The 57,671-nt window shown below is 48.7% G+C and carries 30 protein-coding genes and 2 pseudogenes (2 of these 32 running past the window's edge); 28 read left to right on the plus strand and 4 right to left on the minus strand.

Annotated features, from left to right (window positions below; translation table 11 throughout):
• The 13 genes from V5J77_RS12950 to V5J77_RS13010 all read left to right on the plus strand — a co-directional run.
• Positions 1-1,380, plus strand: the final stretch of a protein-coding gene (locus tag V5J77_RS12950) for a beta-ketoacyl synthase N-terminal-like domain-containing protein (RefSeq protein WP_338556398.1). 2,625 nt of this gene lie to the left of the window's left edge; only the last 1,380 of its 4,005 coding nucleotides appear in the window; the start codon falls outside the window, past its left edge; the stop codon is at positions 1,378-1,380.
• A 15-nt stretch (positions 1,381-1,395) separates the two neighbouring features.
• Positions 1,396-9,213 (plus strand): SDR family NAD(P)-dependent oxidoreductase, encoded by a 7,818-nt coding sequence (locus V5J77_RS12955; protein ID WP_338556400.1) that lies wholly within the window; start codon positions 1,396-1,398, stop codon positions 9,211-9,213.
• Positions 9,214-9,252: 39 nt separating this feature from the next.
• Entirely contained in the window at positions 9,253-14,481 is a 5,229-nt protein-coding gene (locus V5J77_RS12960; protein WP_338556402.1) for an SDR family NAD(P)-dependent oxidoreductase, read from the plus strand.
• Between the two features lie 45 nt (positions 14,482-14,526).
• Complete coding sequence (locus V5J77_RS12965; protein WP_338556404.1) at positions 14,527-18,144, plus strand: non-ribosomal peptide synthetase; 3,618 nt, start codon at positions 14,527-14,529, stop codon at positions 18,142-18,144.
• Positions 18,145-18,201: 57 nt separating this feature from the next.
• Positions 18,202-19,068: a 3-hydroxyacyl-CoA dehydrogenase NAD-binding domain-containing protein gene (locus V5J77_RS12970; RefSeq protein ID WP_338556406.1), complete on the plus strand. Its 867-nt coding sequence runs from the start codon at positions 18,202-18,204 to the stop codon at positions 19,066-19,068.
• Positions 19,069-19,131: 63 nt separating this feature from the next.
• Positions 19,132-19,401 carry an acyl carrier protein gene (locus V5J77_RS12975; RefSeq protein WP_338556408.1) on the plus strand — a complete coding sequence of 90 codons (270 nt, stop codon included), beginning with the start codon at positions 19,132-19,134 and terminating at the stop codon, positions 19,399-19,401.
• A 2-nt stretch (positions 19,402-19,403) separates the two neighbouring features.
• Positions 19,404-20,576, plus strand: a complete 1,173-nt coding sequence (locus V5J77_RS12980) for an acyl-CoA dehydrogenase family protein (RefSeq protein WP_338556410.1) — start codon at positions 19,404-19,406, stop codon at positions 20,574-20,576.
• A gap of 14 nt (positions 20,577-20,590) precedes the next feature.
• Positions 20,591-21,652 carry an HAD-IIIC family phosphatase gene (locus V5J77_RS12985; RefSeq protein WP_338556411.1) on the plus strand — a complete coding sequence of 354 codons (1,062 nt, stop codon included), beginning with the start codon at positions 20,591-20,593 and terminating at the stop codon, positions 21,650-21,652.
• A gap of 139 nt (positions 21,653-21,791) precedes the next feature.
• Complete coding sequence (fabD, locus tag V5J77_RS12990; protein WP_338556413.1) at positions 21,792-23,075, plus strand: ACP S-malonyltransferase; 1,284 nt, start codon at positions 21,792-21,794, stop codon at positions 23,073-23,075.
• A 10-nt stretch (positions 23,076-23,085) separates the two neighbouring features.
• Positions 23,086-23,799 carry a 4'-phosphopantetheinyl transferase superfamily protein gene (locus V5J77_RS12995; RefSeq protein WP_338556415.1) on the plus strand — a complete coding sequence of 238 codons (714 nt, stop codon included), beginning with the start codon at positions 23,086-23,088 and terminating at the stop codon, positions 23,797-23,799.
• Between the two features lie 35 nt (positions 23,800-23,834).
• A complete protein-coding gene (locus tag V5J77_RS13000) occupies positions 23,835-24,593 on the plus strand; it encodes an SDR family oxidoreductase (RefSeq protein WP_338556416.1) in 759 nt (252 codons plus the stop codon).
• Positions 24,594-24,638: 45 nt separating this feature from the next.
• Positions 24,639-25,622: a hypothetical protein gene (locus V5J77_RS13005; RefSeq protein WP_338556418.1), complete on the plus strand. Its 984-nt coding sequence runs from the start codon at positions 24,639-24,641 to the stop codon at positions 25,620-25,622.
• Between the two features lie 54 nt (positions 25,623-25,676).
• On the plus strand, positions 25,677-26,264 hold the full coding sequence (locus V5J77_RS13010; protein ID WP_338556419.1) for a DUF1349 domain-containing protein: 588 nt from the start codon (positions 25,677-25,679) through the stop codon (positions 26,262-26,264).
• Between the two features lie 143 nt (positions 26,265-26,407).
• On the opposite strand, the gene V5J77_RS13015 is transcribed toward V5J77_RS13010, so the two are convergent.
• Entirely contained in the window at positions 26,408-27,307 is a 900-nt protein-coding gene (locus V5J77_RS13015) for an AraC family transcriptional regulator (protein WP_338556421.1), read from the minus strand.
• Between the two features lie 124 nt (positions 27,308-27,431).
• Here V5J77_RS13015 and V5J77_RS13020 point away from each other — a divergent pair, with 124 nt between their 5' ends.
• Positions 27,432-28,322, plus strand: coding sequence for a sugar phosphate isomerase/epimerase (locus V5J77_RS13020; RefSeq protein ID WP_338556422.1), 891 nt, complete (start codon positions 27,432-27,434; stop codon positions 28,320-28,322).
• Between the two features lie 34 nt (positions 28,323-28,356).
• Positions 28,357-29,394 carry a Gfo/Idh/MocA family oxidoreductase gene (locus V5J77_RS13025; RefSeq protein ID WP_338556423.1) on the plus strand — a complete coding sequence of 346 codons (1,038 nt, stop codon included), beginning with the start codon at positions 28,357-28,359 and terminating at the stop codon, positions 29,392-29,394.
• Between the two features lie 143 nt (positions 29,395-29,537).
• Here the strand turns inward: V5J77_RS13025 and V5J77_RS13030 are convergent, their stop codons facing one another.
• Positions 29,538-30,896 (minus strand): amidohydrolase family protein, encoded by a 1,359-nt coding sequence (locus tag V5J77_RS13030; protein WP_338556425.1) that lies wholly within the window; start codon positions 30,894-30,896, stop codon positions 29,538-29,540.
• 220 nt (positions 30,897-31,116) lie between these two features.
• Between V5J77_RS13030 and V5J77_RS13035 the strand changes: the two genes are divergently transcribed.
• From V5J77_RS13035 to V5J77_RS13045, 3 genes and pseudogenes are all read left to right on the plus strand, one after another.
• Entirely contained in the window at positions 31,117-34,227 is a 3,111-nt protein-coding gene (locus V5J77_RS13035) for a GNAT family N-acetyltransferase (protein ID WP_338556427.1), read from the plus strand.
• 14 nt (positions 34,228-34,241) lie between these two features.
• Positions 34,242-35,108: an amidohydrolase family protein gene (locus V5J77_RS13040; RefSeq protein ID WP_338556428.1), complete on the plus strand. Its 867-nt coding sequence runs from the start codon at positions 34,242-34,244 to the stop codon at positions 35,106-35,108.
• A gap of 186 nt (positions 35,109-35,294) precedes the next feature.
• A pseudogene (locus V5J77_RS13045) lies at positions 35,295-36,459 on the plus strand (MFS transporter).
• A gap of 18 nt (positions 36,460-36,477) precedes the next feature.
• Here the strand turns inward: V5J77_RS13045 and V5J77_RS13050 are convergent.
• Positions 36,478-37,380, minus strand: coding sequence for a deoxyribonuclease IV (locus V5J77_RS13050; RefSeq protein ID WP_338556430.1), 903 nt, complete (start codon positions 37,378-37,380; stop codon positions 36,478-36,480).
• A gap of 286 nt (positions 37,381-37,666) precedes the next feature.
• Between V5J77_RS13050 and V5J77_RS13055 the strand changes: the two genes are divergently transcribed.
• The 3 genes and pseudogenes from V5J77_RS13055 to V5J77_RS13065 form a co-directional block, all read left to right on the plus strand.
• Entirely contained in the window at positions 37,667-37,996 is a 330-nt protein-coding gene (locus tag V5J77_RS13055; RefSeq protein WP_338556431.1) for a metalloregulator ArsR/SmtB family transcription factor, read from the plus strand.
• The gene (locus tag V5J77_RS13060) at positions 37,993-38,391 is read left to right on the plus strand and encodes an SRPBCC domain-containing protein (protein ID WP_338556433.1); all 399 of its coding nucleotides are present in this window, start codon (positions 37,993-37,995) and stop codon (positions 38,389-38,391) included. Before V5J77_RS13055 ends, V5J77_RS13060 begins: the two co-directional genes overlap by 4 nt.
• 27 nt (positions 38,392-38,418) lie before the next feature.
• Positions 38,419-39,057: pseudogene (locus V5J77_RS13065) on the plus strand (excinuclease ABC subunit UvrA); the annotation flags it as partial.
• Between the two features lie 288 nt (positions 39,058-39,345).
• Here the strand turns inward: V5J77_RS13065 and V5J77_RS13070 are convergent.
• Complete coding sequence (locus V5J77_RS13070) at positions 39,346-41,874, minus strand: tetratricopeptide repeat protein (RefSeq protein ID WP_338556434.1); 2,529 nt, start codon at positions 41,872-41,874, stop codon at positions 39,346-39,348.
• A gap of 136 nt (positions 41,875-42,010) precedes the next feature.
• Between V5J77_RS13070 and V5J77_RS13075 the strand changes: the two genes are divergently transcribed.
• The 7 genes from V5J77_RS13075 to V5J77_RS13105 form a co-directional block, all read left to right on the plus strand.
• Entirely contained in the window at positions 42,011-42,394 is a 384-nt protein-coding gene (locus tag V5J77_RS13075) for a tautomerase family protein (RefSeq protein ID WP_338556436.1), read from the plus strand.
• 367 nt (positions 42,395-42,761) lie between these two features.
• The gene (locus tag V5J77_RS13080; protein ID WP_338556437.1) at positions 42,762-44,084 is read left to right on the plus strand and encodes an extracellular solute-binding protein; all 1,323 of its coding nucleotides are present in this window, start codon (positions 42,762-42,764) and stop codon (positions 44,082-44,084) included.
• Between the two features lie 279 nt (positions 44,085-44,363).
• On the plus strand, positions 44,364-45,326 hold the full coding sequence (locus tag V5J77_RS13085) for a sugar ABC transporter permease (RefSeq protein WP_338556439.1): 963 nt from the start codon (positions 44,364-44,366) through the stop codon (positions 45,324-45,326).
• The gene (locus V5J77_RS13090) at positions 45,323-46,171 is read left to right on the plus strand and encodes a carbohydrate ABC transporter permease (protein WP_338556440.1); all 849 of its coding nucleotides are present in this window, start codon (positions 45,323-45,325) and stop codon (positions 46,169-46,171) included. Before V5J77_RS13085 ends, V5J77_RS13090 begins: the two co-directional genes overlap by 4 nt.
• A 100-nt stretch (positions 46,172-46,271) precedes the next feature.
• On the plus strand, positions 46,272-48,008 hold the full coding sequence (locus V5J77_RS13095; protein ID WP_338556442.1) for a sensor histidine kinase: 1,737 nt from the start codon (positions 46,272-46,274) through the stop codon (positions 48,006-48,008).
• A 152-nt stretch (positions 48,009-48,160) separates the two neighbouring features.
• Positions 48,161-49,780, plus strand: coding sequence for a response regulator (locus V5J77_RS13100; protein ID WP_338556444.1), 1,620 nt, complete (start codon positions 48,161-48,163; stop codon positions 49,778-49,780).
• Between the two features lie 367 nt (positions 49,781-50,147).
• Positions 50,148-57,671 carry the 5' portion of an endo-1,4-beta-xylanase gene (locus tag V5J77_RS13105; RefSeq protein WP_338556445.1) on the plus strand. It continues 480 nt past the right edge of the window, so only the first 7,524 of its 8,004 coding nucleotides appear in the window; its start codon is at positions 50,148-50,150; its stop codon lies off the right edge, out of view.

Genomic DNA, 57,671 nt, shown 5'->3' on the forward strand with positions numbered 1-57,671 from the left:
ACGGAGGAGTACGGTCCGATAGATCCGCTCAAGCTGGAGGAAGTTAGGACGGAAATTCGCGATACCGGGGTTTACCTCATAACGGGCGGCACTGGAGGCATTGGGCTTGAAAACGCCAAATATTTGGCCTCCAAGGCAAACGTAAATGTAGCCCTTGTGAACCGTTCCCAGCTACCTCCAAAGGAGGAGTGGGCAGCCGTTATTGCAGGCGGCGAGGACGAGGATACGATTCGTAAAATCCAGAAGCTTCAGGAAATTGAAGCGCTGGGCAGCCGTATTACGCTCCATAGCGTAGATATAGCGGACTATGCAGCGATGGCGGCCCTTATTGACGGGCTAAGGGATGAGTTTGGACAAATTAACGGCATTATTCACGGTGCCGGCATAGCTGGTGCGGGCTATTTGTTCAAGAAGGATTTGCACATCTTCAAAAACGTGTTGCAGCCGAAAGTGGCGGGAACCTGGATATTGGATAAGCTTACCCGGGAAGATCAGCTCGACTTCTTCATTATGCACTCATCGGGCGTTTCGATGGTTGGAGAAGCTGGGCAGGGGGACTACGTTTCAGGAAACGCATATTTGGACGCTTTTGCTGCCTACAGGAGAAAAGAGGGGCGCCATGCGCTGGCGTTAAACTGGGTTTCCTGGAAGGAGGCGGGCATGTCCGTCCGCTTCGGCATCAACGTCGATTCCTTCTACAAGGCGCTCCCTACCGTGCAAGCCATTGAAAGCATGGATACGGCGCTGCAACGGAATATGACGAGGGTGCTCATCGGCGAAATGAACGAGAGTCCAGAATACGTTTCGTTACTTAAAGCATTTCCCTTTGATTTAACCGAGGAGCTAAACGATCGAGTCAGCCGATTGTTGAACGGAAGTACCGAGCAAGCAGGGCATAAAGTTATCTCCAATGGAAATTATGATGCCGCTATGCTTGACCAAGGCAGGCTGATTATTTTACCGAAAGGCAACAGCCCCGTGAGCAACAGCTCCAGACCTTCGAAAGCCGCGCTTCGGGGCAAGCAGGGAGAGGGCTATAATGCGGTCGAGCAGGAGGTAGCCAATATTTTCAGCACCATTCTTGGCTATCCCGAAATCGACATCCACGATACGTTGTTCGAGCTAGGCGGAGACTCGCTGCTGCTGATGAGAATCCATAAATTGATTGAGTCGGCGTATCCGGGCAAGGTGACGATTACCGACATGTTCGAGTTCCCTTCCGTTCAGCGGCTGGCGCAGCATATTAACAAAGAGGAGCAAGAGCAGCCAGTGGCCGCGGCAGCCAGTGACGTACGTCAGGAAGCAAGGGATATATTCGAGAAGCTTGCGGAAGGCAATATGAGTCTGGAAGAAGCCATTCACGTTATTGAAGATCTGTAGGAAAAGAGGAGAATCGTGCAGAACAATATTTTTACATTTATCGTGAATCAGACGACAAGCGGCAACATCGACAAGGAAACGGCTGTTGAGATGATTGCCATGCTGAAGCAGGGCGGAGCAAAGGTGCAGGATGACATCGCCATAATCGGGATGTCTGCCAGGCTGCCGGGGGCCCAGAATATCCATGAATACTGGAGCAATATTGAAAATGGGATAGATACGGTCAAGCAAATTCCGCAAAACCGTAGAAATGACACCGACGACTATATCAAGTTCAAGCAGCTTGATCAGGATAAAATTATTTATCCAGAATATGGTTATTTAGAGGATATTGACGGCTTTGATTATGAGTTTTTCCGCATGTCGCCAAGGGAAGCAAGCTTAACGGATCCGCATCAGCGTATTTTTCTGGAGCAGGCGTGGAAAGCGATTGAGGATGCCGGCTACGGTGGCGATAGACTGACAGGCAGTAAAACGGGCGTTTATCTCGGCTATACGCAAAGCCCGAAGGATCTGTATTGCAAAATGATTATGGATATTGATCCGACCTTGATACCGATTGCAACAGTGGGAAATATGCAGGCGATGGCCGCGACCCGCATCTCCTATTTGTTGAATTTGAAAGGGCCTGCACTTGTGGTAGATACAGCTTGCTCGTCGGCATTAGTAGCCATTGAGCTTGCCTGCCAAGCCATCAAGACTGGGCAATGCGATCAAGCTATCGCCGGCGGCATTAAGCTGAATATTATTCCAGTCGATGATGAAAACATTCGCATCGGCATTGAATCGGGCGATTGGAGAACCCGGGCATTTGATGATACGGCCGATGGCTCGGGCGTTGGCGAAGGTGCAGGCGCATTGCTGCTTAAGCCTCTCAAGAAGGCGCTTAAGGACGGAGATCATATTTATGCCGTCATTAAAGGCAACGCTGCCAATCATGATGGTCAGACAGCAGGCATAACCGTGCCGAATCCGGCATCACAAACCTCGGTCATCCAGCAGGCGTGGGAAGAATCGGGCATCGACCCGGAGACGCTTGATTATATTGAAACACATGGAACAGGCACGATACTTGGTGATCCGATTGAAATTAGAGGCATTGAAGGCGCCTTTAAAAAATATACGAATAAGAAGCAGTTTTGCGCAATCAGCTCCGTCAAGACAAATATTGGACATTTAAGCGAGGCTGCTGGCATCGCGAGTATTGTTAAAATGGCGTTGTCGCTGAAATATAAGAAGCTGCCGCCAACGATCTATTTTCAAAAGCCGCATTCCTCTATCGCCTTCACGGATTCCCCTTTGTATGTCAATACGAAGCTTCGTGATTGGGAAACGGACGGGCATCCAAGACGAGGCGGGGTTAGCGGATTTGGCATGAGCGGCACAAACTGCCATCTCGTGCTGGAGGAGGCGCCGGAGCAAGCGAATGCAGAGCCTTCGACTGCGGGGCCAGAGGTGTTTACGCTCTCGGCAAGAAGCAGCAAGGCGCTACGGGAACTGCTCCAGCTATACGATGAATACTTGCAGCAAAGTGAAGGCAATACACCGCTTTCCAATATATGCTACACAGCCAATACGGGTCGCAGTTCCTTCGCATACCGCCTTGCGCTGATGGCTGCTGATTTGGAAGATTTGCATGAAAAAATCCGTGCTTGCTTGGAAGCGGATCTGGAATCTTTTTCGGCTCCATGGGCCTTCTATGGCTTCCACCCTGTAACCCGTGCCAACGCAGCGCCGAAGCCGGGTGAAATTGATGAGCAGGAGAAGCGCCGTCTTGGCGGGGAGGCAGCGCAGCATTTAGAGAGCTGGCTTGCATCTGGAAAATTGGATGAGCAGTCGCTTCACGCGCTTTGCTCCACTTATGCAAGCGGCGGCGATGTCAACTGGACCGAGCTGTATGAGGGAGAACGGAGACTGCGCGTGAGCCTGCCAACCTATGCGCTGCAAAATGCGCGCTGCTGGCTGGAGTTTCCCGAGCTGGAAGCGTCAGAGGAAACGAAGGAAGAGGGTCTTTACTTCGAGCCTGTATGGACCGCAGAGAAGCGTTCTGCCAAAGCCGGAGAAGCTTTGAACGGTGCTGTCCTGCTCCTTGGTGGATTAGATGACAGCAAGCAACTGGCTGAAGCCCTGGAGGCAGCGTATGCAGGACATCAGAGGGATACGATTAAGGTTTCACTAGGCGAGGAATACATCCAGCATCATTCTGGTGCTTATACCATTCGCAATACGCAAGGCGATTATATTAGGCTTTTTGAAGACATTGGAGCGGGGACACTCCAGCAAATTGTCCACATGCTCCATTTGGATAGCAGCGGGCCAATCGAAAGCGTAGAGCAGCTGGGTGAGAGTCAAAAACGCGGACTATACAGCCTTTTCTATCTATATAAGGCTTGGTTGCAGACGAGCGGAAAGCAGCAGCTTGATGTTGTTCTCCTAACAGACAGCGCCCAAGAAGTGAGCGGTGCGGAGATGCTCATTCGTCCGGAGCAAGCGACCGCTATTGGCTTCGGCAAGGTTGTGAGCAAGGAGCATCCGCAGTTCAACGTTCGCAGCATTGATCGGGATCAGGAAACAGATGCGGGGCAGCTGAAGGAAGAGATTATGCTTGGCGCAGGTTCGTCGCCCTATGCTGTCGCTTTCCGCGCAGGCGGCCGCTACATCGAGCAATTTGCACAAATGGAGCTTGATCGCATCGCCGATGAGCCTGTAGCGATTAAGGAGCAGGGCGTTTATCTCATTACGGGGGGAACCGGAGGAATCGGGCTTGAGGTTGCCAAGTCGCTAGCCGCACGTGCAGCCTCTGTCAATCTGGTTCTCGTAAACCGGTCGGCGATGCCTGACCGGGAGCAATGGGATGCGATTGCTCAAACAGGGACGGATCTGCCGTCGATTCACAAAATTAACGCCATTCGCGAGTTGGAAGCAGCTGGAGCACAGATAAAGCTGTGTCAGGCAGACATTTCCGATGAGTCGGAGCTTAGAGCGGTGCTTTCGGAAGTCCGCAGCGAGTATGGAAAAATTGATGGTATCGTTCACGGCGCTGGCGTCGCCATAGACCAGCTGCTGAAGGATAAGCAGGAAAACGTCATACGAGAGGTGCTTCTGCCTAAAGTGAATGGAACGTGGCTGCTTCATAAATGGACGGAGGAGGATCAGCTTGATTTCTTCGTCATGTTCTCATCCGTGGCAACCATTTATTACGGCTCGACCCAAAGCGATTATGTAGCGGCTAACGCTTATATGGATTCATTTGCTCATTATCGCAGCAAGCAGGGCAAGAAATCGCTGACGATTAACTGGACAACCTGGAAGGAAACCGGAATGGCGAAAAATAGCGGCGTTGCGGTAAGCACCATATTCCAGACGCTGCCAACATCGAGCGGTATTGAAGGGTTTACTGCCCTGCTGAATAAGCAAAGCCGCAGAGCGCTAATCGGCAGCTTCAACTACGACCGGCTTGGCATTTTATTGCTTGAGAAAGCGACGGTAAGACTATCCGAGCCGCTGCAGCGCAGACTGGATTATTATAAGCAGCAGCTTGCAAGCTCAGACTCCAGCGCGAGCAAGGCTGTGAAGCCGAGGGCGGCGGCAAAGAGCGGCGAGGTACAGCTGACTGGCCGTGACGGTGCAGCCTATAACGAAACGGAGAAGACGATTGCCGCAGTTTGCCAAAATGCGCTCGGTTATGCCGAAATCGACATTAACGACAACTTTTTCGAGCTTGGTGCCGACTCGATATTGCTGATGCGTATCCATGCTGAGCTGGATAAGCGTTATACAGGCATTTTAACGGTTGCAGATATGTTTGAGCATTCGACAATTTCCAAGCTTGCAGAATATATCGTCGAACAGGATGCGGAGAGCAGCGTGCCACAGCAGACGATTGCCGCGCGTGAAGCCTTGTCAACGGATAGCGATATTGCCGTAATCGGCATGTCGTTCCAGTTCCCTAAGGCGAGCACGAACGAGGAGTTCTGGGGGGCGCTGCAAGCTGGCGTCGATAACGGCAGCGGCTATCCGGATGTACGAAGAAAGGATATGGAAAAATACGTTGCCTTCAAGGGCTGGCCGCTCAATGCGGTCGACTACGAGCAAGGCAGTTATTTGGACGAAATAGACAAATTCGACTATCGCTTTTTCCGAATGTCACCGAAGGAAGCGAGCACGACTGATCCGAACCATCGTCTGTTTTTGCAGACGGCTTGGCATGCCATTGAAGATGCGGGCTACGGAGGCAAAAAGATTTATGGCACAAAAACCGGGGTTTATCTCGGCTTTGCTTCCAATATGGTCTATTTCCATCGCTTCATTAGCGAGGTTGAGCCGCAGTCGGAAGGTGCCTCGTTAGTCGGCAATACCGCTTCTGTAGCAACAGGCCGCGTATCCTATCTGTTTGATCTGAAGGGCCCGAGCGTCGTTATTGATACAGCCTGTTCGTCCTCCCTGACCTCCGTGCATTTAGCCTGCAAATCAATACGCATGGGCGACTGCGAAATGGCGATTGCCGGCGGGGTACGGCTGAATATGATGCCTATTTTCCGCAAAGGCTCGCCAAGAGGCATCGGCATGGAATCGGGAGACGGCAAAACAAGGGCGTTTGACGAGCTCTCTGAAGGCACGGGAACAGGCGAAGGGGTAGGAGCGATTTTGCTCAAGCCGCTGCAGAAGGCGATTGAGGACAGAGATAATATTTATGCTGTCATCAAGGGAAGCGCATCGAATCAGGATGGAAGCTCCGCTGGCTTGACCGCACCTAACCCGGCTGCTCAGGAGGAAGTCATTATTCAGGCATGGGAAGACGCCGCTATTGATCCTGAGACGATTACGTACATTGAAACGCACGGAACGGGCACCCAATTGGGAGATCCGATTGAAATTCAAGGTATTGGGCGCGCATTTAAACGCTATACCCAGAAGAAGCAATTTTGTGCGGTCGGTTCATCCAAAACGAATTTAACGCATTTATCGGAGGCAGCGGGCATTGCGGGCGTCATTAAAGCGGTGTTGACGCTCAAAAACAAGGAGCTGCCGCCAAACCTTTATTTTAACCGCCCGAACCGCAAAATCGACTTTATGAACTCACCCGTATACGTCAATGCAACCCGTAAATTATGGGAGACGGAAGGCCATCCGCGCAGATGCGGTGTGAGCGGCTTCGGCATGAGCGGAACGAACTGCCATGTCGTTATGGAAGAGTATTTGGGTGCTGAAAACTTGCATCTGCAAGGCGAAGAGGGGCTCAGCCTCCGTCCGCAGCTGTTTACACTTTCCGCTATGACGGAAGCAGCGCTTCGGCGGATGGTCAGCCAGTATAAATCGCAGCGTTTTGGAGACGGCTCTGCTGCTGCCTTCCGCAATGCTTGTTATACGGCTAACACTGGGCGCGGCCACTATGCGTACAGACTTGTTCTTATTGTGAACGATGCGGACGATTTCAACCAGAAGCTTAATGAGGTGGACGAATACGGATTCGACAACCTAAAACAGCCTTGGTTGTACTATGGCTACCACAAAATCGTCTCGGAAACGAAAGCGAAAAAATCCGAGGGCGAAATTTCGGAAAGCCAGCGGATCAGCATGACGAAGCAGTTCGGTCAATTAGTCGACGATTATGTAGATGGGGAGCGCCTGGATACTAGCATTTTGTCGCACATTTGCGAGCTTTATGTTCAAGGTGTAGAAACCGATTGGGAATCCTTCTATTTCGGTGAAGAGCTGCACCGTGTCAGCCTCCCAACCTATCCGTTCGAGCGTGAACGCTGCTGGGTCGAAATTCCCGAATACGAGCAAGCTGTGACGGAAGTAACGGCTGGCGGCTTGTATTATGGAGGCCAGTGGGTAAGGCAGGAGCAGCTAATGGCCGAGCAGACTTCTCAGGCTGGACCTGTTCTCATCTTTATGGACGAGAAGGGCATAGGACAAGCGCTAGCTGAAGAGTGGAACCGTATGGGAACCGAGACCGTTCAAGTTTATTTGCGAAAGCAGTATGCCAAGCTGGAGGATGGCAGCTATCACGTAAGGGGTACGGTGGAAGATTATGTGAAGCTGCTAAGGGATTATAAGGGCAGAACCTGGAGCAAAATGATCCACCTGTTCAGCATCGTGCCGGAAGGCATGGCGTTAGACTGGAACGGCTTTAATGAGACGCAGTATAGAGGCGTCTACAGCCTGTTTTACCTATCCAAAGCGGTAGCTCAGGTGGGATTAAGCGCTGTAACCGATACGGTTATTATATCGGATCATGTAGATGTTGTAAGCGGCCGCGAATCCCGTGTCAATCCATGGAATGCACCGCTTCTGGCACTTGGAAAATCCGCAAGGCAAGAGCTGCCAAGCATGCTGTGCCGCGCTATTGATATTGATGAAGCGACGAGCTTAGAGACGCTCATGCGCGAAATATTGGCAGCACCGTCGTATTATATGATCGCTTTCCGCGACAATGAGCGGTATGCCGAAATTTTCAAAGAATACCGAATACAAGAAGCAAGCGAGCAGCCGATCGAAGTTAAGGAGGAAGGGATATATCTCATTACGGGCGGCACAGGCGGCATGGGAATCGAGACGGCCAAATATTTGGCAGATAGAAAGAAAGTCAACATTGCGCTCATTAACCGTACGCCTTTGCCAGATAAAGGGACATGGGATGATATTATCGACCGCAACAGCAGAACCGATCGGAAGGCTATCCAGCGAATGAAAGCCGTTCGCGAGATTGAGGCAATGGGTGCTCATGTCGAATGCTACAGTCTCGATATCGCCAATTCGCAACAAATGGAAGAGCTGATTAGCGGGCTGCGAGAGCGTTATGGACGCATAAACGGTATTGTGCATGGCGCTGGTGTAGGCGGCGATGGCTTCCTCTATTTGAAGGAAGAGCAGGTGTTCAACGAGGTTGTTCATCCGAAGGTGTTTGGGACATGGCTTCTCGACAAGCTGACCGAGCAGGATCGACCAGATTTCTTCCTGATGTTCTCCTCCATGAGCTCTCGCTTTGCAGTGCCAGGGCAGGGAGATTATTGTGCAGCTAATACGTTCTTGGATGCGTTTGCCAAATACAAAACGTTGAACCAGCAAAAAGCGCTGTCCATCAACTGGGTTGCCTGGAAGGAAACCGGCATGGCGGTAGAGTTTGGCGTAAATGCAGACGGAGCCTTCAAGGCGCTGCCTACAGCAGTGGCCATGCGAGGACTGGACGAAGCTTTGAACCGGAGCGTATCAAACGTTCTTATCGGGGAGCTCAACTATGGCTCGGATCTGCTGTGGGAGCTTGGTCTCGTTCCGCAGCTGCTGGATGCGCCGATAGACGCTGCTATAACGGGGTCCCAGAAGCGCTGGGAGGCAAGGCAGCTGGCTTCGCAAAGACGTTTCGAGGGAGAAATCAAGCTTACGGGAAAAGACGGGGAATACACCGATCTGGAAACGAAGCTGGCTGAAATTTACTGCGAGGTACTTGGGTTTAATGAAATTGATATGGACGATAATTTCTTCGAGCTTGGCGGCGACTCGATTTTACTTGGCAGAGTTCACGCTTCTTTGGAAAAGCATTATCCAGGCAAGGTTAGATTGCTGGATTTGTTTGAATACACCTCCGTCAGCAAGCTGCAGCAGTACATGCGGGAGGAGGAAGAGGAGCAGGATGCAGAAGCTCTGGAGCAGCTCGCGTACGACCGCGAGATGTCGCAAGTATTGCAGCAGGTAAGTGCAGGCGCCAGCCTGGAGGAGGATACAAAGCGGCTGTTGGAGGAGTTGGGTCAGGGCACGCTTTCCATTGAACAGGCGATTGACCAGTTGACGAAAACCGGTCAAGACAGTAATGAAGCAAGGAAAAAGTAATTGGCGCAGCAACTTTGGACGCCCGGAGGGTAAAAGGCTATGGAAAAGCTGTACCACTATATTCTCAAGAGAGCTACCGAAGGAAAAATCGAAAAAGAAGATGCGATTCGCATGGTCACACTGCTCAGACAGGCACAAGCAGAGCAAGAGGATAACCGCAAGGAGGACATCGCCATTATCGGGATGGCCTCCCATATAGCGGGAACCGACTCCTCAGATGAGTTCTGGCGGCAAATCGCCTCTGGCGTTGATTTAGTCGGTGCTTTTCCGCAAGAGAGAAGCGCAGACATTGACGGCTATTTGACTAACATGCTGGATGAAATGGGCTGGGAATTAAAATATTCCCCTGGTGCCTATATGCACGATATCGCTTCCTTCGATTATGGCTTTTTCCGCATTACGCCGAATGAGGCTGCACTGATGGATCCTTCCCAGCGTGTATTTTTGCAAACGGCCTGGGAAGCCATTGAGGATGCGGGTTATGGCGGGAATAAGCTTGTTGGAAGCCATACAGGCGTATACGTGGGCTATTCCAGCAGCTCAAGCTATCATTCCATGATACTGGAAACCGAGCCGGAATCAGCGGCAACCGCATTGACAGGCAATATTGCCGCCATGCTTCCGACGAGAATTTCCTACATGCTTGATTTGAAGGGGCCGACGCTTATTTTGGATACGGCCTGCTCCTCCTCATCGGTTGCCATTCATCTAGCGAGCAAGGCCATTCATAATGGCGACTGCAAAATGGCGATTGCGGGCGGCATCAGGCTCAATCTTCTGCCTATCGACAACTCCGGCCTGAAGCTGGGGGTTGAGGCGGCGGATGGACGGACGCGGACGTTTGACGCAGAAGCCGAGGGTGCTGGCTGGGGAGAAGGCAGTGCGGCTGTTCTGTTAAAGCCGCTAAGCCAGGCTGTAAAGGATGGGGACCGGATTTATGCGGTGATTAAAGGCAGCGCCATTAATCAGGATGGCACTTCAATCGGTATAACCGCTCCCAATTCGGCCGCCCAAGCCGAGGTTCTGCTTAAAGCGTGGAAGGACGCTGGCATTGATCCCGAGACGCTTTCCTATATTGAAGTGCATGGCACTGCTACGAGACTAGGCGATCCGCTCGAAATTGAAGGGCTGTATAGAGCCTTCAAGAAGCATACGAGCCGGAAGCAGTTTTGCGCAGTCAGCACGGTTAAGACGAACGTGGGCCACTTGTACGAATGCGCCGGCATTGCCGGCGTTATCAAGGGCGCTATGTCGTTAAAGCATCGCAAAATACCGGCTACAGCCCATTTCAACCGTCCGAATGGGGCGATTAGCTTTAGTGATTCACCTGTCTACGTCAACACCCAATTGCGGGAGTGGGAAGCTGCCGGGCATCCGCGCAGATGCGGCATCAGCGCCTTTGGCCTGAGCGGAACCAATTGCCATATCGTTCTGGAGGAGTATGTTCCACCTCAGCAGCCGGAGCAGGCCGAGGATGACTACGCTGGCATGCCCCATGTCCTTGCGATATCGGCCAAAAGCATGGCGCCGCTGCTTGGAATTGTATCTCGCTACGAGCAGTACTTAAACCGCGAGGCACATATCCCGCTTCGGGATTTATGCTATACGGCTAGCACCGGCAGAGGTCATTATGCGCACCGGATTGCCATCATTTTCGAGAATGCCGCTGACTTAAGGCGCAAAATAGCTTTTATGGCGAGTAATCCCCTTGAAGAAAGCATTCATAATGATATGCAGTACGGCAAACATAAGGTCGTCTCGGGAAATAAGCAGGTGTTGGCTGAAAATGAAATTAAGAAGCCGCAGCATGCGGAGCTGACACGCACCGCCTCCGAGAAGGTTCGGCAATTCATTGACACGGGCAAAGCGGATAAGCAGCTGCTTCAAGATATTGGCAGCCTGTATGTCCGCGGTGCGGATGTCCATTGGGAGGAGCTGTATCAGGGGGAGACCCGCCGCAAAACGTATGCGCCGACCTACGCCTTTGAGAAGCAGCGCTGCTGGCTAGAGCTGAATATGCCGCAGCGAAGCGGCAAAGACGAGGCTGAAGATACGCTGCTCTACGCCATGCAGTGGCGCAAGTGCAGCAGAGCTCCCGTGCCTTCCGGCATTGAAGGAGCCGCCGTCCTATTTATGGATCGGACGGGAGTCGGACAGTCAATAGCAGCCTCTTTGCGGGAAAGCGGCAGGCTGGTTATCGAGGTGGAGCTTGCGGAGGATGACGTACCGTTTGGCTGCATAGCGAACCCAAGCGCCGAAGGCTACCGAATTGACGGAACAAAGGCAAGCTATGTTCAGCTTATGCAGGCATTGAAGAATGAGCCGTTTGGCCAAATCATTCACCTGTTGGCGCTGAACACACAGGACGTCAGCGATACGCTGGAGGTGCTGAAGCGGCGGCAGACAAATGGTGCCTATAGCCTGTTTTATTTGACAAAAGCGCTGGCGCAGGCGGAAATCCAGCAGCCCATTGCGCTGCATATCCTCACTCGCCATGCTGTAGAGGCTACAGGTGCTGAGCAGCTGCTAATACCCGATCATGCTCCTATATACGGCATGGGCAAGGTTATAGCGAAGGAGCTGCCCGGCGTTGCCTGTAAATTTATTGATATAGAGGAATCGCCAGTGCACGAGCAGCTTATGAGGGAGCTTCAGGCGATTGACGTGTACGGAGTTGCGCTTCGAAATGGCGACAGGTACACCGAAATATTTGCCGAGCTGCCAGGCGAGCAGCTAGAAACTAGCCAAGGCTTGAGCTTACAGGAGCAAGGCGTATACCTGATTACCGGCGGACTGGGCGGCATTGGGCTGGAAATGGCGAGATGGTTCGCAGCTCAGAGCAAGGTCAATTTAGCTTTAATCAGTCGAACTCCGCTGCCGCCGCGCGCGGAATGGCAGGCTGTTCTTGAGGGCAGCAGCGCTTCGGACAAGCTGAGAAAGCGGCTTCTTACGGTGAAGGAGCTGGAGCTGCTGGGAGCGACGGTAGAATGCATCAGTGCCGATGCAGCCGATTATGGCGCTATGGAGCAGGTTATCGCTGATTTGAAAAGCAGGTATGGGCAAATACGGGGTATTGTGCACGGTGCAGGCGTATCAAACGATGGACCGCTTGCCGACAGAGGCGAGGATATGTTCGAGGCGATCTATGCACCGAAGGTGTATGGTACATGGGTGCTTGATAAGCTGACACAAGACCAGCAGTTAGATTTTTTCATCATGTTCTCGTCGGTCGCGACCCTATTCAGCGCCTTTGGGCAAGGGGATTATGCGGCGGCTAACGCCTACTTGGATGCTTATGCGCCCTATCGTCAAAAAAGAGGCGGACGTACGATTACGATAAACTGGACGACTTGGAAGGAAACCGGAATGGCCTTTGACGGCGGACACGTATTCGATACGATCTTTAAGACGCTGTCGACCAAGCAAGGGCTTGAAGGTTTTGAAAAACTGCTGAAGAGCAGTGTGAGCAGAGCGCTAGTTGGGCAAATCCACTATGACGGGGCAGGAGCAATGCTGCTTGAGCGCTCCGGAGTAGCTTGCTCCGATTCAATTAGGAAGCGAATTGCGGCGAAGAAGGACAGCAAACGCAAGCCAAGCGCCCGCGGTGGACAAAAGAAGGAACGCAGTGCGGACGGTGTCGTCCTGCTTGGCCGGGAGGCTGGCAGCTACTCGGAGCTCGAGCAGAAGCTTGCCCTATGCTGCAAGCTTGTCCTCGGCTATGAGGAGATTGACATCTATGACAACTTCTTTGAAATGGGCGCGGATTCACTCGTATTAATGAAGCTTCAGGGCGAGATCGAGACGCACACGTTCGAATCGGTGGCCATCAGCGATTTGTTCGAGCATACGACCATCGTTCAACTGGCGGAGCACCTGCAAAAGCAAACCGCCAGCCGTGGACCTGTCCGCTCCGGCCAGTATCCCCCAATGCAGAAGGCGGAGGCAAAGCCGTATTACCCAGCTTCACACGCCCAGAAGCGCATGTTCCTTGGCTTTAAACGGGAACCGCAGCTGACAAGCGCCAATCAGTTTAGAGTTTCAGTGCTGAACATCCGGGTGGAGCCTGAGCGTATGGAGCTGGCTGTACGCCGCATAATTGACAGGCATGAGGTGCTGCGAACAGCTGTTACAAGCATGGAAGGGGAAATTGTCCAAATGATTAGTGGACAAGTCCCATTTGATATGGGGTATTGGGAAGCGGGAGAGGACGAGGCTAAAGAAATTATTAATCGGTTTAAGCAGCCGTTTAATTTGAATGAACCGCCGTTTTTCCGGCTGGGCCTTGTGAAGGTAGAGGAGGCAAAATATTACCTGCTGTACGATGCCCACCACATTATTACGGATGGCATATCAATGGAAATATTTATGCGGGAGCTTGTTCAGCTGTACAAGGGCGAAACGCCGCCTGCCTTGCCTTATCAATACAAGGACTATGTGGAGTGGCAGCTTGCCTTCGCGCAGACGGAGCAAATGAAGCGCCAGCAGCATTACTGGGAAGAGGTGTTTGCGGGAGAAATCCCCGTGCTGCGGCTGCCGACAGATCAGCCGAGACCCGAGCATTTTGTTTTTGAAGGCGGTTTAGTGATAAGCGCAGCTGACCGCGAGCTGACGGAGAAGCTGAAACAGCTGGCAAGCTTATCAGGAACGACGATGTATATGCTGCTGCTCGCCGCTTATGCCGTGCTGCTGTCCAAATATTCTGCGCAAGACGACCTTGTCATCGGATCACCGGTTACAGGACGGCCTAAGCGGGAAATGGACAAAATGCTCGGTATGTTTATCAATATGCTGGCGATGCGGGTTAGTCCCCGTAAGGAGCTGACTTTCTTGAGCTGCCTGGAGCAGATTAAAGCAAGCGCTATACAGGCTTTCGACAATCAGGATTACCCGCTGGACGAGCTCATTCAGCAGTTGAACGTGAAGAGAATCGCGAACCGCCATCCACTGTTCGATACGGTGTTTATTTATCAAAATGTGGCTGTTGATGAAAGAGCGATTGGTCATTCTGTTGATGAGATATACAATCTGACCGATTATGAACTGACGCTGGAGGCGATGGAGCAGGGCGGAATGCTTCGACTTCGGCTGGAGTACAATTCGCGCCTTTATTATATGCAAACAGCGGAGCGGATGTTGGAGGATTACATGAGCATTCTTGATGTAATCGCTACAAATCCTAATATCCTTTTGCAAAATATTGACCTGTCCAGCAGTAAAACCGATGTGCCTTTATACGAGGATGATGAGGAAATCTCCTTTAATTTATAGGCGCCTGTGCCATCAACCATGTAGAAAAGAAGGGAGGGAATGAATATGGATTCCTATTCGGAAAATATGCTGCTCACGAGTGGCAAGTGGCAGGAGGAACGGGAGTATTGGCTTAGCAAGCTCGATCCTTCAGCTGAGCCGACCGCCTTTGAGGGCGATTTGAAAGATGCCAGCTTGCGTCAGGGAGCGGTCGATTTGATCAAGGCCCCGATTCCACCTGCTTTGACTGAAAGGCTGCTGTCCGTTTGCAGGAACTCCCAGCAAAGCCTGTATGCGTTTTTGCTGTCAGGTGCGCTCTATATGCTTCATCGCTATACAGGTGAGCAGATCGTGACCGCCGGAATGCCATCTGGACAACAAACGGCAGAAAGCACCGCTCCCAATCGGTTGATCGCCCTGCAGGTTTCTATTGATGAAGCATTGTCCTTTAAGGAATATTTACAGCGAGTTGGCCAAACGGTACAGGAGGCGAGGAAGTACAAGCACATTCCTTTTCCTGCTATCATCAGGCTGCTGAAGCAGGACTCCGAAGCCGTTGTCCCTGCTTTTAAGACGGTCGTTGCGCTAAATACGCTGCATGCACCTATATACATGCAGGACTCGAAAGCATCGGTTACCTTTTATTTCATAAATGAAGGCAATCGCCTTCAATTGGAGCTGCTTTATGAACGCTCCATGTATTCGCAGCGATACATGGAACGGCTTTTCAACCACTTTGTGAGCTTTCTCGGCGAGGTGCTTCACAGTACCGATAGGCTGCTGAACCAGATCAGCATGCTTTCACAGGAGGAAAGGGACGCGCTTAATCGGTTTAATTTGGCTGCTGTTCCTTATCCAAAGGATAAAACGGTACATGAGCTGTTTGACAGTCAAGCCATGCGTACGGCTGATTGGGCCGCCCTGCGTTTTGACGGGAAGGAGCTTTCTTACGGGGAGCTGAAAGAACGATCAGATCGGCTAGCTTGCCTGCTTCGCAGCAAGGGGATTGGCAGGCAGCGGGTTGCCGCTGTCATGACGAATCGCTCTTTGGAAATGATGGTGGCTATTTTGGCAGTGCTTAAGGCTGGGGGGGCCTATCTGCCCATTGACCCGTCTTATCCGCCGGATCGGATTAAGCATATGCTTGCCGACAGCGGTGCGGGCGTACTGCTTACACAGGATGGACTAATCAACCATGTTGATTTTCAAGGGGAAACCGTAAATCTTGACGATAGACGGGTATATGGACAATTCGATTCTCTGCTGTCTAATGTGAACGACCCGGAGGATGCCGCTTACTTAATTTATACATCGGGGTCAACGGGCCTGCCGAAAGGTGTGCTGGTTCCACACAGGGCAGTCGTTAATTTTATTACTGGCATTACAACCCGAATTCCTGCCTTCACCGAAGGGAAAATAATGGCTGCCGTTACAACGCTTTGCTTCGATATATTCGTGCTGGAGACGCTTCTGCCGTTGACGCAAGGCTTGGTTGTCGTCATTGCGGGCGAAGAGGAGCAGCAAAGCCCGGCCTTGCTCCAGCGGTGGCTGACGCATAATCGGATCGAGCTGCTGCAGGCGACGCCTTCCCGAATTCAGCTGCTGCTGAACGAGAACGGGGCGAAAGCAGGCATGGAGCAAATAACGACGCTTATGGTAGGCGGGGAAGCTTTCCCCGATGAGCTGCTTCACCAGCTTCGAGAAAGGTGCAGAGGGGCAAGCATTTACAATATGTACGGTCCAACTGAGACGACGGTGTGGTCTTCTGTCAAGGATGTGACGAGTGCGAGCAGCATAACGCTGGGGGCGCCTATCGCCAATACGCAAATGTACATTGTTGATTCGCTCCTGCGTTTGCTGCCGGAAGGCGTGGCTGGGGAGCTGTGCATCGCCGGAGACGGCGTAGCTATCGGCTACTGGAACCGGGACGAGCTGACTGCCGATAGATTCGTTCCATGTCCTTATGGAAGCGGAAGCGGCGGGAAAATGTACCGAACAGGCGATCTGGCAAGGCGGCTGCCTGACGGGGACATTGAATTTCTGGGACGCATGGATCATCAGGTGAAAATCAGAGGCTTTAGAGTCGAGCTGGGCGAGATAGAGTCTGCACTTTTGAGCATAGAGCAGATTAAGGCCGCCGTTTGCATGGCGCAGGAGGACAGCACGGGGAGCCCGATTCTTTGCGCCTACTACGTATCCTCGGCCGTTTTGCTAGCGGATGTCATAAGAAGCGCAATAGCTTCCCGGCTTCCTGATTATATGCTGCCCTCGTTCTATATTCCGCTGAGTGAGCTTCCGTATACGCCCAACGGAAAAATAGACCGAAAGCAGCTGCCCAGCCCTTATGAAGCGGTCAGTGGATTTTTCATCGGCGAGCCGCCGGCAGATGAGCAGGAGGAGAAGCTGCTGTTCATTTGGAAGGCTGTGCTGGAGCTGGAGACGATTGGCGTAACCGACGATTTCTTTAATGTCGGCGGACATTCGCTCAGAGCATTGAAGCTGGAGGTCGAGCTGGAGAAGGCGGGATTATCCTTTGAAAGCGAGGATATTTACCGTTATCCGACAATTAGGGGCTTCCTGAGGAGGATGAACGGTGAAGCGGCAGCGCCTTTTGCACAAAGGAGCCCAGCGGCAGCTGGTGCCTTCGCTAGCGCAGCAATGATGACGCTGAGGGATGCTGAGCGTATACAACCGTTTAACGATTTATTTTACAAGGAATGCTTCTATCACTCGCTGTTTCCGATTATATCCTACTACAAGCAAAGTCTATTGCCTATTCTCGCTAATGATACGGTCATCTATCGTTATGATGAGGACACGGTTCACTTTCAGGTAGATTATGCAGCGACAACACCATTAGAGCAGCTGTTGCTTGGAATGGGCATTCAGATGGAGACGAGAGAGGTCGGCCATTTTGTAATTGAGGAGCTTAAACGAGCGGTGCTAAGCCATAAGCCGGTCATTGTGCGAATTGACTGCTACTACGCCTCAGACCGGAAGGAAACGTACCAAAAGCGGCATTGGCCGCATTCCTGGCTCGTATTCGGCTTTGATGACAGCACGCAGATGTTCGGCGTTATTGAGCATGATCATATTGAAAGGCTGACCTATGATAAGAGATGGGTGAGCTACGAGGATACGCTGCAAGGGCATCTTGGTTTTCTGGAGCATTTTGGCAGCGAAACGTCTGTTTATTATGAATGTTCAGCTGTCACGCCTAATGCCCCAGTGTCTACAGCTGATAGCTTGCTAGAAACGACTGCTTCCGCCGCTGCACAGAGGCAGCAGCTTCTGGATGGCAGCCTGTATGCGCTGTGGAGATTTCTGGAAAAGGTTAAGCAAGCTTTGCAGGCTGGACAGCTGATTAAAGATTATGGCGAAAGCTTGCTTGATACGCTTAATCAAATCGTAAATGCCAAGCTTGTGGATCAATATCGCTATGAGCAACTAGCCGGTAGGTATTTGGGGCTTCAGAGCGCCGTTGTGAATAGTTTGGAGGCTTGGAAGCAAATCCGCTCCCTAGTGGCCAAAGCGGTTTTTTCCGCCAAATTAAGCGCAAAGGCTGCGGTTGAACTGAACGTGCAGCTCGACGAGGCACTTGCTCTGGAGCGGGAATACGCGGCAAAGCTCATACTCATGCATCCCCAGACCCTTGAGCTGGAAGGCAGTCAATCGACTTACTAGGCAGCCGCTTGCTAGCAAGCGGACTTCTATAAGCGGAAGCGGGCCTATTAAAATCTAATGAAGAAAGAAGTGGAGATCGCTGTGAAAATTGGGGTAATCGGAGCAGGTGTAATGGGAAGAGGGGTTGCCCAAGCACTCGCCCAAGCAGGCTTAGCGGTTGTATTGGTCGATATTGAGCAAGCGAAGCTTGAACAAGCTAGGGAGGAAATTGTCACTCAGCTGCGGTTTCGCGGGCTGTTCGGCTCCTCAGGAAACTTGGAGCCAGCGGATTCAATTATGGACCGCATCGCATTTACGACGGAGCATCATAGCCTCAGCGATGTCCGCTTTGTGATTGAGAATGCTACGGAAAATTGGGATGTCAAAAGCGGCATTTACGAGCTTATTGATGGCATTTGCCAGCCAGAATGCATTTTTATGATTAATACGTCCTGTATCTCCATTACAAAGCTGGCAGCTGTTACGAAGCGTGCACCGCAAGTGATCGGCACTCATTTTATGAATCCGGTGCCTAGCAAGAAAACGGTTGAGGTCATTCGCGGCTTTCATACCTCTGAGGAATGTATCCGTGCGGTGGACGAACTTATGGGCGCTATGGGCAAGGAAATGATCGTTGTTAACGACTATCCGGGCTTTGTATCCAATCGGATTTCCCATTTGTTTATGAACGAGGCTGCTTATGTCGTGCAGGATCAGGTAGCTTCAGCGGAGGAAGTCGATGAAATTTTCAAAAAATGCTACGGACATGCGATGGGTCCGCTCGAAACGGCTGACTTGATCGGCCTGGACACGGTCGTGCATTCGTTGAATGTGCTTTATGAAAGCTATCAGGACTCGAAGTTCCGCTGCTGTCCCCTGCTTAAGAAAATGGTCGATGCGGGGCTGCATGGCCGCAAAAGCGGTCAAGGCTTTTATACGTATTAATGCGTGGTCATCAATAGATTTAATAATAGCTTCACCCAAATCGAGATGAGGAGAGTGTCAATAATGGAAGAACAGAAAGTGAAAATTAAAAAGTTTTTATCGAGGTTTTTTCGCAAGCATGAGCTAGGTGATGATGAGGATATTTTCGCGCTAGGATTTGTCAATTCACTGTTCGCGATGCAACTGGTTATGTTTCTGGAGAAGGAGTTTGCGCTAACGATTGATAGCCGTGACATGGATTTGGACAACTTCCGCACCATTAATCGGATGGTCAATCTGATTCAAGAGAAAGCAGCGGTCGATCAGCAGTCTTCACAAGTTTCGGGAGGTTAAGGATGAAAATTGAACTGACTGAGGTACAGGAAAATTGGCAAAATGAGTTCAGTGCATTTGTTGATAACGAAATCCTGCCGCTAGCTGATCTAAATGACCGTGAGGAGCGTATCCATCCGGATATGCTCCGGAAAATGGCAGAAGTCGGCTATCTGGGCTCCATGCTGCCTAAAAAATACGGCGGTATGGAGCTGGACAACGTGACCCTGGGCATTCTCAACGAAGAGGTGGGGCGCGGCTGCTCCTCGGCAAGAAGTCTGCTGACCGTTCACGGCATGGTATCCCTTGCGATTTTGCGTTGGGGAACGGAGCAGCAGAAGAGCGAGTGGCTTCCCAAGCTGGCAATGGGCAGCGCTTTGGCGGCATTTGGCCTAACGGAGCCGAATGCTGGCAGCGATGCCAAGAGCATTGCAACAACGGCAGAGCTAGACGGGAATGAATATGTATTAAATGGCCGTAAAAAATGGATTACGATCGCTCAAATTGCTGACCTGTTTCTCATCTTTGCCAAATGCGAGGGCCAGCCAGCGGCATTTCTCGTAGAGCGGGAGCGGCTCGGGGTAACGGTCTTGCCTATGTCCGGCCTGCTTGGTGCAAGAGGCTCCATGATAGCCGAAGTTGTGCTTTCGGATTGCCGAATTCCGCAACAAAATTTGCTGGGCAAGCTCGGCATGGGACTGACGCATATTGCGCTGCCTTGTCTGGATTACGGCAGATATACAATAGCCTGCGGCTGCGTTGGTTTGGCGCAGGCCTGCCTAGAGGCTTCTTTAGAATACGGCAGCACGAGAGTCCAATTTGGGCGGCCGCTCCAGGATAATCAACTGATTCAGAAGATGATTGCTGAAATGGCCGTACAGGCGAAGGCGGCTAGAATGCTGTGCTATAAAGTTGGATATTTACGCGATAGCGGCGATCCCGACAGCATTATGGAGACGTGGACGGCCAAATATTTTGCATCGACTATGCTGACCAAAATTACGAACGATGCAGTACAAATACATGGAGCTAACGGCTGCCATAGCGGATACCCGGTGGAACGCTATTTCCGTGATGCCAAAATTAATGAAATCATCGAGGGAACGTCGCAGATGCATGAAATGCTAATTGCTGAGCAGCAGTTCGTGACTAACCGCCGAGCAGGGCGGACTATGGCTCAAACAGCCAATTCCTAAGGAGATGATTGCCTGTGGCGTACAATGTTGAGGAGAAGAAGGATACCGCAAAGCGTAAAATTAAATGTGTCGTGTGGGATTTGGACCATACGATTTGGAACGGTATTTTAATGGAGGATACGACGGTTGAGCTGCGAAGCGATATTGTGAACGTCATTAAAACACTAGATGAGCGGGGCATTCTGCAGTCGATTGCCAGCCGTAATGAGCATGATGTGGCGATGGGAAAAATGAGAGAGCTCGGGATTGAGCAATATTTCATCTATCCGCAAATCAGCTGGAACCGCAAATCAGCTGCGATCCAGACGATTGTCGAATCCATTAATATCGGAATGGATACGATTGCTTTTATCGACGACCAGCCGTTTGAGCGGGAAGAGGTCAGCTTCAACCATCCTGACGTCCTGTGCATAGATGCTGCCGAGATAGAAGGACTGCTTGAGAGGCCAGAATTTAACCCAACCTTTATTACGGAGGACTCCCGGAACCGCAGGAGCCTCTATATGAGCGATATCGTACGCAATGAGGTTGAATCCAGCTTCGATGGCTCGCAGGAGGAGTTTCTCGCCTCACTGGGTATGGTGTTTACGGTTTCTTCGGTTGAGGGAGACGATTTGAAGCGGGCGGAGGAGCTAACGGTAAGAACGCATCAGCTGAATGCAACCGGCTACACCTACTCCTATGAGGAATTGGATGAATTCCGTCATTCACCGGATCACAAGCTGCTTATATCCGAATTGGAGGATAAATACGGCACGTACGGCAAAATCGGTTTAACGCTGCTTGAATGCAAGGACAACATTTGGACGCTGAAGCTGTTGTTAATGTCATGCCGTGTTATGTCTAGAGGAGTAGGCAGTGTTATGCTGCAATACGTCGCCAAGATGGCGCATGATGCGGGGGCTGTACTACGAGCCGAGTTCGTGCCTACTGACCGTAATCGCATGATGCTGCTTACGTATAAATTTGCCGGCTTCAAGGAAGTGGAGGAGCAGAACGGCGTGCTTATTTTCGAGCATGATGCCGCTCATTTGCAAAGTGCTCCAGACTATCTCACCTTAATCAGCCGTGTTTAATGAATGGATGAATAAATAAGATAGGTTCACGATGAACATCGGCTAGAGCGTTTAGCTGAAGCAGGATAGCAGGTTGAATTGTCGTGCATGCCTGTTTGCTGGAAAAAATACGGCTAATATGATATTGGAGGAAGTAATCATGGAAAAAATGGCATTTTTGTTCCCAGGTCAAGGCTCTCACTTTGTCGGCATGTCGAAAGGTCTTTATGATCAATATACGATTGTGAAGCAAACGTTTGAGGAAGCAAACGACGTGCTTGGCTACGATTTGGCTAAGCTCTGCTTTGAAGGCTCGCTTGCTGAGCTGTCCAAAGCAAAAAATGCCCAGCCAGCCATTCTCGTATCAAGCGTAGCCAGCTTCCGTGTTTATATGCAGGAGATCGGTATTGTACCGCAATTTCTTGCCGGACACAGCTTGGGTGAATATGCCGCATTTACTTGCGCGGGAGCGATTCGTTTTGCTGATGCGGTAAAGCTGCTGCATGAACGGGGAAAACTGACCGACGAGGTTGCAGCAAGCGATGTTGGGGCGATGTCTATTATTGATGGTGTCGAGCGCAAGGTGGTTGTGGATGAATGCAAAGCGATGGAGCTGGAGGGCCGTCAGGTTTGGGTATCCTGCTATAATACGCCGAATCAAACTGCGATTTCCGGGGAAAGCGACGCCGTTATGGAGCTGGAGGACAGGCTCGCGAATCATGGCGGACTGGCAACGCCGCTGCTTGCCAGCGCTCCGTTCCACTGCAGCTTTATGCAGCCGATGGCCGACCAATTATTGGACAAATTGTCGGAGCTGGAATACGGCTTCTTCAAATATCCGGTCATTACGAACCGCAATGCCGAGCCGATGGCGCATTCGGAGAAAGTGGCGCAAAATCTTGCGCAGCATATAACTAGCCCGGTACAATGGGAGCGTACGATGCAATATTTTAAACATAAAGGCGTTACGCTTACGGTCGAAATGGGACCTAAAAACGTTTTGACCAATATGGTGAAGGCGAATGTGGATGGTATTGAAGCGCTTTGCTATGGCACGAAGGAGGATCGCAAAAAAATCGAGCAAATTTTAGCAGCTTATCCAGGCCTCAGAAAACATATTCCAACTATTATTACGCGCAGCTTAGCGGTGGCAGTAGCTACCCTCAACCAAAACTGGGATAATGAGGAGTATCAGGAGAAGGTTGTGAAGTCGTATCGCAAAATACAGGAGATTCAGGATCGTCTTGAGGAGACCGGGGAGAAGCCAACCTTGGAACAAATGAGAACATCGCTCGATTTGCTGAAAATCATTTTGGATACGAAGAAGGTTTCAGTAGAAGAGCAGACTCGCTGGCTCCATCAAATTATTGACGAGACGGGCATGTATTATGAATTAAACGACTATCTTGCTCCTTCGCGTCTAGCAGAAAAAATTTCCCAATAGGAGCTTACCGATGATAGAGGTTTATATGCTGCGGCTGGACGAGAGGAAAGCTGCGGCGCTGCATGAAGTTATGTTGAAGTACGTTTCACCAAGCAAGCGGGAAGCGGCCGGGCGATTCCGCCGGCCGATTGATGCCTATCGTTCAGTGACAGGCGAGATTTTGGCAAGACTAGCTATTACCAAACGATGCAAGCTATCAAATGCCGAGCTTTCTTTTTACAAAAATGAGTATGGCAAGCCGTTGCTGGATCATTCCTCCATCGACTTTCATTTCAATGTGTCACATTCCGGTGACTGGGTAGTTTGCGCCTTTGGCGACTGCCCGGTTGGAATTGACGTTGAGCTCATGAAGCAACAGGACTTGTCCATTGCCGAGCGGTTCTTCGCTCCGGTTGAATATAACAGGCTGATGAGTTTGGCTGCCAGCCGTCAGCTCACGTATTTTTACCAGCTGTGGACGTTGAAGGAAAGCTATATTAAGGCAGTGGGCAAAGGCATGTCGATCCCGCTTGATTCATTTTCTTTCTTCATTAAGGAGGACGGTGAAATAGAGGCAAGCCTTGAAAAAGGGGCAGCTGCTGCTTATTTTATGCAAACCTTTGCAGATGAAGCGCATGCGATGGCACTGTGTACCTACGAGGAGACGGTGCCCATTTATAAGCAGTTGGATTACGAGGAGCTGGAAAGTCTGCTTTCTACGCTTTACGTAGCAGCTAGCTGCTGAGAGCATTATAACCTTGTTCGGAGGAGATAAACCCGATGCTGATGAAGGATCAAGTCATAGTCGTGTCAGGCGTAGCCAATGAGAAGAGCTTAGCGTGGGGAGTTGCCAAAGCGCTTCATCGGGAAGGAGCCACGCTTGTTTTCACCTATCGAAAGGATAAGTCCTTACGCAAAATGACAAAGCTGCTACAGGAGTATGGCATCAAAGCGGCAGCTGTTGTCCCGTGCGATATACTGGATGATGCGAGCATTGCCGAAGCATTCAACACCATTGCGCAGCAGGTTGGAACGATTCATGGACTTGTCCATTCCATCGCCTATGCGGATCAGCTTCAAGGAGAGTACATCGATACGACGAGAGAAGGTTATTTGCTGGCGCAAAACGCCAGCAGCTTTTCATTAGTGGCTATGGCTAAGCAGGCGCACGGCTTAATGAAAGAGGGGGGAGCGATTGTGACCCAAACCTACATAGGCTCTGGTCGTGTCGTGAAAAATTATAATGTCATGGGCGTTGCGAAGGCCGCGCTCGAAGCGAGCGTGCGCTACTTGGCTGAGGATTTAGGCAAGCATGGCATTCGTGTAAATGCAGTATCGGCAGGCCCTATATTCACCTCGGCCGCTTCAGCGATTGCTGATTTTCAAAATAAGCTAATAGCGATGGAGCAGCAGGCGCCGCTGCGGCGCAATGTTGATCAGGATGAGATAGGTGATGCGACACTATTTTTACTAAGTCGTCTTTCGCGTGGCATTACGGGTGAAGTTCTCCATGTTGATGCGGGCTGTCATATTTTTTAGGCTAACAGCTTGGAAGGGTCATTACACAGAGAAAGGCGGAATGTCATGTCGAGAAAAACGCTTTACTTCCAGGAACCGGAAGTTAGCACGTACACCCCGTACGGATTTTTGTTTTCCATCATAAACGAACCATTATGGCGGTGGGTTTTCAATAATTTTATTCAAATCAGATATGCTTATTTATGGGAAATGTTCGCCTTTGACAATCACCATATCCTTCTCAAAAACTGTCCCGGCATATCCTATAATCAGCTTCCTCAGGAGCTCGTCATTGCCAAATGGGGGAGATCATTAAAGGATCTCATTATCGAGTCGATAGATCGTGGCTATTATGTACATCTTTTCGTAGACCGCTATTATCTATCATTGACGGATTCATACAAAAATGGACATCATATGCATGAGCTGTTCATTTACGGATATGATTTGGACAAGGATATGGCGCTTGTCGCAGACAACTTCGTGGAGCGATTTATAACGGCGGAATGCCCCTTTTCGGAGCTTGAGGAGGGTTATTGGCATGTGTCCGATGAATACGATTTCTATACGGAAATTCGCTTTTTGAAGCGCAAGGATTTTGAATGCGATATTAGTATGGACCAAATTGCTTTCGAGCTGCAAAATTATTTATACTCCAGACCTACGTTTGATTTGGTGGTGGAGCAGCAGTTCGAATTCGGATTCCAAGCGCTGCAGCGGCTTCTTACAGATCCACAGCATCGGGATACCTCTTCATCTGAATATAGAAAATTTGACCTGCGCGCGTATCACCTGCTGTATGAGCACAAGCTTTTAATGGACAAGCGTCTTGCCTATTTGATGGAACAGGGGCATATGCTATACGACCAGCGACTGCTAGACACTAGTGCGGATTTGAAGCAACGGTACTTGTCCTTGCGAAATTTAGTGCTTAAATACAGATTTAAAGAGGATGAGAAGCTAGCTAGCAGCATCTATGCCAAGCTGCAGGACAATCTGGAGCGGGAGCAAGCCTTTATTTTAAGCTGCTTGGAGAAGATGAAGGCTTAGCCAGCATGGATATTTGTTCTAGCGTCTTGATTGATAAATAAGGAGACCTATACAATGAAATTTGAATTGCAACGTACATTTTGGCTTTATGAACCGAAAAAATATGCCGTCGAACCCGATAAGGTTACGATTACAACGGAGCCGGGAACTGATTTTTGGCAGCGAACCTATTACGGTTTTCAAAATGATTCTGCCCCCGCTTTATTGCTGAGAACATCCGAGCGTTACTTCTCGTTTGTTGTGAAAACGGAGTTTGACAGTAAACAGCGTTATGACCAGTGCGGCGTTATTCTTTATCAGAACAGCGATAACTGGTTTAAGGCCTCTATCGAATTTGAAAATGATGAATTTCAACGGTTAGGCAGTGTTGTCACCAACCATGGGTTTTCGGATTGGGCGACGACGGATATCCCGGCAAATGTAAAGACGATGTACTACCGATTCAGCCGTCGTGAAAGTGATTATTGTATCGAAAATTGTTATGACGGAATCACTTATAAGCAAATGAGAATATTCCATTTGTTCGAAGGCGGAGAAGAAATACAGTTTGGCGTCTATGCTTGCAGCCCGGAGCAATCCTCTTTTGAGGCTGTTTTTAGCGAGTTTGAAATGACAGAATGCAAGTGGAAGATGCATCAATAAAAGAGGGAATGTATAATTTCAGCGCTGCAAAGCCGCCTGTCCAAACATTTAAACCTGACAAAAGCCTTGTTAAACCAAGGGGTTTGTCAGGTTTTTTGTTGAAATTTCTCTTGCGATTGAGTGTCCCTATTAAGGTTGCCCACCTACCGCGGCCATTTGCGCGCCTCCGACGGGGTTATGCCTTTGTACTGCTTATACAGCTTCGTAAAATAATTCGGATTGTCGCAGCCTACTGCTGCTGCAATTTCGGCAATGGTAGATGTCGTTTGCAGCAGCAGCCTTTGCGCCTCGTTTACGCGACAAACATTGACATATTCGATGAAGGTGCGCCCAGTCAGCTTTTTGAACTGCTTGCAGAAATGGAAGGGATTCAGATTAACCTGCTGCGCTGCTGCTTCTACCGTTATTTTGGTTTGAAAATCAGACTCCAGTCGTTTGATCAGTTGCTTGAAGCGGTCGCGGTTAGCCAAATGCGAGGCGGCTGCACCTCTGCCACTGTTTGGCGGCTGACTGTCGTAACGGCGGGCAAGCAGTGCTAGGACGCTGTACAGCTTCGCTTTGACGAGCAGCTGATAGCCAGACTGCTTGTCGTCAAGCTCTCCCACCAGCTCGTCCAGCAGCTTCACGATAGCGCCGCCATGCTGCTCCTGCTCCAGCGGTTTGACTGGAAATCTCAGTGTTCCCTCTAGGTAAGGCGCAACAAGCTGCGCATGCACGGGGTCATGAACCCACTCATTGAACAATGAGGCATTAAAGACGATACAATCATAACGAATATCACCCTCGCTAAGCGCATAGCCAACATGCAGGCCGCCTCCCGGAATAAAGACAAGCTCCCCCTGCGATATCTCATACGGTCTGCTGTCGATGTGCAGCAGCGCACTGCCTTCTCGCATTAGAATAATCTCGAAATGCTCATGCCAGTGCAAATACAGCATGCTCTCCCCCGGCTTAATACCAAGTGCTTGGTTATGAAATAATTGAATGGGATAAGCCTTATGCTCGAGTCGCGTATTTTCCCAAAGTTCCTTCGGATAAGTCATAATAGTATTCACCACCACAAGATTAGACTACTTTTGCTCAAGATTGTATAGAGTCATCTTATAATTCTCTCGTTATAATGAAGGTGCTAAGCATACTATAAGCCAATATTGGAGTGACATTCAAGTGAGTGAGCAAATGCGAATAGGTACCTTGGTAGGCGGCGGGAATGCCGATGTGATGATACCGCAAATCGTGGGACATGGTTTCGAATCTTTTAATTTAACGTTCTGGCAGACTACGGGGGAAACCGATTTGACGGAATTGGCTAAACGTGTAAGAGCGTTAGCCGATCAGCACGGGTTTGTGGTGTCGGCTCTTAGCGTCTTCGGTAATCCGCTTACAGGTACAGGCGATAATGCGGATACTTTAGCTAGCTGGGAGCGTTTAATTGATTTTGCGCCGCTCTTTGGCGCTAATATTGTATCCGGGTTTACTGGGCGATTGACGGACCAGCCGATTGATGAATCCATTCCGCGTTTTAAGGAAGTGTTCGGGGAGCTAACGAGACGTGCGGCGGACAAAGGCGTGCGAATTGCATTTGAAAACTGCGATATGGGTGGCACATGGTCGCGGGGAGACTGGAACATTGCCCATAATCCGGCAGCATGGGAGCTTATGTTCAACGCAGTGCCTGAGGATAATATCGGCCTGGAGTGGGAGCCTTGCCACCAGATGGTCAGCCTGATTGATCCGATCCCGCAGCTTCGCAAATGGGCAAGCAAGGTATTCCATGTCCATGGCAAAGATGCGACGATCGCTTGGGATATTGTGAAGGAGCATGGTGTGCATGGTCCCCAGCCATTTGTGTGGCATCGGACACCGGGCTTTGGTGATAGCAACTGGAGCGATATTATAACGATTTTGCGTCAAAATGGCTATAAAGGCACAATCGACATCGAAGGCTGGCATGATCCTGTGTACAAGGACGAGCTGGAAATGACGGGCCAGGTTCATGCCTTAAATTATTTGAAGCGCTGCCGCGGTGGCGATTTTATTCCAAATCCAAGCGTATAAAAACGAGCAAAAGAGAAGCGGGAGGAATAACAAGATGCCAGCAAAATATCGGGTAGTTGTCGCAGGCTGCGGCGGAATGGCAAACACATGGGTGGACTATGCATTAGGCAGGGAGGATACGGAAATCGTAGGACTTGTCGATATTAAACAGGAATTTGCCCAGGCAATGGCGGAGCGTAAAGGATTGAGCTGTCCGACTTTTACGAGCCTGCAAACTGCACTTGAGGAGACTGGAGCGAATCTCGTGTTTGATATTACAATTCCAGCGAGTCACTATTCAATCGGCAAAACAGCGCTAGAGCAGGGCTGTCATGTATTTGGCGAGAAGCCCTTGGCGGAATCCATGGAAGAGTGCCTGTCTCTTGTGAAGCTGGCGGAGCGCACAGGCTATACCCACGCCGTTATGCAAAATCGCCGTTACGATGGGCGCATTCGCGCTTTGCGCAAGCTGCTGACGGATGGTCACATTGGGCGAACCGGCTTTATCGGTGCGGATTTTTTTATCGGAGCGCACTTTGGCGGATTTCGTGACGCGATGAGCAGTCCGCTGCTGCTCGATATGGCCATTCATACGTTTGATCAGGCTCGGTATGTATCGGGAGCGAATCCGGTATCGGTCTACTGCCATGAGTTTAACCCTCCTGGCTCCTGGTATGAAGGAAATGCCGCAGCACTTTGTATTTTTGAAATGTCCGACGGCTCACTATTTAATTATCGCGGCTCATGGTGCGCGGAGGGGGCGATTACGTCATGGGAGGCTCAGTGGCGTATTACAGGAGAATATGGTACAGCCATCTGGGACGGAAACGGCGAGCCCTATGCAGAGGTTGTTGCTCCAAGTGATCAGACGGGCAAATTTATTCGCGATTATGTGCGTATAGAGGGCGGACTTGTGAAGTTGAATAATGAGTTTCACGAAGGCTGTCTTGATGAAATGTTTGCAGCGCTTGACGAAGGGCGCAAGCCGGAAACCGATAGCAGCGATAATATTTACAGCATGGCCATGGTGCTTGCATCACTGGAGAGTGCGCGGCTAGGGAAGAAGGTTCTTATTGCTGATATGATGAAATAATAATGAAAAATAGCTTGGAATGTTAAGAGCTGCATGGGCTAAATTTTCAAGTCAAAAACCGGTTTCCCAACTTTGGATACCGGTTTTTGTTCATTAATAAACATATATATGACGACTTTGCTCATATTTCTAAGCCGGACCGTTTAAATGACCCCATTCGTGGTATTTGCTACAGTAGAAAATAAGTATTCTTTACTTTCGTTTGCCATTTTACGTATATGATTTAAATCGACATACTGCAACTGGCCATGACGTTTGACCGGACGTCCAGCAACAAATACGGAATCAACGTTGGACGGGTTTGCAAATTGTACAATGGCTCCTACTGGATCGGAGATAGGGAAGAGATTCAAATCTGTCGTCCGTACCATAATGAAATCGGCTTCTTTTCCAGGCGTTAAGGTTCCGACTTTACGGTCTAATCCTAAAGCTTTGGCTCCAGCTATCGTTGCAAAATGCAAAACCTGCTGTGCCTTCAAACTCAATTCACCGGGCATGCTTTTGGATGCTAAAAGGCTCTGATTCGTTCTTGCCCGCTCCGCCTGCAGCATAAATTTCATTTGCGTAAACATGTCTCCGCTGGTTGAAGTCACCACATCCACGCCAAGGGTAGGCGTTCCGCCATTTTCCATAAACAGCCCGGTGGCGGGATAGCCATGTCCCATCATCATTTCCACCTCAGGCGTAATGGATATCGACGCCCCTGAATCTGCAAGCATTTTGTACTCATCATAGCCCATCGTATTAGCGTGCACCATATTTAAATCGGGACCAAGCAGGCCAGCCTTATATAGCTTTTCAATAGAGCGGTCATCCGGGCCCCAGCTGCCAAAGCCGACATGCATGGAGCAAATCGCATCGAGCTCTCTTGCAAGTCGTATTTCGTGAACGGTAGCGTCCCAATGGCTGAATTCCGGTCCTCGTATGGCTAAGCCCATCGTTAGCAGCTGATCATCGGAGGAAAAATGCTGCTTTTTTACGCGGTAGACGTCATCGGAAACGAGCTTTTTGCTGCTGCGGTCCCAATATTCGGTCTCACCGGAAGCTCCATACGCGAATACGGCGCGAATGCCAGCATCTTGCAAGCCCTTAATGAATCCATCTGCATGCTCGGGAGAATAAATCATCGTCCAATCCAAAAGGGTAGTTACGCCGGCATTCAGCGCTTCCAATGCACCTAGCAAATTGGCAGCATAGCTGTCTGTCGGGCGCAATTTGCTGCCAAATCCGCCATAATAAATATGTTGCAAATAGGTCGGCAGTGACCAGTCAGCTCCAATCGTGCGGACTAAAGACTCCCAAACATGCCGATGGGTGTCTACAAAGCCTGGCATGACAATCATATCCGCTGCATCAATGATTTCGCAGTCTGAAGCATCAATCTCTTGTTGAATCGAGACAATGATAGAGTCTTCAACTAACATATCAGCTTTCTTAAAATTTCCTAGAGCGTTATCCATTGTTAAAAAATCGCCGTTCTTAATTAAGTAGCGATTACTCAACCTATTCATCTCCTTTATATTTACATATTAGTATACAAATATAGACTACATATTTTTACACAATTTGTAAACCGATAGGAAAAGAATTAAATAGCTAAGGAGATTCAGGAAAATTGACCAGAAAAAACACACATGCTACAATATATACTGAACGTTCAGTCAGTAAAATGTCGAAATTTGCTTCAGAAATGTGCAGCAAATTTAGGAGGTGAGTGCTCTTATGAATAGAAATGAAGAGATAACGATTGTCGAATATGAACCCCGATATGCGGGCTCCATTGCCGTGATGTGGAATACAAGCAATGAGAGCTGGGGAGGAGACAACTCGCTCCAGACGGAGGAAAGCATTGTTAAAGAACATCATAACAGTACATTTCTTCATGTGTTTTTGGCGATAGCCGGTGATGAAGTTGTTGGGTATTGCAGCTTCTCTCATTACAAGGAGGATGCAGGTGCCCTGTATATTCCTTTACTAAATGTCCGTCCTGATTATCACGGTCACAAAGTCGGCAAGCGACTAATTTTGCGTGCTTTAGAGGAAACCTTGAAGCTTGGCTGGCCTAGACTCGACCTCTATACGTGGCCAGGCAATACGAAAGCTGTTCCTGCGTATAAAAAGAGCGGATTTTTCTGGGAAAAAAGGGATGACACCACTCATCTAATGAATTTGATTCCATCCGTGTTGCAGACGGGGGCTGTGAAGGAATATTTTGAAGAAATCGACTGGTACACGGATAGCATACGCGAAATTGCGATAAGTCCCGATGGACGTCAGGAGCAAGGCTTTGATTATTTTACTTATGAGTGGAAAAAGGGCTCCTTGCAACTGAGGATGGAGTATGAGCGGACGGGACGCGGGTTACGACTAATTGAAACCGCTGACTACCTCATTAAGGCGACGATTCCAATTCATCATAAGCTGCCCTTCGGCGATAGCTATCCGATCATATATGAAGCCGTTAATAAAAGTGGTAAGGCGCTTACTTTGGAAATTAAGAGCGTTGGCAATGCTGCCATTAGCTTTGAGCTGCACGAATCCAGAGTGGTTGAGTCACAGGAACGAATAGATGGCAGCTTCTTTGTTCATCCCATCCAAGAGGATCAGAACCTATTTCAGACACATCCGGTTGTTGAAGCGGAGCTGCTCATTAATGGTTTGCCAGCTACCTTCAAAATAGGCATTGAGCCAAAATTTCCAGCGAAGCTAAAGCTTCAAGCACCAGCCGCTCCCATTTATGCAGGTGCTCCTATTACGCTTGATTTGACGGTAGAAAATGAGTACGAGACAGAAGCGGAGTTTGCTTGCGAGCTAGCCGATGATGCTGTTCTTTCCTTCAGCCAGCCTTCTGTCCGAATTAAGGTACCCGCCAGAGGCCGGAAGACCATGACCATTGCAGCCCGATTGCTGACCTATGGTATTTGGCATCATCGTCTCGCTATACACAAAGTGGTCGGTGCTGGTGAATTGCTCGTATCGCAGCAGGAGATCAGTCTTGTATTTCCGGGCATACATGCTGCTTTCGGAGGCGAAACCGATCAGGACTGGGTAATCTTTAATGGACAATACTCCGCCCGTTTAAATAAATCAAGCAATATGCTGTCCATTAATGAGGGAGCTCTCGGTGTAATGAATCTGCATTATCCCAAATTTGGCCTGCCTTATAGTGGAGCATTTGAAAAAAATCCCATCCCGCGTGTAAGATGTCGACAAGATGATGCTATGGTGCTTGAAGCCGAGTATGATTTGACCGCAGCTGACCTTCAGCTAACGGTTGTCGTTAAATTGTACAGCAATGGCATCTTTACTCGTCATCATGTTGTACAGCGCAAAGCCTCCTCGAACTCGGATGAGCCCTTATTTTTGAAGGAAAGCTTTAATTTCAATCTGGATGACAGCGTTATTCCCTATGAAGGTCAATATGTGAATTTAAGCAAAGGTCCTGACGCCAGTAACTCCGATTATTGGGAGAAAAACAGGTTCACGGAAAATTGGATTTTTGCTAATAACGAGAAGTCATCGCGGGGGATTACTTGGCCGGCAGCATTAGAAATCACATCAGAGGGCTGGCTTTACGGACTTGAGCATCCTCTAGGTGTCTTACCCGCTGGAGGTATTGTAAAGACTGAGCCTATCCGCATTGCGCTAGGAACGTGGAGAAATTGGCGCGATTTCCGTGCTTTTGCCCAGAACAGTGGAGCGTCACAGGAGCTAAGGGCTGCCGAGCAGTTGGAAACGATTGTGAATCAGGGGAATCCCTTTCTTCAGGGAGAGTTCGAGGTTCGAATTGTTGAACGGAAAAATACATTTTTGGCCGGAGAAATTGAAATCACCTCTGCACTAGACAGTGTGGATGAGGTTCATTACTCAGTATCCGGCGAGCAGCAGCTCACTGAAACGACAATATCGTTAACCGGAAAATCCAGTCCAGAGGCCGACCTTTTATCACTGCGTTTGGATATGGAAACCTATGAAATAGGACGAGGCCGCCTTGTTTTCCCGCTATCGAATCTTCCTATCGTTCAACAAACGAAGCCAGCAGATCAGGGGGAAGTATTGACGGCGGATAATGGGGTTCTGCAAATCAAGGCAAGCAGCGGCTTTGCACCAGCCTTATTCTCACTAAAGCATAGCGGCGTGGAATGGCTCGATTCCTCCTTTCCTCATCCCGGTCCCAAGTCTTGGTGGAATCCTTGGATTGGCGGCATTTCAGCGGAAGTATCCGGCATGTCCGCAGCGAGCTTCATGGAAGAGCCGCGTGAGGCCGCCTTTGCAGCGATTACAGATAATCTTGGAAATAGCTGGTCAGGCATCCGAATGAGTGTGACGATCAGCAGACATGCAAAACTCAGAGGACTTGTGCTCCATCACTATTTCTTATTGCTGCCAGGGGCTCCTGTGCTTGCAACTGTCACTCGGGTGGAGCAAAATACAGGTGCGCCTTTGCATCCGCTAACCTTGTCCAGCTCGACCTTCTACCGGGCCAGCAGCGATATCAAGGATAGCAGGGGGCATGTCAAAAATAGCAATGGTGAACATATTACCTATAAGGCTGGCAGGGTTCAATATAGTGCGGGCAGTCCAAGCGGAATCTACCAGTATAGCTCCCGCGAGCGAAAACAGAGGCTAACCTTTATGGTCCACCCAGAGCTTGGTTCAAGCGAGCTGCATATGAATACCGATGTAGTGGCATCCTTAGCAATAGAAAAACTATTTTTGCAAGACGGGCAGCAGCAATTTAGCAAACCGCAGTTCTATATCATATCTGATCTGCTTGCCCCAGAGGAAGCTTATCAGGATTTGCTCAACATTCGTTTTGACCAATTGACTTAAGAGAGGATACTTTCATGAAAATTATAGATGCACATGTCCATTATTCTAATATTGCCGCCTTTAAAGAGACGGCACAAACTTTGGCAGCTATTGATTACACAGCAAGCGGTTTGCTAGAGGAGTTTAGAAACGCTGGAGTCATAGCAGGTGTGGGGATGGGCGTTACAGAAACGGTTGAGGGGGCATTCCCTGATTCCGCAGCCCTTAATCCCATGCTGCTTGATTTGAGCGGACAGCTTCCTGACAATCTGTTTACTTGTGTCGGTATTAATCCTTTAACTTTGCATCTGGATGGTCAGCTCGAAGCGCTGGAGCATTCGTTGCGCTCGAAGGATGTCGTTGGTATTAAGCTGTATGCAGGCTACTACCACTACAATGTAGGTGATGAAATTTATGACCCGGTATATCGGCTCGCTTCCACTTACGAGCTTCCTATCGTCATTCATGGAGGACTGACTTATTCGGACAAAGGCTTGCTCAAATATTCGCATCCGCTGTCTATGGAAGAAACCTTTTTGAAGCATCGTAATCTTACCTTTATGCTTTGTCATCTCGGTGATCCCTGGGTTATGGAAACAGCCGCATTGCTGGAAAAAAATCCGAATCTCTATGCGGATCTATCGGGCTGGATAGTAGGCGATGCTGCGAAGGTGGAACGGTTGCTGCTGGAGCAAACGTATACGGATCATTTCCGACGTGCCATTGTGTTTGCCGAAAAATATGACCGGCTTGTGTTCGGTACCGATTGGCCGCTTGTTCCATTGGATGCCTACATCCAGTTTGTAAAGCATCTCATTCCTGAGGCTCACTGGGGGGATGTTTTTTATAACAATGCGCTACGGGTATTTCCGAAGCTGAAACAGCTGCTTGGAGAAGAGTAGAATAGCGTAGAGTCCCTGTGCAGGGGAAGCCGTTAAAAGTCGCCAATGTGGCGGCTTTTTTTATTTTAACGCTTCGGGAGTGTTCCTTGTACTCCCCTTTGAAGCATTACATCATAACATAAAATGCGTTGGAAAGAATGAAGCGTTTCATGTAAGATGACAGCAAGACAAGGAGATGTGATTAAAATGTATGATCGAAATAAATGGTTATTGATATTTGTGGGATTGGGAATCATGCTGAACCCACTAAATTCCTCCATGATTTCTGTCGCCATTGCGAGGCTGCAACAGGTGTATCTGCTTGATTTTACAGACGTGTCATGGATTATTTTTTCGTTCTACATAGCGAGTGCCGTCGCTCAACCTGTCATGGGCAAGTGCAGTGATCTGTTCGGCCGCAGGGGGATATTCCTTACCGGTCTTGTTGTTGTCTTTGTCTCCTCCATGCTTGCCCCGTTATCGCCGAGCTTTTCGTGGCTCATTGGATTTCGAATCGTTCAATCTATTGGCACAAGCATGATGGTTGCGGTCGGAATGTCGATTGTAAGAATTTACGTTACCGAGAAGCAAGCAGCTGCCTTGTCCGTTCTGGCGATATTTCTGTCCGGAGCAGCAGCGATTGGTCCCTTTATTGGTGGTATATTCATTCATTGGTGGAACTGGCCTAGCATCTTCATTGTTAATATTCCGCTTGTATTAGCAAGTTTTTTATTTGCTTGGAAAACAATCCCTAAGGACGAGCCAAGCGAATCTACTTCTGGCGAAAGGTCCATTCGAAATTGGCTAGATTTGATCGATTTCCCAGGTATCTTGCTGTTTACGGTAGCTTTGGTTGGTTTGCTGATTGGGTTGCTTTCGTTCAAGTCATCCGGGCATCGTTCAACATGGAATCTGCTGGCAGGAGGAGTTGGTTGTACGGCACTCGTAACATTTATACGACACGAACTAAAAACGACATCACCTTTTATCCCTTTGCGAGCCTTCGCTAAATATCCGGCAATGACAGGGGTGAATGTGCAATTTATGCTCATCAATGTTCTTTTTTACTCCCTGTTTTTTGGCATACCTACTTATTTGCAGCAGGTACGTCATGTCAACGAATTTAATACTGATGATCGGTGTCTCATCGGGGATTTTTAATACTTCGAGATATCTGGGCACTATTTTATCATCGTTGTTGATTGGAATCGTCATGGGAGATACGTTTAGTGCTATCGGCTTCCAAATGCTCGGAGTCATCCTTACGGTACTGGCCACAATCTTGATCATCATGAACTTGCGAGAACAGCGATCATCGGAATCGCAAACGGAACGAAGCAGGGGGCGAAAAGGCGGTGAAAGGGGCCACTGAACGGGTTTCAGACACGCCCTATTCCATATCTGAATTTGACTCAAGGTCGAGTTGTTTCAAAACGGGTACAGTTATTTCTCTTCGGAGCAACGCGATCTCATGTCTATAGGGAGGATTCTTATATTTAATTTTTCCTATGGAGGGAGTCTCCAACAGCTTGGGCAATTCAATCAGTTGAGGATGGTGTACGATGTAGTCCAGTGCCGATAATCCAATGAATCCATGACCAATGTTCTCATGTCTATCTTTACGAGAACCACGTTCATTCTTGGAATCATTAATATGAAGAACTTTTAATCGTTTTAGACCGATCATCCGCTCAAATTCCTCTAACACACCATCAAAATCATGGACGATATCATAACCGGCATCATGCACATGGCAAGTATCCAGACATATAGATAAACGTTCATTGTGTGTAACGCCATCGATAATTCGAGCCAGTTCTTCAAAGCTTTTGCCACATTCGGTTCCTTTTCCCGCCATGGTCTCAAGAGAAATTTGAACGTTTTTTTTGGGGGATAATACTTCGTTGAGTCCTTCTATTATTTTTTTGAGCCCCAAATCTACTCCTGCGCCTACATGACTCCCTGGATGCATAACAATCTGATCCGAGCCTAGAGCTTCTGTCCGTTCTATCTCATCACACATCAAAGACAGGCTGTATTCAAACACTTTACTATTAATCGTATTGGCCAAATTGACTAAGAAAGGGGCATGAACAACGATATGGCTAATCCCATGTTTCTTCATATGTGCGTGACCCGCTGCAATATTATAGTCGGTTATGGGCTTTCGTTTACTGTTTTGAGGGGCCCCTGTATATATCAAAAATGTATTAGCACCATATGATGCAGCTTCTTCACTTGCTCTAAGCAGCATTTTTTTGCCACCCATGGAAACATGACTGCCAATTAGCATGCAGAAGACCTCCGTTTAATAATCTTGCAGAATAAGTTAAACGAAGTCTGCCCTTGATTATTTAGGAATATTCGAGGAACTGCTTATGCTGACTTAGCGTTTTCATATGGAATTAAAAATGCTGTTGACACGACACCAAATGGTGACCTATTATTTAAGTGACACTAAATGGTGTCGAATTGAAAATTCTCGCCTCGTGGGCGCTACGTTCGAAGAGCCGCATAATTTTAAGAAGGTTGTGAAATTATGGGCTGTCCCTTGGTAATAATTTTTAGGAGAGGGTGTTGTGAGCGAGAACAACCCGATGCGGGATGTGTTTGACGCGATTGCAGATCCAACTAGACGGCGATTGATTCAGCTGCTAGCAGAAACAGAAGAGATTCCGCTGCATGAATTAACGGCACAGTTTCAAATGGGCCGAACAGCCGTATCCAAGCATTTGACAATCCTTAAAGAGGCAGGGCTAGTGCTTGATCGAAAAGTCGGCAGAGAAACAAGATTTAGGCTAAACGCCTCTCCACTTAGAGAAATACAAGATTGGGTAGGTTTCTACAGCAAGTTCTGGAGTGCGAATATGCTGCGCTTGAACCAACTATTTGAGGAGGAAGAAGAATGAGTTTAACATTAAATTTGGATTTTCAGTACACGACAACGATCGAGAAGGCTTGGTCGGCTTTAACTGATCCAAGCAAGCTTGCCAAGTGGATTATGGAAAATGATTTTAAGCCAGTCGTAGGACACCGTTTCCAGTTCCGCACGCAGCCGTCCGAATGGTGGGATGGTATTATTATCGGAGAAGTGCTGATTGTGGAAGAACCAAACCGCTTATCCTATACTTGGGCCAGCGGAGGGGAGCAGCACACGGTTACTTGGACGTTGCAGGATTTAGGGGACGGAAAGGTTAATCTACATCTAGAGCAAACCGGATTCTCCAATACTCAAGGACTTGAAGGCGCTAGGTATGGCTGGAGCAATTGGTTCGGCGGGTTTGAACAGGCGCTGGAGCAATAACCGTATTGGAAGGATGTTAAGCACGATGCTTCCTCGAACAAGGTGGGCCAAGGCTTATTTAGCTTCAATTCCAAAGGGGCTTGCGAGAACTGCCAAGGGCTGGGTGTTGTGTATACAGACCTTGCCTTCCTCGACAGCGTGAAGCTGCCATGTGAAGTATGTGGTGGTAGACGCTTCAAAGAAGAGGTGCTCGCGTACAAGTTGAACGGCAAGTCCATTGCAGAAGTGCTGGAGATGACTGTAGAGCAGGCATTGGCATTTTTTCAGCTCAAAGAGGTAGTACGCAAGCTTCAAGCGATGAGTGATGTAGGTCATAACTATATTACACTCGGCCAGCCGCTCAGCACGCTATCGGGCGAGGAATGCCAGCGGATTAAGCTGGCAAGCGAGCTGCACAAGAAGGGCAGTATCTACGTGATGGACGAGCCGACAACCGGCCTACATATGTCAGATATCGGAAAACTTCTGGAAATTATGAACCGCCTCGTGGACGCCGGCAATACGGTGATTGTCATTGAACACAATCTCGATGTAATCAGCCAAGCGGATTGGATTATCGATATGGGACCAGACGGAGGAAGCAAGGGAGGCGAGGTAGTGTTCGAGGGCGTACCTGGGCAGATTATTCATGCGGAGCAGTCGATCACGGGGAAATACTTGATGTAAGGAATCAAATCCATTTACAGATAAATTTTCATGATCTCAACCAAGGGTGCCAGTAAAATCGGCAGCCTTTTTTTTATATGACGGTTTGACAAGCTAATTGCGACACTTCATTCATGTTTTTCAATCCTGATCTAATAGAGAGGGATGTGAATTCAAATAGCAACGGACAAAAGAAAATTTTATTCACAAATCAATCGCCTGCTTCTTCACATTGGAAGTACAGGCGATTGATTTATTGAAACGTATAAGACCAGTTGCTTGCAACAGCTAGATAGGCCTGCTTTTACACTAGATATCCAGTGAATAGGCAAGAGCTTGGGAGCGGGTCATTTCTCTGCCTTTGCTCCACAATTCATGTAATTCCTGCCCTGCAAAAACCTGCTGTAGATCAATAATAGCCTCTGCGTGCTCTGCCGGAAAATTTGGCATGGCCTCCCCGCCGAGGCTTTGGCGGCCTTTCTCTGCGGCTCCGAGAAGAATGGCAGCTTCGGAATACGCCTTTTTTGCCCATAAAGCGATAGCTAATCCTTCTATACTGCGAGAAAGAACCCAATCACCTCTGTAAATTTGGCTTGCGGATATGCATTTTTTAAACCATTCAATGGAATCGGCCGTTTGCCCAAGCTTTAAAGCGGAATAGCCTAGGCTTTCGTAAGGGCCGCATACTTCCCATTGGTCCTGGACCGTTTCAAAGAAATACACACTCTCGTTGAGAAGCACAGATGCTGCAAGATAATTTTTTTGCTCCAATTTGAGCTTCCCATAAGCATGCAAGGAGGAGGCCAAATTCCACAACTCTCCTCTGGATCTTGCAATGTCGACGCTCTGCTGTACCAGCGATTCGGCTTCCTCTAGGCGTTTCTGTTTGATGTGAAGAAACGCGAGCAAGCGAAGGGAGGTAGCCAAGAGAGAGCTTTCTTTTAAAGCGCGGGCAAGATCTACAGTACGCTCCGCTTCAACCATAGCATTCTCAACATTTCCTAAAATAAATAGAATGACGCCTCGTCCATGCAAGGCTTTTGCGGTATCGGCGCAAGGCACTCCTCTTTCATGAGCCTCGCTGCCAAGGAAGCGATCCAGCCAGAGCAGTCCTTCCTTAAGCCTGCCTTCATGGAGCCAGAACCAATAGAGGTTTGAGACCATGTGAAGTCCAGTCGATTGAGCTTGCGGATTGGAGTGGGCCCACTGGAGAGCGGAGCGCAAATTCGCATACTCCTGCCTCACTTCTTCAATACAAGCGTCGCGCTGGCGAGTTCTGAACTTAGGCTCCGTAAGTACCAAATATTCACTGTAATAACGAACATGGCGCTCGAAAAGGAGGTGACGTTTACGGTCATCGCGTTCCTCCCGCAGCTTCCCGGCTGCGTATTCCTTGATGGTTTCCAGCATGAAATAACGAATAAAGCGGTAGTCCTCGCCAATCTCAGTAGAGACGAGAGACTTGTTGACAAGGCCAGACAACAGATCGAGCATGATTTCCGAAGTGATGCCTTCTTCCTGGCTTTGCATTCCGAGCTCGCAGGCGCAAATCTCTTCCGCTGCCTCTAAAGTGAACCCTCCGGAAAATACGCTAAGACGCTTTAAAAGCAGTTGCTCCTTGCCAGTCAACAAATCGTAGCTCCAGTCGATCGTGGATTTCAGGGTTTGCTGCCGTGGCGAAGCCGTTCGTTTGCCCGCAGTCAACAAGGTCAACAGATTTGTCAGGCGTTCTTCTATTTGTTCCAGTGTCAGCATGTTCATCCGGACAACCGCCAGTTCAATGGCTAACGGAATACCCTCCAGCTTTTTGCAAATGGCGCCAACAAGTCTGATGTTCGGCAACGTGAGCTGAAACTGGGGAGCCACAATACGCGCCCGCTCTAAAAAAAGCTTTACAGCTTCAAAGGTCATGATTTCCTGTTCGGAAAGCTCCAGTAGCGAATGCTCGTCTGCGGGGAACGATAATGGAGGGATTCGGTAGACAGACTCCCCGGATATATTTAATGGTTCCCGGCTGGTAACAAGAATCGTTAGCTCCGGCAAGCTTGCCAGTAGCGATTCGACCAGAACTGCACTGGCGTCGATGACATGTTCGCAATTGTCAAAAATAAACAGCATTTTTTGATTGGACAAGGCCTCCTGTACCATTTGAAGATCGGTCCGGTTCGCTTGATTTTGCAGCCCCAGCATGGACAAAAGCAACTGCACCAAGCCAAGCGGATCATTTATATCGCCAAATTCGAACATTAAAATTCCATGCGGGTACTTTTCTGCGAGCGTTGAAGCCACCTGAACGGCAAGGGATGTTTTGCCGATTCCTCCGGGTCCCACGATGGAGACTAGGGAGTGAACGTTCAACCGGTTCTCCAAATCAGCTCTGGACTGGCTTCGGCCAACGAAGAGCGAAGGGAGTCGTGGCAACCGAGCTGTGGTGTTTAATGGACATGGCGCGGAACCTGCTGCTTTCCTCTCGTTCTCTTCTATAGTAAGCAGCGTTTCAAACCAGGCAGCATCGAAATCAGGAAACTCCCGCGACGTCGTCGAACGCGCCTCCGAAAATCGCTTTACGGCAAACCAAAGCTCCTCCGCCTCTTGACGCGTATCACCTTCTAGGAAAAGTCCTTCATCCCAAAAGGCTTGGATCATGCGTTTGAGGCTACCCACGCTAGGAAGACGATCTCCATTTTCCCATTGCTGTACCGTCCGCGGATCGACGCCCACCCGCTTTGCCAAGTCCACTTGCCGCATCCGTTTGGATAAGCCGTGCCGGGCAGGTCTTGAACGAATTTTTTTAATCCAATCATGAGGCCAATCCTTTGAATATTTCCCGTCTTCCATCCAATCACCTGAATTCCATAGTTTGAGCAGCTTCGACACGAACAAACACGAACTCATATACATTCGTGTTCTGGATTTTAGCAGATATAATAAGCCATATCAACAAAAACAAAATTAAAGCGAGGAGTTCATGCATATGCCTTTAACGCGCATTGTCACATTGAAAGGTCGTTCTAGCAAGGAAAAATCCCACATTATAGAGGTCGTTCTTCAAACAATTGTGAACAAGCTGCACGTGCCCGAAAACGATCGTTTTCTCATTGTCGAAGAGCTCGACCGCGAAAACTTTCGTTTTGACCCGAATTGTCTAGATATTGAAAGAAGCGACGGATTTCTCATCGTTCAAATCTCTTTGAACGCTGGCAGATCAGCCGAAATGAAAAAAGAGTTCTATGCGGCATTAACTGAGCAGTTGCATCAACAGTGCGGCATCCGAACAGAAGACGTGTTCATCAATCTAGTTGAAGTCACGAAAGAAAACTGGTCTTACGGCAATGGATTAGCGCCATTCATCATGTAAATTCATCAACCTTTCAAACATTCCACATATCGACTCTGACGTATTGGAAGCATGGGGCAAGCTGCAGACGGGCGGTTCGTTCGATCAATTGACTGTTTCGCAACAACAAAAAGTGACTCAACTGAATCAGTTGCTTGACAAATTCGTTGCACGGCTGCACTACATATTGTTCATGTGCATTCGTCTCGATACCCGCATTTTCTTAAGTCGCCCATTGGCGGCTTATTTTTGTTATAGGAGGTTATATGTTTACGATTTTCGTGAGATTTTAAAATAAATCGTGCATCGTCCTCATATGAACTTCCATTCATAATTGTTACTATAACGGTGTAGAAAGATAATTCGGATTAAATTAGGAGGGTTAAAGATGTTGAAATGGAAGCGTTCTCTTACAGTCTTGGCGATGACGGCTTTGCTGGGAACGGCGGCATGCAGCAGTGGAGTAAATACAACTGTAGAATCCACTTCAGAGCCTGCTGGTACTAATGCTGAGTCAACAGGCGCAGCTAGCAATGAGGCTGTTAAGCTGCGTATTATGTGGTGGGGGTCCCAGCCGCGCCATGAGGCGACCTTGGCTGCACTGGATTTGTACACGAAGAACAATCCTAATGTTACGTTTGAGCCGGAATACTCAGGCATGGATGGATATTTGGATAAATTATCGACACAGGCTGCAGCTAACAATGCACCAGATGTCGTTCAGCTTGATCCAGGCTGGATGCCGGACTGGATGTCGCGCAAACAATTGGTTGAACTGGCTCCTGAGGTTGATGTAAGCAAATTCGACGAGAAATTGCTGGCAGGAGGTCAACTTGACGGCAAGCAATACGCTGTTCCATTGGGTTCGGTTGCATTCGGTATGGTGTATGACAAGGCTGCTATGGATAAGCTCGGTATTGCAAATCCGGTCAATGGCTGGTCATGGGATGATTTCTTTGCCTTGGCCAAAGAATCCAAGTCCAAGCTGCCAAGTGGACAATATTTCACCTTGGATTATGCAGGTAACTACTTTATGTATTCAGCCTATCAATATGCTAAAGGTAAAGGCCAGGTTATTACGAATGAGGGTCACTTCAATGTAGATCAAGCAACTTATCTGGATTGGACCAAGAAATTTGAAGAGCTGCGCAAGGAGGGACTGGTTCCACCAGCGGACGTGAACGCATCCGACAAGGAAAACGATCCGCAAATGGACTTGATGGCCGCGGGTAAGGTTTTATTCAGGTACAGCTTCTCCAATAATTTGGGCACTTGGGACAGTATTAAACCAGGGGCTTACGCACTTGTAACGATGCCGCGTGCAGAAGAAGCAGGCGGATGGCTAAAGCCATCCATGTACCTGTCCGTCTCCAAAAACTCCAAGCATGCTGAAGAAGCCAAAAAATTCATCAATTGGTTTGTGAATGCTCAGGAAGCAGCTGATATTTTGCAGACATTCCGCGGACTCCCAGCTAATAAAGAAATTGCGACCTCACTGGAAGCAAGCATGAGCGATCTGGATAAGGTTGGTTTGGGTCTGCTCCGTGCGACAGAGCCAGATGGTCAAACCTGGTCGGCCGGAGCAGGTGGCTGGACAAACTTTATTGATAAAGACTGGGTGCTGGTCAGGGATCAGCTCAGTTTTGAAAAAGTGACGCCGGAGAAAGCCTTTGAGCAGTTGAAAGAAGCTGCGCAATCCTACGAAAAATAAGGCAACAAGCAAAAACGACTTCGTCGTCCTTCCATGGCGATGAAAAGCTTTCCCTTAGAAATATAAGCCCGTTTATAAGTGTGAAACGTATAAATTCTTATATTTGAACGAAGGTCCGGAGCAGTCTTGCTCCGGGCCTTTCCTTTATTTTGATAATGAAGCTCATCGCTTCTTTTTTATCGTTATATTTTGAAAGAATTCGAGCATTCCCCTCCTTTAGCAGGACAAATACGGCCTATATACTTAAACTATAAAATTAACCACAAGAGGTGACCACAGATGAATCGTTCTACAGCCCATATAGCCCAAAGTACGGCGAAAATAAAAAAAAGCTCATCCTTCAAGGGCAGATGGAACGCTCCGCTAGCAGGCTATTTGTTTATTTCACCCTGGCTGATCGGTTTTCTCGCACTTACGGCGTACCCGTTATTTTTATCTTTGTACTATTCTTTTACCGACTATACTTTGATGCAGCCGATGCAGTGGATCGGTACCCGAAATTATGAGCGTATTTTTACGGCAGACCCGAAATTCATTCAATCCGCTAAAGTAACCTTTACTTATGTGCTGGCGTCCGTGCCTTTGAAGCTAATAGCCGCTCTCTTTGTAGCTATGATCTTAAGTAAGGCCGTAAAAGGGATCAGCATCTACCGCACAGCGATTTATTTCCCGTCGCTCATTGGAGGCAGTATCGGGGTATCCCTGCTCTGGCGCAATATTTTTGGCGTAGATGGGGTTTTTAACAAACTGATTGCTGTCTTTGGCTTTGAAGGAAAGGGCTGGATTACTAATCCCGATACGGCGCTTGGCACGTTGATTCTGCTGACGGTCTGGCAATTCGGATCTACGATGGTTATTTTTCTGGCAGGACTCAAGCAAATTCCGAATGATCTGTACGAGGCTTCTTCTGTAGATGGGGCAAATAAAATATCTCAATTTTTCAAAATCACGCTGCCGATGCTTTCACCGATTATTTATTTCAACCTGATCATGGCAGTCATTGGTGCTTTCCAAATGTTCACCTCCGCTTTTGTAATCACAAACGGCGGGCCGATGAATGCGACATATGTTTATGCGTTGTACTTGTATGAGAGGGCATTCAGCCGTTACGAGCTGGGATATGCTTCGGCACTTGCCTGGATCATGCTATTGGCCATTGTTGCTGCTACTGCCTTTATTTCCTACACCTCGAAGTATTGGGTATTCTATGAAACAGACACTGGAGGGAGAAAACGCAAATGACAACAACACTAAAAATCAAGTCGACGCTTCGGCATTTGTTCATGATTCTCTTCAGCTTCGTGATGGTTTATCCGGTCATTTGGTGGATAGGTGCTTCACTTAAACACAGCACAGAGCTTACCTCACCGTCCATTTTTCCTACTACTGTGCAATGGAGCAACTTCACTAAAGGCTGGAACGCGGTTCCCGGACATACGTTTACCGACTTCTATTTAAATACCTTCGGACTTGAATTTGCTGTAATAGTCACAACGTTGTTATCCTGTACATTGGTTGCCTTCGGTTTTGCAAGATTGGATTTTCCGTTGAAAAAATTTTGGTTCTCCATCCTCATGCTGACTTTAATGATGCCTGGACAAGTGCTGATCATTCCTCAATATACGCTGTTTTATCAGCTAGGTTGGGTGAATACGTATCTCCCGTTCATCATTCCCCATTTGCTGGCTGGGGGGGCAGGCGGCAGCTTCTTCGTCTTCCTGCTGATCCAATTTATACGCGGTGTTCCGAGAGAACTAGATGAGTCTGCCAAAATTGACGGGTGCTCCTGGTTCGGAATTTTCTGGAGAGTGGTCATGCCGCTTGCTTTTCCGGCAATTGTTACCGTGACCATCTTCTGCTTTCTGTGGAATTGGGACGATTTTCTCGGTCATCTCCTGTATATCAACACAGTAGACAAGTATACGGTTGGCTTGGCGCTTCGAATGATCAATGATTCTCAATCTGCTCAGGAGTGGGGACAGCTGCTTGCCATGTCACTCGTGTCTATTCTTCCAGCAACGATCCTCTTTATGTTTCTTCAGAAGTATTTTGTGGAAGGGATTGCAACGACTGGAATTAAAGGATAAGATGTAAAATACATCTCTCTATAAACGGTAAAGCGTCGAATACCCTTCGCAGCTTTACCGTTTATTGTGTCTGAATCGGACTTGAAGGGAGGTTGAGCATTTGTTCAATCCTTTTAAAAAATATAGAATTGACCGGCTGTTTTTTCATAGCTTCGCCATTGTGCTTATTGCAGTCATCGGTGTTACTGCATGGACAAGCTACAGTAATTCTTCCAAGGCGCTCGTACAGACCACCTCCCACTACCAGCAACAGCTGCTTGATGAATTGAATAATGAAATTAACACCAAGCTGGTCATGATCGAACAGATATCACTGTCCAGTTCCCGCGATAGCGAGCTGACCAAATATCTTCGGAACAGACAAGACGAATTTGAGAGATACCGCAGACGTGCTGAGGTGGAGAGCGCTCTTGCAAATTTGACTTATGCGATTCCTCTAATCCAAGGCATTGACCTGTATATGGATAATCCCATCCTAAGTGAACGGCAAAACTATATTCAGTTTCGAAATTTTATGGATTTGGATAAAGAGGGAATAGCCGAATGTTTGGCGAAAAGCGATTATTGCTGGTCCAAGGAGTATATGTTCCCCAGTACGCAAGGCGAAATTCCTGTACTTAGCTTTTTCAGAAAAATAGTTTTTGAGGATGACTATTTGGGAGTTCTAGTCGTCCACATTAAAGCCAATGAAATACGAAAGCTGTTGACAGGCAATTCGGATGGATCGAACAGAATCATGGCGGATAGCGAAGGTCAGCAAATTATGAAAATAGGTGATGCGCTGGATCAGAGCGATTGGTCTAGGTGGATTGATGTGAAAAGTAATAAGTCCGGTTATGTCCATATTCCGGCTCAAGATGGCTCGAATGATACACTGCTCGTCTATTCCAGAATGGATAATTCCATCTGGACGCTTATTGAATTTACATCCTGGAAGCAAATTACGGCAAGCAGCCTGAAGCTGGCAGAATGGATCGGCTTGATTGGTCTTGCAGCAGTTTTGTTGGTTGTGCTTTTTACCCACTTTTTAAGCAGACAGTTTACTAAGCCGATCAAAAGGCTCGTAACTGCGATGCGAGTGTACTCCGTAGGAGGCGACAATGTAGAGCTTCCGGTAGATTATGAGAATGAATTCGGTTATTTGTTCGCTGGTTACCGAAAGCAGAATGAGAGGATTGAACAACTGTATCTCTCTTTGGAGCGCCGTTACGAGCAGCAGCGGAAAGCCGAAATCGAGGCACTTCAAGCCAATATTAATCCGCATTTCCTTTATAATATGCTGGATCAACTGAACTGGATGGCGATTGAGGCCGAGCAAAATGAACTTAGTCGTATTTTGGAGCTGATGGGTCGTATGTTTCGGATCGGTCTGTCCAACGGGAACAGCTTTATCCCTATAGCTGATGAACTGCTGCATATAAATTGTTATTTGGAAATTCAGCAGCTGCGCTGGGGAGAAGGACTGGAATATAAGATTGAGGCTTCTCCTGAGCTTCAGACGTTTTATATTCCAAAGCTAACCTTGCAGCCGTTCGTGGAAAATTCTATCGTTCATGGCTTCAACAAACAGAGAAGCGGCTATGTGTCAATCGTAATGGAGATCATTGGCAGTGCTGTGCGCATTGTCATTGATGATAACGGCTCGGGACTAAAGCAGTCTGAAGACAGGCCGCATAACCGTCATACAGGAGGCTACGGTATACGCAATGTGAGAGAGAGAATTGACGGATATTTCGGTGGGAGCTATGGAATCGTTCTTGGAGAACGTGAAGAAGGCGGAACAAGAGTGGAAATCACGCTCCCGTTGCTGACAGAGCCTCCAAGCAAAAATGATTGATTTTCGATACGATTATAGTAAGCGTTTTCTTATGGAGCGTGAACGACTGGCCGGTTTTCGTACTTAAGGAGCTTAGGAAATTATGAGATTGGGAGATTATGAGATTGGGAGATTATGAGATTAGGAGCTTAGGGGTTTAGGAGGTAAGCGTCATGTGGAAAATCGCAATCATTGATGATGAGCGGCAAGTTCTGAGTGGGATGAAACGGGCGATTCCTTGGGATGAGCTGGGAGCAGAGTGGGCTGGAGAGGCAATGAACGGAGACGATGGTCTGGAGGTAATCCGCCGAACCATGCCGGACATTGTAATCACTGATCTTTATATGCCTGTGATGAGTGGGCTGGATATGATAGAGCAGCTTAGAAAGGAAGGCTTTAAAGGAAAAATTATTATTCTCAGCGGGTACTCGGATTTTGAGCATGCGAGACAAGCCTTAAGGTTTAACGTGACCGAATATGTATCCAAGCCAATCAGTCTACCCACGTTAAAATCAATGTTGAGTAATGTTATACAGGAGCTTGAGGAGGAGGAGGAGAGGCTAAACAGGCAATGGGAGCTTGAGTCTAAAATGTTGCTGTATGAGCCCTTTGTTGAAAAGGAGTGGGTCCGCTCCGCAGCTATAGGTACCCTTGACCCTGCCTATAGAGATAGCATGCGTCTTCCGCCGTCGTATCTTTTTTGGCAAAGTTGTAAGCATGTCACAGTAGGCATCGAGCTGATTAGGGATGAACGAGCGGGATGCCTATCCGTCTCTGATTGGAACCTGTTTCGGTTTGCAGTCAGCAATATTGCTTGTGAAGTAGCTCGTAAGCTGTTCTCTAATTTGGAATATGCAGAGCTGCACAGCACCCGAGCATTACTCATTATTCACCCGGATTCAGGGGATCTCGAACAGCTAGAGCACAAGCTGCAAGAGCTGGGTATTAGGCTGATTGACAGTATTGGCAGTTATCTAAAGCTGTTTACTCGTATAGGAATCGGGGGAGTGAAGCATTCATGGACTACCCTCTCAGACTCAACAGAGGAAGCTTTCCGCGCGATGGATCAAAGGACATTGCGTGCCGTCTCCTCACATGAAGTGTATACATACCAGGAGAACAGCAGCAGCGAGCCGGGAAATGTCGCCCTCTTTCCAGTCAAATTCTCGTATAAGCTGGCCGCAGCCATGAAGGCATCGCAGGAAGCGGAGGCCCATCAGCTTGTGCTGGAATATATAATGGAAATGAAAAATCAAGAGGGGATTTCGCAGGGCTACGTACAAATGCTTGGGAGTGAGCTGTGGGGAATTATAACCTACTCGCTGTATGAATCCGGCTTGGTACTCGATGATTTGTTCACCAATGACCAGATTGCCAAGGAAATCAATAGCCTAATCGTGCCGGACCAGTTGGAAAGCTGGTTAATAGACAAAATCACCAAAATATGCAGCAGCAGACAATGGAAGGGAAGCAGCAAGCACCGGCAGGTTGTCGAGTTCATGACCAGTTATATTCATGAGCACTACGCAGAAGAGTTGACACTTGCCGAGCTGTCGGATAAGGTATACATTTCACGGAACCACCTGTCTATTATTTTTAAAAATATGACCGGAGAAACCTTTAACAATTACCTGACCCGAGTTCGAATCGAGAAGGCGCGCGAGCTGCTTATGGAGCGGAATATGCTGGTGTATGAAGTGGCGGAGCGGGTCGGGTATAAGAACATTCCCTATTTCAGCACACTGTTCAAAAAAATAACCGGTATGAATCCTACAGAGCTCATAAAAAACTAATCATTGCATTTACAATAGCTAAGCTCTGTTGTAGAGATGGGAGTGAACAGCCTACTCTCTGCAACAGAGCTTTTTGCTGTTTGTGAAAGTAAATTCGGCAATACCGTAGAAGTGTTCTTTTAATAGAAAAACAAATCATTCTAGTGTTTTTTTAAAATGATTCGTGCATCGTTCTCCTACAAATTTCAATTTTGAATTGGTAAGCTATAACCAGACAAAAATGTAAGCGCATACAGCGATGGTGATAGGAAAGGGGGACCTTCACACTTTACTGCCAAACGTGCTGATTGACCAAGAGTACTCTGTAGATCAAAGGCGCACGATTATTTTACAACAAGCTATATGATAAAAGGGAGGAATACGTATAATGATTAAAAAAATCCGGAGAAAGACACTTGCGGTTTCAATAGCTAGCGCACTTCTGCTGTCTGTTGTGACTCCAGTGCCATTTTCCACCCCTATTCAGGCAGCTCCGGCAGCTGTCGCTCCAGCACGGGTAACCGCTGATTGGCACAAGACCTATCAGACAATGGATGGGGTTGGTGCCGCATATGCGTACACAGATTCCATTCATATGATGCAGCTCGCTACGGCTGGTCATCAGGACACCGTCAGGCATCTGCTGGATCTGACCTTCAGCGAAAAAGAGGGCACGGGCCACGACATTGTCCGGGTCATCATTGGTGATAACGGAGGCCTCGCCACTACAGGCGCCACCGCAGCCAGCCCGGGGTTCAATCCTCTAACAGGCTTGCTCGCAGATGTCAGCAACCCTGGTTTCGATATAGAAGGAAATGCCATTCCCATGAGGGGCTCGGCGGGTCAGTATGGTTATAAAATAGAAGCTGAAAACCGCTATGCAGACGGCAATACCGACAGCATCTGGCCTGTTGAGCCTGAACATGCTCCAGGCACGCTAGTACCGGTGCAAGATTTCGTCTGGGATTATCCGTCATGGAATCAGCCAATTGGCAATGATGATGGAGGACCGACCAATCTCCTTAGCGCACCAGGGGAAAATCCTGTTGTCATTAAAAGCTCCCCTCGTACCCGTAAAGAGCTGTTCGATTTCGATCAGGTCTGGACTATGCGTCAGGCGATGCAGTACGGCGTCAAGCAATTTTACGCTTGTACGTGGACCGTACCTTACTGGATGAGCCAATCCTCGACCAATTCACCGAGCAAAATCGTACGTGGCGACACGGCTACCATAAACGGTAAACAGGTAAAAATTTACTATCAGGCTTATGCAGATTATCTCGTTCAGTATATTCGGGGAATGTGGGAGCAATGGGGAATTCCGATCACGCACATCAATCCCTTTAACGAGGTTGATCTTGCAGGCGGAACAGCTTCTTATGTAACAGAGCTAATTAATGGTTATATCGGTCCTACCTTGAAAAAATCGATGCAGCCAGGCGGAGCCCTTTATGATATTCAAAACCCGGACGGAAAGCTTATTGACTTTATTCCTCAGCTTGCTGCCGTGGACGGAACCAATCTCAGCGCCTCACTTAGCAGAGGCGGCGAAGTGTTCTCTCAAACCGACCCTGACAATGCATTGGACAAAAATCCGTATCTCGACCTGTTTACCACCCATTTGTATGGTACGGTCGGCATAGGGACGGATGAAAGCAAACTGTATCATACAGGAGACTTTTCGCAAAGCCCTTTGGATTATACAAAGGATGGGAGCAAGTATCCCGAATACCTGACCAAGTATAAGCTGTGGCAGGCTGAGTTTATGAATCAGGATACCGCAGATGGATCAGCCGGGGCATATACGCAGCGGTACGGCAATCAGAATATTAATGATGCTGTGCGCTGGTCTAATCTAATGACCAATATGTTCACCAGCACCCCCGGCTTTAACGGCTTCGTCTGGTGGAGCATGTGGGATAGTAACGGAGTGGACGGCTCTGACCTCATACGCTTCGCCACTACCAATTCTCAACAGGAGCCGGGACGTATCAGTACGTTAACTGGCGAATATCGTATATTCAAGCGCTTCTACGGCTACGGACATTTCTCCCGGTTTATGAATCCCGGCGATGTTCGTTTTGAGGTTACACGTGTTCCCGCAGCGGATATTAATGTTATTGGGTTCAAGAACCAGCTTACCAATGATTACTCAATCACAGTTTCCAATGCCAAAAATGATGACAGCATCCAGCCGCTTGAATTCAGCCTGAAGGACTTCCCGGCAGGCACTGAAAGTGTAACCGTATTTCGTACTTCAGGTAGCGAAAATCAGAAGAGGCTGGGAACGATTCCCGTAACGAACGGCAAGCTCGTTATCGACATCCCGTCCGCAAGCATCGTCACGATCGTTCCGTCTGAGGGTACTTTTGCCACCTATAAGGGTCTTGACGGTGAACGCGACATATTTTCCACTCTTGAGGCGGAGGGAAATGATAACGGCGTATCTGGCGACAGCACAGGAAATGCCGGCCGCACAGGCGAGGCAGTGACGCTCGGAGACGGTGATTATTTGGCCTATAAAAACCTGAACTTCGCAGATGGCTCCGCCAACGGCGGTGTTGTTCGCAGACACCTGCTCTATCTGACGGCCCAGGCAAAGTCAGCTCAAGGAGGAAAGCTTACCGCTTATGTACTTCCGGTAGGAACCGCTGTTAGCAGCAATGCAGATGTTCTGTCCAAAGGTACGCGTGTAGCTGAAATTTCAGTGCCAGCCAATGACGCATACAGTAAATTCCAGTCGATGGTCGATACGGGCGATCTTAGCGCCTATGGCCATAAGGATCTGTATATTGCTGCCGAAGCAAGCGGATCTAATGGTGCGATTACTATTGACCGTTTCTTGTTCGGAGCCAATGATTCCGACTGGAGTGTTGCCGCTAATAACTCGACAGTATCCATACCAGGGAACCTATTGTTAAATGGAGATTTTGATACCGCAACGTCCTCCAATACCGATAATTGGTCCACAGGACGTTACAATAATGGAAGCTTTGAAACGGTTGTGAATGGACCTGTGTTAACTGCGGATACCATTCAGAGCTACTCGGGCCTTTCCCGTTACCTTAAAAACAGCGCGACCTCGCGGGTTGCCGGTGCTGGGAAAATATCGAGCCGCATGGATTCCGCGCAGCAATATGACGGGATGTGGCAGGATGTTACCGGAAAACTGAACAAGGGCGAGAGCTACAACTTTAAGGGCTATTTCCTCTCTATGATGAGTCGGCCTGAGAGCTATGATGTCGCAGCGGAAAATCCGGGTGACGTGGAAGTTGCACTTGTATATTACGACAAGAACGGTAATCAGCTAGGTTTGACCGAGGTTAATGGCCGCGATATGCCTGAACCATATGTAGCGCGTGAGGCTGGTGATCCCGCTTATTGGAGCAACGGCAAGTTTATTGGGCGCATCCTTGAAGGCGGGCCGCTCACTCTAAGCTCTTTCCAGCCGGTTGACGTGTTGGTTGCAGACTGGCATGAGACGCCTAATCGGCCGTTTACTTATGATGAACCGGCAGGTACTGCGAAAGTGATTTTAGCGGTGTATGCAAAGGATGCCAACATCCTGTATGCCGATCAGCTGTCGCTGACTCCTGAGCTTGTCGCTTCATACAGTATTTTTATAGACGGGATTCAGCCAGCTAATTTTGAGGCTGCCAGACATGATTACGCCTATACGGTGTCCGGCAGTGTCATACCGAAAGTGACGGCAGTTTCTAATGATCCTGCTGAAATCATTAGCATTTCGCAGGCGGCCAGTACACAAGGAACCGCAGTTGTCCGGTTTATTAAAGGCGAAAACGTTAAGTCATATAAAATCTCCTTCAGTACGAATGAAATGATAGATTTTTCCAATGGTCTTCCAGTAGATTGGGATGTCATAAATCCGGCGGAGCCGCAAAACGCATTAAGCTATAGCGCTGAGGGTGCGACGATCAAGACGTTGAAGGGCGATACGGATTATCCCAACAGCCATAATATGCTGCAATTTCCGGGTTCAGCTGAAGGCAACTGGACGCTGACGGCGAAGCTTACCGTAGATAAGCCGCTTAATGATTCTTCAATGGGGGAGAACTCCCAAGTTGGGTTTGGCATCAGCCGGACATCTAGCGGTGAGTTTTATAGAATAAATGCGCGCAAGGTAAGCACCAATATCAAAGTGAATAATTCAGGCAAAACAGGCAATACCCCATTTACCAACAATACCAATCAGACCAATTTGAGCGGTACAAACTATTTTCTGCGAATGGTAAAGGAAGGAAATGTCGTACAAGGGTATTTTTCGACGAATAGCGGCACCACCTGGACGACAATGGGCAGTCCGTCAACTTATACCCCGGAATTTTTCAAGGATGCAAAGGTTCAATTGTATGGAACTAATGTCAGTGCCGCGACCGACTTCAAAGTGACCTTCTCGAGCGTGACACTAATGAAAACATTAGGGGAATCCGGCGAACGGAGTGAGGATCAACTTGCTGTAGAAAAAGCAGCCGCGCTAATCGGCAACCAGCTTACGGTTCCCAATGCTGCTGGTGATGACGCAGCTGCGCTGAAGCTCAAAGCACAAGAATACCTCAATAACAAGGAAGAGCTGAAGGCGCTTGGAGTGACCACAGCACTTTTTTATCAGAACGGTGGCTTTACGCTCATTATAACGAAAGGTAGCGCAAGCGTATCAATTAACCCGCTTACCATTGTGGCCGGTATGAAAGCTACAAGGGATTTTGAGGATCAAACGGTGCAAGGCTTTCAGCCAAAGGGTAGTGCTAGCGTGATGCTTACGGCTACCAACGAGGCCAACCATACTGAAGGAGGAGCGTATTCCCTCAAAGTAACTGGCAGAACCGCCAATTCGGACGGCCCGTCCGTTCATTTGAAGGACGCTGTCAAAATCGGCAATGAGTACAAAGCTACTGTATGGGTGAAGCTGATTGACCCGGCAAGTGCTCAATTGAAGCTTACAGCACTGGTTAATGCCCCAACTCCTTATTACATTAGTCTGTCAACTCAGAACGTCAGTAAAAATGGAGGGTGGGTCAAGCTGGAAGGCACCTACCGTTATTTGCACAATGATGTCACTCTATATGTAGAAAGCCCTAACAGTGCTGCGGCATCGTATTATATTGATGATTTCAGCTTTGAAGATACAGCGCTGCAAAATATTGTACCTCTTAAAGATGTCTATAAGAGTGACTTCCTGCTTGGAAATGTACCGGGCAATAATGACATTACCCCGGGCAACGGACAAAATGCCTTCTTTAACTATCATTTTAACAGTGTGACCTTTGGCAATGAGATGAAGCCGGATGCGTTGCAGAGAAACAAGGGTACCTTTACATTTGCGAGATCTGATGAAATGACAGCAAAGTCTCAGGCTATGGGAATGAAAGTACACGGACATGTACTGGTATGGCACAGTCAGACTCCGGCATGGTTTACACAGCAAGTGGATGCAGCGGGCAATGCACGTAAGGATCAGGCAGGCAACCCGATCTATCTCAGCCGCGATGAGGCACTCGCGAATATGAGAACCCACATCCAAACGGTAATGGAACACTTTGGGGATAAGGTTATCTCGTGGGATGTCGTCAATGAAGCCATGCAGGATGGGCCGCCAGCTGTTGCTGACTGGAAGGACGCGCTCCGGCAGTCCCCTTGGTACTACTCCGTAGGTCCTGACTTTGTGGAGCAAGCATTTATTGCGGCAAGGGAAGTGCTGATTAAACACCCGGAATGGAACGATATCAAGCTGTATTACAATGATTTCAATGACGAGTTTCCAGAGAAGCGAGATGCCATCTATGACATGGTGAAAGAAATGAATGATCGTTATGCGCTGACTCATCCCGGAGAGCTGCTGGTTGACGGAATTGGACTGCAATCGCATTACGACATGCGAACTAAGCCTGCCAATGTGGAAGCGGCAATTGTCAAATATGCTTCCCTAGGTGTTGAAATCTCCATAAGCGAACTGGATGTTCTTGCTGGAATGAATGCATCCCTTTCTGCTGAGTGGGCGGAGAAGCAGGCTAATCTCTATGCCCAATTGTTCCAGATTTATAAGAAGCATGCCGATAAAATTGCACGTGTCACCATTTGGGGCTATACGGACAGCTCCAGTTGGAGAGCCAGCCAAAATCCACTGCCTTTCGTTAGTTCTCTGGCACCGAAGCCAGCATATTATGCCATTATTAATCCGGAAAAATATTTGGCCGAGCATCCGCTCTACAGCGCACCCGAAACCAAGAGCTCTACTGCGCTGTATGGTACGCCGGACATTGATGGAACCATTGATGACATCTGGAAGGATGCCGCCGAGATCCAAATCGACAACCATCTCATGATATCGTCCGCCACATCTGGAACAGCCAAAACACTGTGGGACGATGAAAACCTGTATGTGCTGTTTCAGGTGAAGGATACGCAGCTAAGCAAAGACAACACGGATAAAACTAAGCAGGACTCAGTCGAAGCCTATGTGGACGAGGATCGCATCAATGCCTGGCCATACCGAGAAGATGATGGACAATACCGGGTCAATTTTGCCGGTGATCAGTCCTTCAAGTTTCTCAGTAATTCGACACCAGCCGTTTCTCCCGGATTTAAATCGGCGGCAGTAACAGCTGGAACGGAATATACGGTGGAGATGAAAATTCCGTTCAAAACGATCACCCCGGTAAACGGGACACAAATTCGGTTCGATGCACAAGTAAACGATGCAACGGGAGCGAATCTGGTCGGCGTGGCGACCTGGAATGATTTGCTGGGCAGAGCCTCAAAGTCGACTGAGGTGTTCGGCAGCCTCACCCTTATCGGCAAAGGAGATCAGGCTCCGCCGACTTGGGCAGGAGGCAGCAAGCTGGAAGCTAATGATGTAACCTCCACCGGAGTCACCTTGTCTTGGCCGGCAGCTGCGGATAATCTGGGAGTCATCGGTTACCGAATCTACAACGGTGTCGATGAAGTACCTGTTACCGTAACGGTTGGTGAATCTAGTGAAACGGTGAAGGTAGATGGACATCATCATCAGTTGTCCGGATTGATGCCAAATACGCAATATACCTTTAAGGTGGAAGCAGGAGATGCTGCTGGCAGCTGGAGCACAGATGGACCTTCCGTTTCGGTGACTACACTGCCGACTTCAGACACCACGCCACCGTTTTGGGCAGAAGGAAGTATGCTCAAAGCCTCCAATATTACGAGTGAGGGGCTGACCTTGACATGGTCGGCGACGGCAGCGGATGATAGCGGTGTTGCTGGTTATCGGATCACAAATGGAGTGGATAACAAGTCCATTACGGTTACAGATGCCGTATATACGCCATCCGTAACCGGGTCTGTATACAGTCATCAAGTAACGGGATTAACGCCGAATACGCAATATACGTTTAAGGTTGAGGCCGGAGATACAGGAGGGAATTGGAGTACCGACGGACCATCTGTTACAGCAACCACCTTGCACGCTTCTGATACTACCCTGCCGTCATGGTCTGAGGGAAGCAAGCTTGAAGCCTCTCAAATAACGGCGTCCGGACTTGCCTTGACATGGGCAGGGGCTACAGATGATATAGCAGTCACGGCTTATAAGATTTACCGCGGACAGGAGGAGATCGCGACGCTGCCAGGAACGGCGCATAGGTACGAGGTGACCGGACTTGCGGCGGGCACAGGGTATGCGTTCTCGGTGCAGGCAGGTGATGCGGCAGGAAATTGGAGTATGAACGGTCCAAGCACCCGTGTAACTACGCTTAGCAATAGCGGGGGGCCGGCAGTGCCGACACCAGCAGCAACTCCGACACCTATACCTACGCCTACTGTAACACCTACGCCGACACAAGTGCCGGCAAGTCATTTTAAAGATATGGGCAGCAAATACAACTGGGCTTCTGAAGCGATTGATGCGCTGTATGCA

Source organism: Paenibacillus sp. KS-LC4 (assembly GCF_036894955.1).
Taxonomy (GTDB): Bacteria; Bacillota; Bacilli; order Paenibacillales; family Paenibacillaceae; genus Pristimantibacillus.

What these genes read in the sequence shown, in the direction of transcription:
- V5J77_RS12960 (WP_338556402.1), top strand. Translation starts at nt 9,253, where the DNA reads ATGGAAAAGCTGTACCACTATATTCTCAAGAGAGCTACCGAAGGAAAA.
- V5J77_RS12965 (WP_338556404.1), top strand. Translation starts at nt 14,527, where the DNA reads ATGGATTCCTATTCGGAAAATATGCTGCTCACGAGTGGCAAGTGGCAG.
- V5J77_RS12970 (WP_338556406.1), top strand. Translation starts at nt 18,202, where the DNA reads ATGAAGAAAGAAGTGGAGATCGCTGTGAAAATTGGGGTAATCGGAGCA.
- V5J77_RS12975 (WP_338556408.1), top strand. Translation starts at nt 19,132, where the DNA reads ATGGAAGAACAGAAAGTGAAAATTAAAAAGTTTTTATCGAGGTTTTTT.
- V5J77_RS12980 (WP_338556410.1), top strand. Translation starts at nt 19,404, where the DNA reads ATGAAAATTGAACTGACTGAGGTACAGGAAAATTGGCAAAATGAGTTC.
- fabD (WP_338556413.1), top strand. Translation starts at nt 21,792, where the DNA reads ATGGAAAAAATGGCATTTTTGTTCCCAGGTCAAGGCTCTCACTTTGTC.
- V5J77_RS12995 (WP_338556415.1), top strand. Translation starts at nt 23,086, where the DNA reads ATGATAGAGGTTTATATGCTGCGGCTGGACGAGAGGAAAGCTGCGGCG.
- V5J77_RS13000 (WP_338556416.1), top strand. Translation starts at nt 23,835, where the DNA reads ATGCTGATGAAGGATCAAGTCATAGTCGTGTCAGGCGTAGCCAATGAG.
- V5J77_RS13005 (WP_338556418.1), top strand. Translation starts at nt 24,639, where the DNA reads ATGTCGAGAAAAACGCTTTACTTCCAGGAACCGGAAGTTAGCACGTAC.
- V5J77_RS13010 (WP_338556419.1), top strand. Translation starts at nt 25,677, where the DNA reads ATGAAATTTGAATTGCAACGTACATTTTGGCTTTATGAACCGAAAAAA.
- V5J77_RS13015 (WP_338556421.1), bottom strand. Translation starts at nt 27,307, where the DNA reads ATGACTTATCCGAAGGAACTTTGGGAAAATACGCGACTCGAGCATAAG.
- V5J77_RS13025 (WP_338556423.1), top strand. Translation starts at nt 28,357, where the DNA reads ATGCCAGCAAAATATCGGGTAGTTGTCGCAGGCTGCGGCGGAATGGCA.
- V5J77_RS13035 (WP_338556427.1), top strand. Translation starts at nt 31,117, where the DNA reads ATGAATAGAAATGAAGAGATAACGATTGTCGAATATGAACCCCGATAT.
- V5J77_RS13040 (WP_338556428.1), top strand. Translation starts at nt 34,242, where the DNA reads ATGAAAATTATAGATGCACATGTCCATTATTCTAATATTGCCGCCTTT.
- V5J77_RS13050 (WP_338556430.1), bottom strand. Translation starts at nt 37,380, where the DNA reads ATGCTAATTGGCAGTCATGTTTCCATGGGTGGCAAAAAAATGCTGCTT.
- V5J77_RS13060 (WP_338556433.1), top strand. Translation starts at nt 37,993, where the DNA reads ATGAGTTTAACATTAAATTTGGATTTTCAGTACACGACAACGATCGAG.
- V5J77_RS13070 (WP_338556434.1), bottom strand. Translation starts at nt 41,874, where the DNA reads ATGGAAGACGGGAAATATTCAAAGGATTGGCCTCATGATTGGATTAAA.
- V5J77_RS13075 (WP_338556436.1), top strand. Translation starts at nt 42,011, where the DNA reads ATGCCTTTAACGCGCATTGTCACATTGAAAGGTCGTTCTAGCAAGGAA.
- V5J77_RS13080 (WP_338556437.1), top strand. Translation starts at nt 42,762, where the DNA reads ATGTTGAAATGGAAGCGTTCTCTTACAGTCTTGGCGATGACGGCTTTG.
- V5J77_RS13085 (WP_338556439.1), top strand. Translation starts at nt 44,364, where the DNA reads ATGAATCGTTCTACAGCCCATATAGCCCAAAGTACGGCGAAAATAAAA.
- V5J77_RS13090 (WP_338556440.1), top strand. Translation starts at nt 45,323, where the DNA reads ATGACAACAACACTAAAAATCAAGTCGACGCTTCGGCATTTGTTCATG.
- V5J77_RS13100 (WP_338556444.1), top strand. Translation starts at nt 48,161, where the DNA reads ATGTGGAAAATCGCAATCATTGATGATGAGCGGCAAGTTCTGAGTGGG.